We start from the raw sequence: 57,671 nt of genomic DNA, 5'->3' as shown, positions 1-57,671 counted from the left end.
GCACTGGGATACTGGAAGCGTGATGGTTCGTGGCCATTGTTTTTTGTATGATATCTGACCTACCAAAGGCTGACAGGAATGGCGTAACCGTCGTTTACTGAAGGAGAGGGACAGGGATTCCATCCCGAAAGGCCAGAACAAGTTGTGACCTTTGCAACCTACTTATCGACACATAAAAAACGAAACGTTTTTTGCGTTTACCATACTTCCAAATAAATTTTTAGCCCTCCGGTGGAAATTTACGGTTTATATGGAATATTATCAATTAACTTGCCTCACAAACGTTCGGTTCGTTCCTTGGTCACTGATACCCGGTGCACCTACTACCTTAATAATGTATGAAAGCTACGATTCCTTTCCTCCTTCTCGTTTCCCTCCTGTTTTTTTCTGGTTTTTACCGGACGAGCGATTTCTCAGAGAGTAAACCGATCGTTTCCGAATCGATTAACATCGAGGTACTTGTTGATGTTGTTGGAAAATTGCGGATTCATGTTTCCCCAGACGACAAGCAGCTTTTTTTGACGAGAGGTTGGATTTCTTACGGGGATTTGGGAGCCAAGGGAGATGGGAAAACCGACGATATGATGAGTATCGCTGCTACACATGCGTATGCCAATCAGGAGGGCCTAGCTGTGAAGGCTGACTCCGGCGCTTCGTATTATATAGGAGGAAAAAAGAGAACAGCGGTGATACAGACTGACACCGACTTTGGCGATGCAACGTTTATAATTGATGATAAAGATGTGGAGGATCGAACTGTTCCCGTTTTTTTGGTCAGTTCTAACCTGAGTGCCTATACCATCACACAGCTATCTTCGCTCAAGCGTAATCAAGCAAAACTTGACCTCCATTTTCCGACCACTTCCTTGGTCACCGTGGTGGATTCGAATGTGAGACGGTACATACGCTTTGGTCCAAACCAAAATGATGGTGCGCCGCAGACTGATATTTTTATCGTGGACAAAGAAGGTCGGGTAGATATGGATGCCCCCATTATCTGGGATTTTGACCACATTACCAGCATGACCGTACTCCCAATGGACACGGCATTGCTTACGCTCCGGGGTGGTAAGTTTTTGACCCTGGCCAACAGGGCTGAATCGAGGTATACCTATTACAGCCGAGGCATATCCATCAAGCGGTCAAATGTGCTGGTAGATGGAATCGAACATAGAGTAGAGGGCGAAGGAGATCACGGCGCTCCTTATGGTGGATTTATAAACGTGAGTGACTGTGCCTATGTAACGGTACAGAACAGTGTGCTGACGGGAAGAAAAACCTACCAAACGATCGGGTCGGCAGGGGTGCCGGTTTCCATGGGCAGCTACGATATTTCATTGGGTCGGGCGTTGAACGTTTCTTTTGTAAACTGTACGCAGACAAATGATATCAACGACAATACCTACTGGGGAATTATGGGCTCAAACTACTGCAAAAATCTGGTTTTGGATCATTGTGTCTTTTCCAGGTTTGACGCCCATATGGGGGTAGCCAATGCAACCGTACGGCATTCCACCTTAGGACATCAGGGAATAAACGCGATAGGAAGTGGAACATTCCTACTGGAACACTCCACGGTATATGGTAGAAACCTAATCAATCTGCGGTCGGATTATGGAAGCACCTGGGAGGGTGAGTTGATCATCCGGAATACACATTTTGTGCCCGCGGGAGGAAGAAGCGTGCAGGCAAGCTTGATAAGCGGTACCAATACGGGGCAACATGACTTTGGATATACTTGCTTTATGCCCGAGCGGATACGGATAGAGAATCTTATCATTGATGATTCGAACCATCCCGCTGACTACCATGGTCCGGCAATTTTCGGCAACTTCAATCCTCAGAGAACGGATGCATCCTATGTCGAGAAGTATCCCTATATCCTTACAAAAGAAGTGCAGTTGAAAAATGTTACTACCAAAAGTGGTAAGGAGCTTCGGCTAAGCGACAATCCGTTTATGTTTAGGAATGTATCGGTAACCCGTTTGGAGTAGAAGGTTTTTTTGATTTTCAATACAATTTTTGAAAGCTAAGGCTAGCTTAAGGGTAGGTTTGCCCATCCCCCGGATTGGGTATTTCCTCCCCAAGTTGTGGACTCATTCAGTTTTTGGAGGTATGCCAATACTTGGATTGAAACCGGAACGATAGTTGAAATGGGGGTGGTAAATAGATGCATAGTTACCATGAAGGATTTAACCCATTTAAAAAAAATCATTATAATCTTGGTTTTGGCTCTTTTAATCATGGGATTGCTGTTGCTTGGAGGATTTTGGGTCAAGCATACTTACGGTTGTTGATCTTTCTCATTTTTTGAATTGTTTTCGGGTATGCGTTGGTTTTTGACGGTAACGCAGGCGGGAAATTTGGGGAGGGGAATCGTTTTTAGGTTTGGAGGGCGATCCTACTCGGGGTTTTGGCACGGATTTTACACCAGTAGTTGATCAAGCGTTAACCTAAGAGGAAGTATATGACCGTTTTTTTTGTTTTGGTAGGGGCTTTTCTTGTATTTATCCTAAGTACACTGAGTGGTGGAGGGGCTAGTTTGCTTTTGATGCCGCTCGTGGCTATGGTGGTGGGTGTAAGGGCTGTTGCACCCGTTATGACGATCAGTATCGGGATGAGCAGTACCACCAAAGTCTTGCTTTTTTGGAAGTATATTGACTGGAAGCTTTTTATGTGGTTGTTTCCTTCGACCATTGTCGGCTCCATTCTGGGGGCCAATATGTTTGCAATCCTCTCAACGGAATACCTGCAGTTGCTAATTGGATTGTTGTTGATCTCGACGATTTTTCAATTCAGAAAGCCCGAAAGACGTTCTGGAATCCAAGTCAAAGCGTGGCATTTTGCGCCAATGGGTCTGATCGTGTCGTTTTTGTCGGGGTTGATAGGCGGGGTAGGGCCATTGATGAATTCGGCCTACCTCAATTATGGTATGTCCAAGGAAGCCCTATTGGGGACTAGGTCTGCCAATGCGATTCTGCTACACCTTACCAAGATCGCCAGTTATGCCTTTTTGGGATTTGTGGATAGAGAGGTACTGACCTATGGTTTACTTATAGGGGCTAGCTCGATGGTTGCGGTTTACGTTGGGAAGTTTATTTTGGGCCGTATTTCCTCGTTGCTTTTTCGACAGATTGTGGTCGTGACCATGGTACTAAGTGGCTTTCTTATGCTTTGGCAAAATGTAGATTTCATAGAGGAACTGGTAAGAAAAATTTAATATCGTGCCGTGATAAGCGAACAAACATGACGCGTACGACACGCTGAGTAATCTGAATAAAACGTAAGACATGCCCCCAGATATTGGGACATGTAATGACCACGAAAAATTTAAGAAAAATGAAATTATCCATATCACCCAATGTTCACCTAGTAGAACCCGGGGATTTTGAACCTACCGATCATTGGTATCCCAGGGTATTGAATTCCAACATTCATCCGTTGGTTTCTTATTTCCTGAACCTGAGTAATGAACAGATCGCAGAACGATACTGTAGGCTTAATCCGGGTGCTAACTTTTCTGCCGTAGAGCGGCTTCTTGCCTATCAGCCAACGTATTTTCGATGGTCGGGCACCGATTTAATGCACGTGACCAACCACGAGGGAAACCGGAAACTTACCGTAATAGAAACCAACAGCTGTCCTTCCGGGCAAAAGTCCATGCCGCTTTTGGACATGAACGCGGAAAAGGGTGGGTATAAACGTTTGATTGAAAGTACGTTCAAGCCCATGGTCGATGGCCATGACGAATCCGGTGTACTTGCGGTTATATACGATAAAAATCCCATGGAAAACGTGGGGTATGCCGCTACGATTGCCGATGTATTTGGGGAAAATGTCTATTTGGCGAAGTTTGTGACCGGGGACGGGGATCCTCCTGTACGATTTGATGGGGGTAAAATGAGCGTACGGTCGGAAAAGGAAGACTGGATAGAGGTGCGGGCGGCATTTCGCTATGTGACGCAAATGCCATGGGATAGACTGCCTTTGGCGAGCAAGACCCTTTTGTTGAACCCACTGGAGGCCTGCCTCGCAGGAGGTAGAAACAAAACAATGGCGAGCAGGGCTTACGAAGAATTTAACGCGGCAAATTCGGACAATGGTATTGGGATTTTTACGCCTCAGACGTTTCGGGAGGTTGAAATCAACCAATTAAATGGTTATTTGAGTCAACTAGGAGGGAGTATGGTAATAAAGGTGCCTGACAGCAACGCAGGTCAGGGTGTCTATACCATCGTCAATCAGCAGGAGTTGGATAAAGCGATGGAAATTCTTGCGAAAAACCCAGATGACAGGTACATTGTCCAACAGTTGATTGCCAGCAACCATATTGAGGGAACGGATCCCAGCAAGAACTGGTACCATGTAGGGACAATTCCTGATTCCAAGGGAAGGAGTTACGTGTTTGATATCCGCATGATGATGCATGCTACGGATGAAGGAATGAGGCCATTGGCTGCATACTCCCGAAAGGCAAACCTGCCTTTAAATAGGCCTATTCCCGAGGGAATGGATTCATGGGATGTGTATGGCACTAATCTTTCCATCAAAGGGGAGGATGGTTGGACCTATGCCGATGAGCGTCTCATGTTATTTGATATTAGAAACTTTGGTCTGTTGGGGTTAGGAATGGATGAGCTCATACAAGGTTTTTTGCAAAGTGTTATGGCCGTTTATGCGATAGACCAGCAGGCGATTAGAATGTACAACCCTAAAAAGAGCGATTGATATGGAAACCAGCCTAAAAAATATACTGATTGTAGAGGATGATGTGGTTTTTTGCAAGATGCTGACCCGTTTTCTCTCAAAAAACGGCTATATCGTCTACGATGCCCAAAGTGGCGCAATGGCCTCCCAAATCATCAAAGATACCAAAATTGATTTGGCCATATTGGACTACCGGTTACCGGATGCCAATGGCCTTGAGGTTTTTTCGGCCGTAAAAACACGGTATCCGAGCGTCAAATCCATCTTGATTACGCGTTTTTCCGATGAAGCGTTAAAGAAGGAATCCGACGAGGCAGGAATTGACGGATATATTGGTAAGCCCCTCGATCCGGCTGAATTGCTGAAAACTATACGCTCATTATAGCTGAGAACAGCTGGACTGTAGATTGGGTGAATATGTATGATTTGACTTTACCAATCAATGTTCCCCAAATCATTTTGTCCCCTGCCTCCCCATAGTGTTGCAAAGTACCCCAAATTACCAGATTTTTTCTCCTGTATTATCCGATTTTGAGCGGTTTGTGGTTTGGCATTCTTTCTGGATTATTCCCTATGAACAATCAAAGATGGCTATGCAGAAGGTAGGAATAATCATATTTTTGGCGTTGGGATTTATTGTGATACTGGCTACTTCGTGGGGTCGCTTTGCGCAATTGTCCGTTGAAATCGGGCGGACCTTGCACGGGGAGTCATTGGGCAGCACCGAGGAGCTTGAGTTTATGGAAGCTGATGTTTTTGATGTCCGTGAACCAACAGAACCGAATGCAGTGGTATTTCGATAAGGGATTTTTATAGACAATTCGTCTTTGGGAGAACCTTTCTCATGGGCATATTATCTGGATATACGATGAGAAGTTCTATTCTCCAATTTTGATAGGCAGGAGACTTGGCTTTCTACCCCCAACGGACGCTCAATTGGTAACTGTTAAGGCAAAATCAGTTGAAAGCTGCTCCACGGCTGCTTTTCCATCCCGTATAACAACCTGTATGAGGACTTCAAGGCCCTCACGCTGTCCATTTTTTAGCATGAGCTCTGCTTCTTTGGCAGTATCTCCCGATTTAATTTCGAATTGGCGGAGTCTACTTGCCAATTGGTGGGTGATTTCCCGTAGCCGGTCGTATTCTCCTATTTCAAAACAAGTCGCCAGTTGAACTAAGTCATGATTGGTCTGACGGACAAAATCCACGACCAACTCCTTTATTAACTCATCGTCCCCCATGGCAAACTTGGCTATGGATTCCAGATTATAGGGCTTTTCTGGCTTCTTCATTGTATCGGTGGAATGTGATGGTTGCTTCAAATCATTCGTCATTGGGATATGGCAAGATAAACTCTCGAGTAATTCAGCCTCCTTAAAGGGTTTCAGGATGATCCCGTTAAATCCTCGGGATAAAATAGCATTTTGTTCTTTGGCAAATACATTGGCAGTGAGGGCCAAAACAGGTTTATGCTTCGTACTGACCCTATTTCTGAGTATCTCCAGAATGTCAAACCCGCTAATTTCCGGCATTTGGAGATCTAGGAGAGCAAAATCAAAACTTTCCCAATTGAACCGTTTCTTCCATTCAACTCCACCGCTGAAAGCAAGTACATCAGCACCAAGTGCTGTCAGCAACATCTTGGTGTACTTAAGGACCACGCTGTCATCGTCGACCAACAGTATGCATAGTCCGTCCAGCGAAACCGTGTTCGTCTCCGGGACGGGTTCAGCCCTTAGTGGTTCGGTCAACGCCGTTGGCAGCTTGATCGTAAAGGTCGTTCCTTTACCAACATCGGAATCAACATGTATCTGGCCATTCATTAGAATGGTCAATTTATTGACAATGGAAAGCCCCAGTCCAGTACCGCCAAATCTCCGGGTGATGGTAGTATCTCCTTGGTCAAATGCCGTGAAAATCCGTTCCTTGACTTCTGCTGCCATGCCTATGCCGCTATCTTTGACCACAATGCATAGACCTTTGTTTTCTGCATAGGTGGCAGATATGTAAACATCACCCTGCTCTGTAAATTTTATGGCATTGGAGACCAGGTTATTCATGATCTGGGAGATGCGGAGCACGTCACCTATCATCCATTTATTGTCCGGAAAGTCAGTATGCAAGGTCAGCGTGATCCCTTTGTCTTTTGCGTTTTTTTCAAACAACACTTTGGACTGCTCAAACAATCGATTGGGATCAAATGGCTTTTGCTCGATCGGGATTTTACCTGCCTCGAGTTTAGAGAAATCAAGAATATCGTTAACCACCCCTAAAAGGGTTTCGGTAGCTGTACTGGAAAGATTCAGAAACTCCTGTTGGTCAGCTGTCATGGGCGTCTTTGCCAAAGCTTCCTGGTATCCTTGTATGACATGTAGCGGATTACGTATTTCATGGCTCATGTTGGCAAGGAATTCCTGTTTGGCTGTTGCCAGCTTTTCGGATTTTAGCTTCGCCTCTTCCAGTTTGGCATTGTACCTCTCGGATTTTTTGATCTCCCTGGTGATCGTGAAAATAAATGCCGAGGAACCTATCACCCCAAGGATGATCAAACCGGAAAGAAAAATGGATAATCGGTAGGCTAATTGATAGGCATTTTCGTTTTCGGATCTTCCCTGCCTTGTTGCTTCGTATTGAAGGGAGGTGATTATTTCTTGAATGTAGCTGACCAACTCTCGGTTTTTCCTTAACAGCTGATGCTCTAGATTGGCCAGCCTGGCCCTTAGAAACCTTTCTTCGCTGGTGATTTCCAGCATATATTCCCGTAAAGCAAGGAGTACGGAGTCAGCGAGATTTCGTTGTGCTGCTGATGAAATGCCTTCTGTTTCAAGGTTTGAAGTAAGGTAGTCGATGACCCTTTCCATTTCATCTGAGACCATTTCTGGTTCAGTCCGAATCTCATCGCCGCTTTCAGCTGCATCCGAATTCCGATTTCTGGTTTCGTTCAGTTCACGGGAGGGCCCGATCCTTGTGCTTAATCGATCGAGGTTTTCCAATACTCTACGTTCTTCCTGCCTTCTTATCTTTCGTTCGATGTTATCGAGAGCTTCTTTGCTAAAATCGCGATTGGTGATTCGGAGTTTTACGTCCGTTAGGTTGCCCTGTACTTCAATCAGCTCTTCTATATTGTACCAAATGGCATTCAGTTTATAGATTTCAATTGGATCATTTGACTTTTGTTCCAATAACCTGAGCTGCTGTTCTATTTGGCCTGCTATGGTAATGCTGTCTGTGTTGGATGTGTCGAGGTCGGTAAGTTGATCAAGTCGGTAAATGTCGGCCAAAAGTCGGTTGTAGGCATTGAGACGTTCGTTGGGCATGGAAAGCGTATCCACTGAGTCCAAGAGGTTTTTTACACTGAAAAACGTGGTAATGCCTACTACAATGATTAGTGTGACGGCCAGTAGGAATCCAGCAAAAACTTTGGTTGTCGTGCCTATTTGCATGTATCTAGCTGTTTTCTTTCGCTAATCCTTCTTCTCCGATATAGCCTGCCAGGATAAAACGGACGGAAAAGGCCCAGGGAAGGAGTAATTGGAATAAATGTTTACTTTTCCGGTGTAAGTAGGTAACAAACAGCATACCAAATGAAATCGAGTCCGCCAAAGGCGTATAGGAATGGTGCGGGTGTCTTGCAGCTAAAACAGGTTATTCCTGTTTGAAAGAGGCAGAGTAGATGATTGGTTCATGTAAGCCGGTTGTGCTACCCATTTTTTTGTACCTTCGTGCCACGCAATCCTTAAAACAGAAAGCAGATGCATCCAGATAAAAAACTCGCTGTACTCATCGATGCCGATAATGTGCCCTCGGGACAGGTGAAGGAAATGATGGAAGAAATAGCCAAGTACGGTAACCCCACGATCAAGCGAATCTATGGAGATTGGACCAAACCTCAGTTGGGAAAGTGGAAATCGGTTTTGTTGGAAAATGCCATAAACCCCATCCAACAATATAGCTATACCAGTGGAAAGAACGCTACCGATTCTGCGATGATCATTGATGCCATGGATATTTTGTATTCCGAAAAGGTGGACGGTTTTTGTTTGGTTTCCAGTGACAGTGACTTTACCAAATTGGCCACTAGACTTCGGGAAGCAGGAATGCTGGTAATAGGTCTTGGTGAGAAAAAGACACCCGAACCCTTTATTGTGGCCTGTGATAAGTTCATTTACCTGGAGATTTTGGCTGCTGATTCAGAAGATACCAAGAGTAAAGAAAAAGAAGTGAAGCAATACGAGCAGATTACTCCAAACCTGCTTCGGTTGATTTCGTCCAGTATATCTGACCTAGGAGACGACGACGGATGGGCATTTTTAGGTGATGTGGGAAACCTAATACAGAAAAAGCAACCGAACTTTGACGCCAGAAACTATGGATTTCAGAAGCTGACCCCTTTGATTACCTCTATTGCGAAGTTTGAAGTCAAGGAGCGGGTGCACCCTAAAAGTAACAATAAGCTGATTTATGTAAGAAACAAGACATCCAAATAGGGTTAAAAAAGGTTGAGCAATCATCGAACGAAAAAAAAGTGGATATCCGGAAAACTGACAACATAAAAAAGACTGCCCTTCTCGGACAGTCTCTTATTTTTGGATACTACCTACCAAATTCGTCTTAGTTCTGTGTGGTAAGAATCTTAAATTGATCCATCACCTTATAGGTTGCCCTCGTTAGGTCAATATTTATGTTAGGCGAATCGTAATCAAAAAACGCATTAGTGTAACCCTGCCATACGGTGTTTCCCTTCTTGTGATCAATGACCAAAATCACCAACATTCCATCGTTTTGGGTATACTTTACGGCATTGTAATTTTCTCTCATTTTTTCCCTTGCCACGCTATCTGCTTCATCTTCGAGTAGCTCGATTCCCTGCTTTTTAAGCCAGTAATCGAAGTCAGGCTGATTGTACCCTCTGTATCGTACTTCACTTTGGTACAGCTTGTAAATTACGAGCAGATCCGGGTTGTTATCTTTCATTCTGAATCCTTGGGATCCAAGCCGAGTGGAGATCGTCTTTTCAATAATATCTCCCAATGCATTATCACCCTTGGCTTCCTCTTCTACAAATCCGAAGGTTTTATACTTTTTGAAAGCCCCGCGGTAATTGTAATCGTATTCAGCCACAAAGTCACGCTGGGATAGGCAGGCTGAACAGAAAATCAGCGAAACCAGGATGAAGTAGTTTACGTGTCTCATACATCTTTATGATTAAATCGTGTAAATATTAAATTGCAGTGGTCTATTTCGGATTTAAGAACGCATGGTTACAGAAAAACCGCATTGGTTAGCCTTAATGAAAGTAGAACTCGATGATGTTTCTTTTGTTTGGTGAAAATATAAAATTCTTATCACGGATAATGTTAGCGATTTCCATTCCATTATGCAAGAAAAAATAAATTTAAAATTTTCGGGTTTTTAATTTGGCTTCATTTGAGCATTGTTGTTAGGCTAAACTCTGCTAATTAGATAGTTACAAAACAAAAGCCGAAGACTGATTCGCTTCGGCTTTTGGAGTGGGTTTAGGAGATGGTACCTGTTATCGATTCGATAAAATCGCCAAACGAAAGGTATTTTTCATAGGATTGTTGATATGCGGCTACATGCTCGGGGTTTGGTGTGTACGTCTTATCGAATCCATTCCCCATCGCGTCGATGGCAGCTTGCACATGGGGATAAATTCCTCCGGCAACCGCTGCATACATGGCTGCCCCCAGTGCGGGTGCCTGTTCGGAGGTAGCCACTTTGATTGGCATGTTGAGTACATCAGCCATGGTCTGCATCACCAGTACCGATTTCTTGGCCACTCCGCCCAGCCCCACTACCGAATCTATGGCGATGCCCTCTTGCCGGAACCTGTCCACGATCCTCCGGGATCCGAAACAAATGGCATCTACCAACGCCTTATAGACTTTAGCAGCATCAGATCCCATGGTCAGGCCAAGGATGGCACCTTTGAGTAGTTGGTTGGCGTCTGGTGTTCTCCTACCGTTTATCCAGTCAAGTGCCAACACGGCACTTTCCGAAGGATGGATTTTCAATGCTTCCTCTGATAGCTTAACCAGTAGTTTTTCTTCAATTTCCCTCACAAGTAGCTCCTTTTGGGAACTATCTAAGTGTTTGCTTTCCTGTATCAGTTGGATAGCCGGGCCGGAGATCAAATTTTTGTACCATGCGAGTACATCGCCAAATCCGGACTGCCCAGCTTCCAATCCAATGGTTCCGGGAACCACGGAACCGTCGACTTGTCCACAAATACCCTTTACCAATTTATTTCCAAGGGTTTCATAGGAGGTAATCATGATATCGCAGGTGGAGGTACCCATTACCTTGACAAGCGTATTGGCAGTTACCTGCCCACCTACTGCACCCGCATGGGCATCAAAGGTTCCCACAGCCACAATAGTGGTTTCGGAAAGCCCAAGGCGATCGGCCCATTCCTTACAGAGGGTTCCGGCTGATTCGTCGGAAGTAAAGGTATCGGTGTACAAACGGTCTTTGAGGCTTGCCAGACCTGGATGAAGTTGGGATAGAAAAGCCTTGTCAGGCAAGCCTCCCCAGCTTTCGTGCCACAGTGCTTTGTGTCCTGCGGCACATCGGCTTCGTTTTGCTTGAAGAGGATCTACCGTACCGGTAAGCGTGGCGGTCACGTAGTCACAGTGCTCCATCCATGAATACGCTGCATTTGCGACAGCCGGATCTTTCCGGGTGATGTGGAGAATCTTTGCCCAAAACCACTCGGACGAATAGATCCCGCCTTCGTATTTGGTAAAATCTTCGCCACCCCAAGTCCGGGCCAGCTGATTGATTTCATCCGCTTCTCCAATTGCCGTATGATCTTTCCATAAAACCATCATGGCATTCGGGTTGGAGGAAAACTCCGGTAGCATGGCCAGGGCCACACCTTGTTCGTTGACCGGCAAGGGAGAAGACCCCGTCGTATCCACACACATAGCTTTTACCGACCGGGGATCTACACCACTTTGTTCCATAACCTTTCTTACCGTCTGGGTTAACCCTTCCAAGTGATCGAGGGGATGCTGACGAAACTGGTTGGTGGATGGATTGCAGTACCTGCCTTCACGCCATCGGGGATATAAAAAAACTTCGCTTGCCAGCGTTTTGCCGTCTTTAGTGTCTACCAATACGGATCTTACAGAGTCGGTACCATAATCGACACCGATAACATAATGCTTCATATTAACACGTTTCTTGGGTTTGCGTTTGTTTTGGAAGTGGGCAATAAGTCGGAGATGACTAAAAAACCCAAGCGCAAGTTAAGTTTATTTACCAGTTTTTAGCAAAGGGAATGATACCTTATCGGGTTTTTTGAAAGATTGACTGCATTTGTCCGGAAAATAGCTAAATGACCTACTTCCTGTTTTTTTATTTGCCAATTATGTAAAAGGATAGCTTGATTTGGCGCAATTGATTTACTTTCACGGCACGTTTAGTTTTCAGCATGAAAAAGCATCTTTGTTGGGCTGTCTTCCTCGTTTTTTTAGCATTCATACATGCGAACGGACAGCATATTTCCGGACTGACCGCTGTTCCCATCAATCATCCCATCATTATAGACGGTGAATTGGATGAGGCTGTTTGGCTAGAGCAGGATGGTTGGGCAGGTGACTTTCACCAGTTTTTCCCAAGTGATACTTCGTTGGCTACGGTGAAGACATTTATCCGAGTGGCGTACGATTCCCGGTTTTTGTACATAGCAGCAGTCATGTACAATCGAGGACCGCGGGAATACTATGTAAGTACTTCTCTTAGACGGGATTTTCGTGGCAACCAAAACGATGGTTTGAGTATACTGATGGATACCTTCAATGATGGAACAAATGCTTACCTCTTTGGCATCAATCCTTTTGGGGTACAACGGGAAGCGATGATCGGAAACGGAGGTCTGCAAACCACCGACCTAAACCTGGCTTGGGACAATAAATGGCTTTCTGCCGCAAAGATTCACGAAGACCGATGGGTAGCCGAGATCGCGATACCCTTTTCTACGCTGCGATACAAAGAAGGGGCTAAAAGCTGGAATGTTAATTTTTACCGTATTGACAGTGAGTATGCAGAGAAAAGTACCTGGACCCACATTCCAAAAAACTTCAACGTAACGCACGTAGCTTTCACGCAAAAGCTTTTTTTCCCGGAAGCATTGCCTAAATCCGGGGCTAATATAGCATTGATACCTTATGTAGCCATGGGTGCATCCCAAAACAACCTGGAGAATATTGCCGACCCCCTTAGACCTACAGTGGGCGGGGATGCAAAGATTGGTGTTGGCCCTGCACTGAACCTGGACTTAACCTTTAATCCAGACTTTTCCCAAGTGGAGGTGGACGAACAGGTGACCAATTTGGACCGGTTTGAGATTTTCTTTCCCGAGCGAAGACAGTTTTTTCTGGAAAACGCAGATTTGTTTGCCGATTTTGGTACAGACCGTATTCGTCCTTTCTTTTCCAGAAGGATAGGGGTAGACAGGGATGAGAATACAGGACAGAATGTCCAAAACCAAATTCTCTATGGGGCCCGCCTTAGTGGGAAGTTGACGGATGACTGGAGAATAGGAACGATGAACATGCAGACAGCCAGTGATCCCTTGCGGGGCATTGTGGGCAAGAATTTTGCAGTGGCGGCACTTCAGCGAAAGGTATTCAGTCGATCCAATGTAGGCGTAATGGTTGTGAACCGTGAATCATTGGATACCCAAAAAGGAGGCTTGGCCATGGAAAACGGTGCCCATAACCGGTTGGTTGGCCTGGACTACAATCTGTATTCAGCTGATAATAGGTGGAGCGGGAAATTTTTTTACCACAAAACGTATGAAGACGGCGACCTAAGCGATACCGGTACCGGACATGCTCAACTGGCGTTTTTGGATACCCATTTTGCGGCGGGATTATCCTATTCTTATGTTGGGGAAAACTACAACCCTGTGGTTGGATACACGCCACGCGTCGATTTTCAGCGAATCTCACCGGAAATGGCCTACCTGTTTTTCCCTGCCTCGGGAAGAATAAACAGGCATGGGCCGGGAGTAAAGACGGAAATTCTTTGGAATGAAAGGTTGGGAATAACCGATGAACTACACAGTTTCCTTTATCTGGTTCGCTTTCATTCCCATGCGGAGATGACCTTTACCTTGAACAATCAATACACTTACCTCTTTTTCCCCTTTGACCCCACCCGTATGGGCGGAGAACCCCTAGCAGAGGGGACGGCCTACCGTACAACATTCCTTGGTTTTGATATCCGGACAAATCCCATCAATGCGTTTTCGTTGCGCGGGGTTGGTCAGGTTGGCCAATATTTCAATGGCTCGATGGAGAGTTTTTCTGGTACCTTGCAGTGGCGGATTGGGTACCTGGCAAACCTGTCGATGAACGTAAACTATAGCCGAATCCGTCTGCCAGAACCACAACGCGATGCGGATCTGGTTTTGTTGGGTCCCAGAATTGACCTGACATTCACACGCGACCTTTTTTGGACGACATTTATCCAATACAACAATCAGATAGATAACATCAACGTCAACACCCGCCTCCAATGGAGGTATGCACCTGTTTCTGATTTATTTATGGTCTATACAGACAATTATTTTCCGGGAACATTCGCCTCCAAGCAACGGGCAGTCGTGATGAAATTGAATTACTGGCTGAACCTCTAACCAAGAAATAGGCTAAGAACGCGTGGATGGGAGGCATGGTTTACCCTCTTGAGGAAATGTTCCGGGCAAACTCCTTCAAAATCTTATCGACGGAGGCTTTTAGGTTTCTGGATCGTTGGTCCGGTTTGTTGATCTCCCCAACGGCAGAAATACGCATCACCACTTTATCCTGCCTTGTGTCTATAAAGTCAACCACTACTTCTCCCAGATCGTATTTTTCGACCCTAAATCCTCCCCCCATGCCCGGGCCCATCATCCAGGGGTTACCCCACATCCAAGGGTTCATGCCCCATCCCCACGGTCCCATGGGAGCGCTGTTGATTTCTTTCTTGCGGTCGGTCAGAAGGGTATTGTACCGCACGATGAGATCCGGCTTTTTGGAGTCCAGCTGATAGCCGAATTTCTCCATCCCTTCGGTCAAACGCTTTTGAAGGTTTTCCTCCAGTACGGGAGAATTAAAGGCCATGGCATCATAAAATTCGCTGATCACGAAAAAGGTCTGAAAGGCATCCGGACGGGCCATCTCATTTTTTTCCATATATACTTTTACCGGGCTGCAGCCGACCATCAAAACGGCAAGTATCCAGAAGCCTATGTGGAAGTATCTAGTCATGGTGTTTTTTTTACTAAGACGCAAGAATTAGCTGTTTTGTTGTATACATTCAGATTCGAAATCTAAGCAATATTGTGATTCCTCGCTACCCCTAACTTGGAAATTCCCGGTATGAAACAAATGCTTTCCAAAGGAAAACAAAGCTTGCTTCCGTGTAAATCACCGTTAAAACGAGAGGGCAGCTGTTCAACCGAATGTATGCTTGAAAGAGTGGATAATTACTGATATTTGTTCGTAATTAATGATGATGGGTCGGTTGTTGGTGCTTCGTTTTTCGTATTTGGCGTTGGTATTGATGTTTCCTTTGTCAACCAATGGGCAGTCGGTTTTTAATGAAAACCAAGGTATGTGGCTGATGTTTTTTAACCGAACCCAGCTTTCCGAAAAATGGAGCATACATAATGAAATACAGGACCGTTCCTACGATATCAGTCACAAGGAGGAGCAGCTTTTGTTGCGTTTTGGGATTAATTACCATATCAAAAAAAATCTATGGTTAACAGCCGGTTTTGGATACATTGAGAGCTACCCACCGGAGGGCGTAGCCCGTCCCACACTGATCGAGCACCGGATTTGGCAACAGGTTCTTCATACCCATTTTCTCGGAAGGGTAGTTGTGGAACACAGGGGTCGCTTGGAGCAGCGGTTTGTGGGTGATCAATACCGGGACAGGGTTCGCTACCGGTTTATGGCAACGGTTCCGATCACCCGTGAGCGGATGGCACCAAAAACGTTTTTTGCTACGGCCTATGATGAGATCTTTTTTCATTTCGAAGATACTCCCTATGATAGAAATCGCCTGTATGTTGCTGCGGGGTACCAGTTCAGCCGTGCAGTGAGCGTTCAGAGCGGATGGTTGGCACAGAATTTCAGTGGTAAGACCAAAGGCTATTTGCAGCTGGGTGTTTTTGCCAATATTTTACAACCTGACAAGTAGTAGGGCGGAACCCCGAACCTGCCCGACGCGGTTAAAAGAAAGACAAGATACCTTTTGAATGACCAGTATTTCCATCGATATCAATGCGGATTTGGGAGAGGAGGTCGGCAATGATGCCGCGATCATGCCTTTCGTAAGCAGTTGTAGTATTGCCTGTGGTGGACATGCCGGCAATACGGAATCAATTCGTAATGCGGTTTTTCTTGCCTTGGAGCAGGGCATCAAAATCGGTGCACATCCCTCGTATCCGGATCCCACCAATTTTGGCAGGGTAAAGATGGAAATAGCTTCCCATAAACTCCACGAAAGCATAAGGGAGCAACTAATGCTTTTAATAGACCATCTTGCGCCGCTGGGCGTTCCGCTTCATCATGTAAAGCCTCACGGTGCGTTGTATAACGAGGCCTGTATCAACGAGGATCTGGCTATTCAAGTAGTGGAGTTAATTAAAGAAGTCGTCCCATTTGCAAAGCTTTATGCTCCTTTTGCTTCAAAACTGGCCCAAGTAGGGCAGGAATCAGGGGTGAAGGTTTGGTTTGAAGGATTTGTGGACCGCAGGTATTCCACTGGGCTTACCTTATTGGAAAGGCGCCAACCGGGTGCCGTACTCCACGGGTGGGACGAAATCCGCGCCCAAGTGGAGGAAATGGTTCTTGGGAATCGGGTTTGCACTGCGCAGGGCGACTGGCATTTTATAAAGGTTGATACGCTGTGTTTACATGGCGATCACCCGAATGCGGTGCAAACGGCTATTCAACTTAGGGAATGGCTGTCTGGAAAGAATCTTTTCCCTCATCATGAATAGGGGGATCCGCTACATAACGCCTGAAATACTGGAAATTAATTGGCCGGCCGCTATTTCGGAAGAAATCCTTTTCGATATGTTGAAAGTAAAGGCATCCGTTCATAAAAAGCTGGGGGATAGGATCAAGGCTGTGCGGGTGGGATACCATATTCTTTCCCTTCACCTCGATTCGGTTGCTGATTGTATGGATGAAATCCGCCAGTCGTTGGAGGTATCCGATAACGATGAGACTTCCTACACACCTACCTATTGGCGATTGCCGGTTTGCTATGAGCCTGAACTTGCCAAGGATTTAGTGCGGTTTTTGCAAACCAAGGGAATGAAATTGGATGAGTTCGTTGCGTTGCACAGCGGAGTAGATTACCTGCTTCATTTTTATGGCTTTCTGCCCGGTTTTATGTACCTGGGAGGCTTGCCGGAGGTTCTAGCCATGCCTAGAAAGCAGTTTCCGGACAGGCGTATCGAACAGGGTGCTGTGGCGATTGGGGGTTATCAGACCGGAGTGTATCCAGTGTCCAGTCCAGGAGGATGGCATGTGGTAGGAAGTACGCCAATAAGGATTTTTAATGCAAGTAGCGGAAAGTTGCCCCCTTTTTCTCCGGGGGATCGCATTCGCTTTGTACCGATCCAGCGTGATGCATACGAACAAATCCTTGCAGGCACTTTAGATTGGGATTATGCGTAGCAGAAGTGCCTTTTTTCAAATAATTGATCCGGGGGTTCAAGTCAGTTTACAGGATGGTGGTCGATTAGGGTATGCAGGTTTTGGGGTTCCCGAGTCTGGATTTATGGACACGATTTCTGCCGGAAGAGCAAATTTGGTTTTGGGCAACACACCTGACCACCCCTGTTTGGAGTTTGCGCCGGGACGGGTACAAATGTTGGTACGTGGATCATGTCAGGTGGTGTTTTCGGGAGCTGAGGTGGAGATAGAGGTGAACGGTGTCCGATGTGAACAACTCCAGGTGATTTCTTTACAGGATGGCACCTCTATACACATCAAACCGGGCAAATTCGGAAATTGGCTTTACATGGCCATAAATGGGAAATGGCATGCAAGCGATCTCTTTGGCAGTAAAAGTTTTTATCCCTTGGTTACGGATCGTGCGGGATACCTTTCTGGAGAATGCGCTTATTTTTCCCGTTCAAAAAACGTTGTATCTACCTCCCATGCCCTTGTAAAGAATAAACTTTTTTGGTTGGGAGATTCCGTTGAGGCGTATAAAGGCCCCGAATTTGAATTATTGGATTTGGTGGGTCGGCAACAGCTTTCTGGGCAGGCTTTTGAGGTGACAGCAGTCATGAACCGTATGGGCTATCAATTGGCGGGGAAAGTTACCCATCAACTTCCTGAAATTTTAAGTGCCCCGGTATATCCAGGCACCATCCAACTGACCCCCTCCGGGAACCTGATTGTGCTGATGAAGGATGCACAAGTCACCGGAGGATACCCTAGAGTACTTCAATTGACGCCAAAAAGCCTCGCCATGCTCTCACAAAAAAGAGCAGGGGACACGATTGTCTTTAAGGTTATATAATCTTACCGTTCTACAGCAAGATCATCCAGCATCTGCTGTACCTTTTGTGGGGGAGCCTGTTTACTGAGTTTGCCTACTAGAATATAGGTAATGGTGGACACAGTTACCGGCAGACTAATGGAGAGAGCTAGGCTGCCCAAATCGTAGGATTTGGTAAATACAAATGCAAGCAAACCCATAAGAATCGAAGAAATGGCTGCCTTGGGGCCACAGGTTTTGAACCATGGAATCACCCCAAAAAGCATGGGCACCGCGATCGGCCCGACCAATGCGCCAAACCAGCTGATGATAAGCCCCAACACCCCTCCGAACCGCTCAAACTGAAATGCTATGAGAATAGTGGCCAGCGTAAACAGGAAAGTAGTTACCCTGGCAATGCCCAGCGAGTTTTTTTCATCTTTAAATTTCGGATTGACGGCAGGTAGAATATCCCTGGTAATGACTGCACTGATTGTATTGATATCCGAGGATGTCATGGACATGGTATTGGCAAACAAAGAAGCGACCACCAATCCTACCAATCCAATTGGCAATAGCTGCATGGTTAGGATGCCATAGGATTGCGTGGGGTCATCCAAATCGGGCAACAGGATAGGCGCCGCCCACATTGGGAAAAACAGGATCAGGGGCCATACCAAGTAAAGTATACCGGAAAGTCTCGCCGCTTTGGAGGCTTGATGTTCGGAGGGGGAGGAAATATACCGAGTGGCCAAGTTCCATTGCCCGCCATTATAGGACAGGAAGTTGATAAACAGAAAGGCCAACGCAAAACCGATGGTATAAGGTTCATGAAACACCTGACTGTTTTCTGGGGGGAGTTGCTCCCAAAGTGTGAAAATTGAACCAACCCCTCCCAGTTTCGCCAATACAACCACGAACATGACCAATCCGGCGATTATCTGTACAATGAACTGGGCGAAGTCGGTGATGATCACAGCCCAAAGCCCTCCAAATGTAATGTATAGCAGCGATATACCACCGGCTATCAGAATGCCTACGGGAAGAGAGATACCGGTAAACACATTGAGCAGTACGGCAATTGCCGCCCATTTTGCTCCAATATCAAACAATTTGAGTGTGACACCACTCCAAGCCATAAGCTGCTGGGTTAGCAGGTTGTATCGAACGGTCAAAAACTCCAGTGGAGACTGAATATGAAAACGCTTTCGCAACCGCACCCAGAACACTGGAAATACCTTGGCACTTACCACGATGGTGAGGCCGATAGTCAATGCCCACCAGATATACAAGGAAAATCCGTGGGTATAGGCAAGACCGGCGTAGGCGACGAAGACCGCACCGCTGTACCCGGATACGTGGTGGGATATGCCGGATAGCCACCAAGGGAGTTTTCCTCCTGCTACAAAGTAATCTTCCGAATTGGTGTTTTTAAAATAGGACCAGATACCTATCGCCAACATCAAAAGAAAAAAGAGGGCGATGACGATCAGGTCTAAGGTGCTAAGTTCCATAAAGACGTGATTGGATAGATGAAACCCTGCCGGATTGCTCCGACAGGGTAGTTGGATGGAAGGGTAATTGCCTGGTTAGACTTTTGGTTCCCAGCCTTTTTGGTAGTCACGACTCCAAAGCGCCATGGCTTTTTTGTCGTTTCTGATACGACCGGTGGCAGGATCAATCTGAAGTGATCGACCCATTCGTTGGGAGATGTTTCCCAACTGAACCAAGAGGGTACTTTGATGTGCACCGACTATTTCGGATCTTACTTCTATACCCTTCTTGATGCCATCAAAAAAATTCTGGATGTGGATGGCATCCAAGGCCTGTGCGGGACTGACGCGGTTTTGCGGATCGATGGGCATGTCATTCTGCACATCTTTTACAATCTCGTTTTTGAGGTTGAAGATCTTATAGGAGTTTCCACCTTCTATTAGCAGACTGCCTGTTTCACCGTAAAAAAGGACACCTACGGAACCACCTTCAATGTGTTTTCCATTGCAGCTTCTTCCTTCCCACGTGATGACCCCTTTGTCGCCAAACTCCATGTTGATGATTTGGGTGTCGGGAGTCTCCCAGTCATCTTCGTAGTGATATCTTCCGCCAGCGGAGTTAACCATAGTGGGATACTCGACTTGCAGTCCCCAACGGGCCAAATCCACCATGTGTGTTCCGTTATTCAGGGCCTCACCGGTACCCCAGTTCCAGAACCAATGCCAATTGTAATGGATCAGGTTGTCCCTATAGGCCTCTCTTGGTGCGGGCCCCTGCCAAAGCTCGAAGTCCAGCCACTCGGGGACAGCCACTCGGTTGCCCCGGCCAATCGGACCCCGGTTATTGGCGTACCAGGTCTTTGCCATGTAGGGCTTTCCAATGGCACCGTTATGAACTTCCTTGATGCCGGCCACTACGTTTGGCCAGGAACGTCGCTGATTTCCGACTTGTACCACCTTTCCGTATTTCTTTTGGGCGGCGATCAAAAGTTCCCCTTCCTTGGGGTTGTGGCTGCAGGGCTTTTCCAAATACACATGTTTGCCAGCCTGCAAAGCCATCAGCGCCGCTGGGGCATGCCAATGATCCGGGGCAGTGACCACCAAAGCATCCACGTCTTTGTCTTCGAGAAGCTTGCGGACATCTTTTTGCTCTTTAGGTTTGGATCCTTGAATATCCTGAATGGCAGCGGCAAATTTAGCGGAGGCATTGGCATCCACATCGCAGCTATAAATGACTTCGCAGTTTTCTTGGCCGGCAAAATTACTTCCCACCGCCATTCCTCGGCTGACCACGCCCATACAGGCAACTTGGATCCGTTCGTTTGAACCCAAGATCCTGCCGTAACTTTTGGCAGAAAGGCCGGGTAAAATTCCGCCTACGGATACCAAAGCGGCACTGGCAGCAGCTTTTTTCACAAAAGTTCTTCTCGAATGTTGCATAAGGTACTATCCAATTAATTCATGTTCGTATAATTTGTCTCTAAGCAATCACAACTTGTCCCGGTTTATAGGGGTGGAATGCCTGATATAATAATTATTGTCTTTAATAAGCCATTTTTATGGGCATTGCAATTCCGTCAAATACTGATTTTGTTTGCCGCTTTTTGGGCAGATGCCATCACACTGGAAATGGAGACAACCTGACCTTTTTTCCGGCTACTTTCACTCGCTGCTTCCATAAAAGCGAAAAGCTCGATGGTTTCTTCCGGGTCAATGGGAGGTTTGCCTGTGTTGAAAAAAGTCGCAATTTCAACAAGCAACGGCCTATACCCGCCATAGGGGCCAAGGCCCTGAATTCCCTCTGTACCGAAAGCAATACCCCCATAGCCGGTTTTTCCGGCCCGTAGTCCTCTAAAGGTGCCTATTCGACCATCGTCCCAAGTACCCACTACTACCTCTGAATCGGGGTGAAACGTACGTTGCACGGTTTTACAGCCCTTACCCATCACGGCATAGAGCGTTTCTACCCCGTGGATTCCGTACCAGAAGAGATCCGGGTGGGTTGGTTCCAACGTCGCCGGGCTATAGGCATCAGCCCCTAGTACTTTGCCTATCTTTCCCTTATTTACTGCCATCAAATTCTCCATGTAGCGTAGGGATGAAGAAGAGAACGTGGGAATCCTGTACTTTTCCGAAGCCTTAAATATCGCAATCGTATCGGCAAGGGACGCGGCAATGGGTTTGTCGATAAACAATGGCTTTCCGGCTCTGAATACCTCAAGGGACTGTTCGAGATGGAGCCTTCCGTCGTTGGTTTCCAACAGTACGTAATCTACCCGATCCAATAGTGTCTTGATAGAATCCACCACTTCTACACCCAATTCGGTGATTTCCTTGATGTACCCGGGAATGCGTTCTACGGAGGATTTGATGTCCCGGCTTCCATGCGGATAGGCTGCCACCACACGGTAGCCTCCCAAGTCCGCTGCCGCATCCTTGGCGTTGAAGGCTTTGGTAAATGCAATACTATGGGAAGTATCCAGTCCAATAATTCCTACGCGCTTCTGATTTTGGGTACTTGGCGTACTGGAAAAAGCCTCCAACGATTGGGTGAGGCTTAATCCGGCTCCTGCAAGCATGGCTTTTCCTATAAATTCCCGTCTATCAATGGGTGGGGTCATACGTGAGTCTGATTATAGTTAACGTTAACGGTACCATTTGTACCACCTTCCGGCATTACTTTGGCTTCTAAGTTACAATTAAATTTAAAAAAACGAATCGTCTATTTGATAAACGACTTATAATCCCTTTCAACATCCTTATCGGTGGTGGACTTTCCAGAGTAGATGACAATCCGGTGCTTAAAGGTCATTGATTCCCCTTTACGTAACTTGTGGTTAAGTTCATCTTTACCACCGCTCATGGCTTTTTGACCAAGGGGATTGGCAGCATAGAGTCCATAGCCCCTTGCGTGCCAATAGGTGGGGAACCCGACATTTGAAGGATGATCCAATATCGCTACGGAAATGGGCTCTCCTTTGATAACTCCGGAAAGATTCATCCATTTACCCCGTGTACCCCATACATCATCTCCTTCCAGTCCTTCACTGCTTCGGTACTTTCCTGTCACACCCTCGTTGTTCATCGACGGGACATCGGTAGGATTTCCCATGGCATCGGTAAATTTTTCAGGTTTATCGGAGGGATGCTCCAGTTCTCTAGCCATTCGCAGGCCAAGCATTCCCTCTTTGTTGTCGGTAAAGGAGACATCTTGCTGGGCTGTCAGCGTAGTGATCCGGTCGATGTTTCTTTTTTCGCCCTTTCCCGAAAAAACAAAAACGGTATTTTCGCTAAGCATCACGTTTCCTTTGCTGTCTACCCAATCCATCTCTACTTGGAGGATTCCCTCCTTGGAGCCGCTGCTGACACGGATGATATTCTTGTGGACAATAGAGCCGTACCGATCCTTCCTATCGGGTGAAATAGCCTCTGAATTGTTCCAAAAATCCAGACCGTTCACGTCTCCATAATTCAGCCAAAGGCCGATGTGGTGGGGGTGATCTACCCGTTCTCCCGGGCGGTTGGCAATGGGGTAACCTCGGGTAATAAAGGTTTCGTTAGCAGTTTTGATGGGGTAAAGAACGGGCTTGGCGATGTTTTCCGGATAAATGTAGGAAGTGAAATGTTTGCCGTCGATTACAACGTCAATTCTGCGTTCAGCGTCGTTTTGGATCAACTGGATTCTTTCGTTATCGTTCATCGCAGGGTGGGTTAGTTCCTCTAGGAGGGTAAATGACAGCAAAAATGGGGCGACCCAAACCAGAACAAGTAGGGTTAATAGATTATTTGGTTTCATTGTGTTTTAAATGGGTTTTTGGGTTATCGATCAATGGATTCGTAAATTTAGAAGCCATATCATCTCAAAGGATTGGAATGTAAAGATACTGGTAAGAAATATAGTGTAAGGATACTTGCCCTAAAGCAATTACAGGTGGATTGCTACGCATCCACCTGTATTACCAGCGTTTTTGCCGATGGGCTAGTAGGTCATTATTTTTGTTTTAGTAACCTACACCTTCAGCTTAGGCTCCCAGCCTTTTTCGTATTCTCTCTTCCATAGAGCCATGGCCTTTTTACTGTTTTTTATACGGCCATTTTTCGAATCTACATCCAAAACTTCTCCGGTTCTAGAGGCGATGTTTGCCAGATGGCATAAGAGCACACTTTTGGCCCCTTCGTCTATTGGTGCCCGCTGGGCTTCTTTTCCTCGGATCGCTTCGAAGAAATTTACCACATGTCGGGTAGACATACCACCGCCGCCACCAAGCTGGGTACCACCTTCATCGCTTCCGGACGCATTCTCTTTCACCAGTTTTCCTGCCCGGTCGTATAGCTTGTAGCCGCTTCTGTCCACGAAGACGGTTCCATCGCTACCGTAAATAATCGTCCCACGCCCGGTAGGCCCGAAGGTGTTGTAACCGTTTCGGCTCTTTCCATCCCACTGAATGGTTCGGTTGCCGTCAAACTTGAATACGGCATCCATGGTATCATACATGGTCCACCCATCGTTTGGCCAATGGTACTTGCCAGCATCCACAATAACTTTTGAAGGGAAGTCCACCTTTAATGCCCATCGGGCTACATCCAGTTCGTGCGTGGCGTTGTTGCCGGATTCCGCGGTGCCATAATCCCATCCGTACCAGTGCCAATTGTAGTCCCAGGTATCGTGGGTGTATTCTCTTCTGGGTGCAGGGCCCTGAAACAGATCCCAATCAAGTCCCTGAGGAGGGGATGCTTTTTGGGGCAGAGGTACCTCACCACGGGCCGAGTTGTAAAAAGCGGTGGCTTTATATACATTTCCGATCACGCCGTTGTGGATTTCGTTGATGATCTCAATCGATTCCGGAGCAGAACGCTGCTGATTACCCATTTGGACTACCTTGTTGTACCTTTTCTGGTAGGCTACTAGCAACTCCCCTTCGTAGGGGTTATGGCTGCAGGGTTTCTCCACATAGACATGTTTCCCGGCCTCAAGGGCCAGCCAGGTCCCCGGTGCATGCCAGTGATCCGGCGTGGCATTGATCAGAGCATCTACTTCCTTATCTTCGATGACCTTTAGGATACTATTTTCCAGTTTTGGCTTGTAGTCGATTACCTTCTGGAAGTTTTGCAGCGCCTTAGTACGCTGGGATTCCATCACATCGCATAGGTATACTAAGTTAACATTGCTGGTTTTCAAGCCTATGGGCTGGTAAAAAGCACCCAATCTACGTCCAAGTCCGGCGATCGCCACGTTGATTCGTTCATTTGCTCCGATAATTCTACCGTAGCTTTTTGCAGAGAAGCCCACTGTGCCCAAAGCAGAAATGCCCGCAGTGGTCATGGCGGCTTTCTTGAGGAAGATTCTCCGCGTTTGGTTGTGTTTTTTCATAATTATTTGAGATTATAGTTAAGTTGAACGCGATTACTTCTGCAATCTGAACATAAGGCCCAGTTCCAATCCGCGGAGCTCAGCGAGGCCCTTGAGCCGTCCGATCGCCGAATAGCCGGGATTGGTCACCTTGGAAAGGTCATCGAGCATTTGGTGCCCATGGTCGGGCCGCATAGGTAGGGATTTTCCGGTCCGCTGCTGAAGTAGGATCAGTTCTTTTACGACCTCCGCCATAGGTACGTCTCCTTCCAAGTGATTGGCCTCGTAGAAATTGCCTTCCTCGTCACGCTGGGTGCTTCTCAAGTGGATGAAGTGAAAATAGTCGCCGTATTTTCTTACCATCTCGGGAAGGTTGTTGTCGGCCCGAACCCCTAACGATCCGGTGCAAAAGGTGAATCCATTGTGAGGGCTATTGTTTCCTGCCAAAATGCGGTCGTAGTCCGAGGCTGTACTGACGACCCGTGGCAAACCAAAAATCGGAAATGGTGGGTCATCGGGGTGTACACAAATGAACACGCCACTTTCCTCGGCCACTGGGATTATCGCATCAAGAAATAGGTTGAGATGTTGCCCGAGTTTTTCCGCGTCGATCCCTGCATAGGTGTCCAGTGCTTTTTGAAAGTCTTCTACCGTATAGCCTTCCTCCGCACCGGGAAGTCCGGCAATGATGGTTCTGACCAATCGATTTTTTTCCTCCTCGTCGATTTGATCCACATAAGCCTTTGCTTTCTCCAAAATCGGAGAGGGGTAATCGGATTCGGCTCCCTTTCGTTTTAAAATGTAAACATCAAAAGCTGCCAACTGGGTCATATCAAATCGGAGGGCTTTTGATCCGTTGGCTAAGGTATAGCCAAGGTCTGTGCGGGTCCAATCCAGGATGGGCATAAAATTATAACACACCACATGGATACCCTCGGCACCAAGGTTTCGAAGGGTCTGCTGGTAGTTCTTGATGTAGGTTTCGAAGTTTCCGCTTCTCGTTTTGATATTTTCATGAACGGGGACACTTTCCACCACGGACCAAGTCAAACCTGCCCGTTCGATCATTTCTTTTCGTTCACGTATCGCATCCCTCGTCCATACGGTGCCATTTGGCAGGTTGTGTAGGGCAGTAACTATGCCGGTGGCACCTGATTGCCTGATATCCGCAAGACTTACAGGGTCGTTTGGACCATACCATCTCATGGTCTGCTCCATCAATAGGGGTTTATTACTCATACTCCTGAAAACGCATTAAATCCACCATCTACCTCAATGATCGTTCCGGTCACGAACTTGGAGGCATCACTGCAAAGATACTGAATGGCACCAAACAGTTCATCCGGACTTCCGAATCTACCCATAGGGGTGTTTTGAATGATCAGATTGCCGCGCTCGGTCAGACTGCCATCTTGGTTTGTGAGCAACGTACGGTTCTGCTCGGTCAAAAAGAATCCGGGTGCCACCGCATTTACACGCATGCCTTCTCCGTACTTTTTGGCAAATTCAGTCGCCAACCATTTGGTAAGGTTGTCGATGGCCGCTTTGGCAGATGCATATCCCATCACCCGGGTCATGGGACGACTTGCAGCCATGGAGGATATATTGATGATGCTTGCCTTTTTGGTATTCGTCATAAGTGGTAGAAAAACCTTGATAGGCAGAAAGGTACCCATATAATTCAGGTCAATGATCTTACGGACATCATCGCCGGAAAGGTCGGTTAAAAACTGGTTCGGCATAACTACTGCACCTGGCATATTTCCGCCGGCGGCGTTAATTAAAACGTCCAATTGTTCGAATTCTTTGCTGAGTTCTTCGCCCAATGCCTTCAACTGATCTTCTTGGGTTACATCGGCAATACCTGGATGGGCGAAGCCCCCCTCATCCTTTATTTCCTGTACCAGCGCGCTTACCTTGTCGGTGTTTCGGCCCAGGACGATAACCTGAGCTCCCTCAGCGGCCAGGTGCTTGGCGATTGCCTTTCCCAAAATACCCGTGGCCCCACTGACCATGATGATTTTGTTCTTAACTGAAAATAGACTCGACATAAATTTGGGTTAATGATTCGTATGTAAAATTTTGATAGGGTGATCTACAAAGATACGCCTCTTTTCCAAGGGATGAAATCATCTTGGTTTAACTGTACTGCTTTTGGTTTCACATCTCCACTTGCCACCTGTATGATGAACTCCATCAGATCATCGCCCACTTCCTCGATGGTCTTTTCTCCTGAGACCACAAATCCGGTATCGACGTCGATTATATCGGACATACGTGCCGCAAGCCTGTGATTTGATGATACTTTAATGACGGGCGTAATGGGATTGCCGGTTGGTGTGCCTAATCCTGTAGTGAAAAGAATGACGTTTGCCCCGGATCCGGCCATGGCGGTAGTGCTTTCTACATCGTTACCTGGCGTGCAAAGCAAGCTTAACCCGGGTCTACTCACCTGCTCGGTATAATCGAGCACATCCACGATAGGGGAGGTACCGCCTTTTTTGGCTGCTCCGGCAGACTTGATCGCGTCGGTGATCAATCCGTCCTTTATGTTGCCGGGAGAAGGGTTCATGTCAAATCCGGATCCAACTGCCTCTGCCCGGGAAGCATAGGCGCGCATAAGCTGTACAAACTTTTCTGCTGACTTGTCGTTGGTACACCGGTTGATCAGTTCCTGCTCCACGCCGCATAGCTCGGGAAACTCCGAAAGAACGCTTTTACCACCGATGCCTGCCAGAATATCTGACACATGGCCCAGTGCCGGATTTGCCGAAATGCCTGAAAAACCATCCGACCCCCCACACTCCAATCCAATGGTTAGCTGGCTCAGCGGAGCGGGCTTTCTGGTCGCTTTGTTGGCTTCTACCAATCCCAAAAACGTCTCCTGAATCGCCCGCTGAAGTAACACGGATTCCGTACCTTCCTTTTGTTGTTCCAGCATGATCACCGGCTTATCCAAACCGGGTGAAATTGCTGCCAGCTTGTCTCTTAGGATGGCGGGTTGGGCGTTTTGACATCCTAAACTCAAGACGGTAGCGCCCGCTACATTGGGATTGCAGATGTAACCGGCGATCAACGCGCATAGGGCTTCCGAATCTTGACGGGTGCCACCGCATCCTCCCTGATGGGTGAGGAATTTGATTCCATCCACGTTTTTGAATACCCGGTTACGCTCATCGGTAGCCACCGTGTCCCATGAAATGGAGGACAGGCTTGCTGTGTCACCACTCATAAACCGCTGCTTCATTTCCCGAACCACTTGGGTATAGGGGTTTGGCTTGGCAAAGCCAAGCTCTTCGACAAAGGCTTGCTTCAGGATTTCAACGTTACGGTTTTCACAAAACACCAAAGGAACCACTAGCCAATAATTGGCCGTGCCAACTTTTCCGTCCGCTCGATGATATCCGTTAAAAGTCCGGGATTTCCACTTGCTTACGTCAGGAGCCTGCCAGGGGGTGCTTTGTCGTTTTCCGGTATATGGGGAGGTGGCGTGGGCCACGTTTTGGGTAGTGATAGCCTCACCTAGGGCGATAGGAGACAGCGCTTTTCCCACGATAATACCATACATGTAGATGGGGTCGCCCGGTTGAAGAGATTGTAGGGTAAACTTGTGCTTTGCCTGAACATCCGAGGTCAAAACGTAGGTATTGTTTTCAAATTCCACGGACTCTCCCCGTTGCAAATCGGTCAGGGCAACCAATACATTATCGGAGGGATGTATTTTCAACACGTTGTGCTTCATTTCGTTTTTTTGTGTTATATTGAGCAATCGATTGCACAATTTAGGAATAATTCGATGAATCAAGGGCTGTCCAATCCTTTTTTTTCTGTCGGATCTACTTAATGAATCACCTAACCTGCCAACACTATGCCAAAACGAATCATCACCTTAGGAGAGGTTTTGATGCGACTTTCCACCCCGGGACACGAGCGATTTATCCAAACCCATGATTATGAGGTGCAATTCGGAGGCGCAGAAGCCAATGTTGCCGCCTCACTAGCTTTTTGGGATCAATCCGTTGCCCACGTCTGTGCATTTCCCAATCATGATATCGGCAAAGCTGGCATTCGGTTCCTTCGCGCTGCCGGGGTAGACACCTCTTTTGTCTTTCTCAGAGAAGGGCGGATGGGTCTCTATTTTTTTGAAAACGGTTCCATGCACCGTTCGTCTAAGATCATCTACGACCGGTTTTACTCGGCTTTCTCCCAATTTGACGGCGTTGGAGTGGATTGGACGGCGGTTTTTGACGGAGCGGAATGGTTTCATTGGACGGGGATTACCCCGGCTATCTCCGAGGCTGCCGCCAACCTATGCCAACGGGCCGTCGTCGCTGCTAGAGACCAAGGTGTGCGGGTAAGCGGTGATATCAATTACCGAAGAAACCTGTGGCAATATGGCAAGTCACCCTTAGAGGTAATGCCTGATCTCATCAAAAATACCGACGTGATCATCGCAGGTCTTACCGATATGGAAAACTGCCTCGGTATCCGGCAGGATGATTATGTGGAGGCTTGCCGTGAAGCGAAACGTTTGTACCCTGACATTCGCTATATTTCCACTACCCACCGGGATTCTTTGAGTTCTACCCATAACATCCTTTCGGGGGTATTATGGAACGGTGAGACGCTCCTAGGCAGCAGAACGTTCGATATGCCCCACATCGTAGACCGGGTGGGGGGAGGCGATGCTTTTATGGCTGGATTGATCTATGGGTTGCTGCACAAAAGTGATGCCGACGCCTTGGATTTTGCTGTAGCGGCTTCAGTTCTCAAGCATTCTATTCCAGGTGATGCCAATTTTGTGACAGTAGAGGAGGTTGATCAACTTGTTCGAGGGGAAAATGTAGGAAAACTTTTGCGCTAGCCCGGTTTGCAGGACGGATTGGATTATCGGAGTTTTTCCCGAATCCCATAAATATTTCCGATTTGGACATGGATTTAAGCAGTAATTTTATTGATTTGTATTTTAAGCTATTGATATAAGCAAATAACGTTAACCCAAAAATGCTAGTAAATTCCCGTAATTACTGGTCCCGGCATTCCCGCAGGCTTCCCGGGGTCTTAATCGGCCTTTTGATTTTGGCCAGTGCCTGTTCCAAACCCGGAGGGGTAAGGATTCTCAAACTCGGACATGGATTGGATACCAGCCATCCGGTACATGCGGCGATGATCTACATGGCAGAACGGGTGGAAGAAAAATCAGACGGTACCGTAAAAATCCAGGTATACCCCAATCAACAGCTAGGCTCGGAGCGGGAATTGGTGGAGCTGTTGCAGATCGGCAGCTTGGCGATGACCAAGGTGTCTACCGCCGCAATGGAAGGCTTTGCGCCCGAGATCAAGGTGTTAAGCCAGCCATATCTGTTCCGTGACGATGATCATCAGCTGCGCGTATTACAAGGCCCCATCGGGAAAGATCTATTGGCGGCCGGAGAAAAGTACTGGTTCAAAGGCCTCTGCTTCTACGATGCCGGCAAACGCAGTTTTTACACCAAAACCAGCCCAGTGGAAAACCCAGAGGACATCAAGGGTTTAAAGATCCGGGTGATGGAAAGCCCCACGGCGGTGCGTTTGATTCAGAGTTTCGGAGGTTCCCCCACTCCGGTATCTTTCGGTGAGCTGTACACTGCTTTGCAACAGGGTATCGTGGACGGAGCTGAAAACAATCCGCCTAGCTTGCTCACCTCGCGGCATTATGAAGTATGTAAGTTTTATAGCCTCAATGAACATACAGCGGTGCCGGATATGATGATCGTGAGCACCAAAGTATGGGAACGGCTGAGCGACGAGGAAAAGCAGTGGCTACAGGAGGCAGCTGATGAATCTGCTACCTACCAATATAAATTGTGGGCCGAATCGGTTGAGGAATCTATGCGAATCCTTCAAGAAGCCGGTGTACAGGTTTCCTATCCAGATAAAGAGCCGTTCCGTAAAGCGGTGGAGGGCATGTACGAAGCCTTGAAGACAAACGATCCGGAGATGTATGAGTTGGTTGAGAAAATAAGAAGTTACTGAGGATTATGGAAAAGGCTAAAAATGCGATTGACCGAATCGTCTCGCTGCTGTTGATCGTAATCATGGCAGTGATGGTGTTCAACGTGACTTGGCAGGTTCTTTCGCGCTATGTAGTGCAGTCCCCAAGTTCATACACGGACGAATTGTCCAGGTACCTGCTGATCTGGTTGGGTATGCTCGGAGCGGCTTATGTGGCAGGAAAAAACGAGCACCTGGCCATTGATATTTTTCCTCAAAAGGTTCATGGCCTAGCCAAGAAGCGACTGATGGTGTTCATTCACCTGGCCATCATTGCCTTTGTGGTTCCGGTAATGATCATGGGTGGTGGTAACCTAGTGTACATCACCTACACCCTGCAGCAAAAATCCGCCACACTGGGTCTGCCTTTGGCCTTTGTGTATTTGATTATCCCGGTCAGCGGGGTACTGGTGCTTTTTTACCAAATCGTAGAAATCCTGAAAACCCTTCGTCAACCCATTACCCAAAACTAAGTAAGCTTTATGGAATACATCAGTGTTGTCATACTCGTTGTCAGTTTTATTACGCTTATGGGGTTGGGAGTTCCCGTAGCCTGGAGTTTGGGACTTTCCAGTTTTCTGACATTAACAGTAACTATTGCCACCGTACCATCGGCTACCACCATCGCCCAGCGTATGGGTACCGGCTTGGATAGCTTTTCCCTCCTCGCCATCCCGTTTTTTATTTTAGCGGGGGAGATCATGAACAAGGGGGGCATTGCCAATCGCCTGATTGATTTGGCAAAGGCCATCACAGGCCGACTTCCCGGTGGTTTGCTTTATGTAAATGTAATTGCCTCTATGCTGTTCGGGGCCATTGCCGGTTCGGCCGTTGCGGCCGCATCCGCGATCGGGGGTATTTTGGGACCAAGGATGGAAAAAGAGGGCTACCCCAAAGAATTGGGTGCAGCGGTAAATATTACCTCCTCTACTACAGGTCTGATTATTCCGCCCTCCAACGTGCTGATTGTCTACTCCCTAGCAAGTGGTGGTGTCTCCATTGCCGCCCTGTTTGTAGCCGGCTACATTCCCGGCATTCTGTTGGGCCTGCTCTTGATGCTTACTGCATCTGTATTTATTCGTAAAAACAACCTGAAGCCGGGAGATATTACACCAATAAAGGAGCTGGTAAAGAAGTTTTTGGATGCCCTGCCCAGTCTTTTTCTGTTGGTCGTAGTGATTGGAGGAATCGTTATTGGTGTATTTACCGCAACAGAGGCCTCTGCCATTGCGGTTGTATACACGATTGTATTATCATTTATTTACCGGGAAATCAGCTTTAAGGACCTACCCAAAATCCTCTTGAAATCCTCGGAGACCACTTCGATCGTCATGTTGCTGATCGCCACCTCGATGAGTATGTCATGGGCCATGTCCAGCGAAAATATTCCCCAGTCCATAAGTGCTACGCTTTTGTCTTTGAGTGAAAATAAATTTGTCATTCTCATCATTATCAACTTGATTTTGTTGTTTGTGGGTACCTTCATGGATATGACCCCGGCAGTATTGATCTTTACGCCGATTTTCCTGCCCGCAGTTGTTTCCTTGGGGATTGATCCGGTCCATTTTGGAATTATGATGGTGCTCAATCTTTGTATAGGAGTCTGCACACCTCCGGTCGGATCGGTGCTGTTCGTAGGCGTGGGTGTGGCAAAGACCAGCATTGCTAAGGTATTTATCCCGCTTCTGCCGTTTTTCATTACTATGATTGTGGGTCTTTTGATCATCACCCTATTTCCGCAGCTTACCCTTTGGCTACCCCGTTTATTTGGCCTTTAGGCGAAAACGGGGAGTTTTTAATCGGGCAAAACGGGCTGGTTTCATCCAGCCGAACAGGCATCTTGGACCAGTTCTAAGGTGCCTGTTTTTTTTGCGGATCGCATTTTCCCATCCAACCTGATCATAGGATAGTATTTTTACCTGTATCCAAATGCTATCTTTCCCGCCTAATCGCCGGAAATACCGCTACATTTATTAACTGGCAGGGGTATGTATGCGTGTCTTTTTATTCATCTGCCTGGTTATAACCATAATCAATACCAGGAAGATCCCCAAAAAAACCACCAGAAAACCATGCCCGGTATAGGTGGCAATTTTCCCAAACAGAAAGGGCATAAGGGTGATTCCTACGTAAGCACTTGCCATCTGAAATCCCATAATCACCTGGGAATATTTTTCGCCAAAATTGATCGGGGTCTCGTGGAGAAGACTTGGGAAAATGGGGGCACACCCCAGTCCTATCAGTAAAAACCCGGGAATGACCGTCGAGAAGTAAGGCAAAAGAAGCAATATCAACCCCACGCCAATGATTCCCTGACCTAGGTATACCAACTGACGGTTGCTAAAGTAAGCCGTCAGCAACCCGGAAAGAAACCTTCCAACGGTAATACCTAGAAAATACAAAGACGTTAGGCGTGCGGCTTGGTCTGTATCATACCCTTTTTCAAAAACCAGGTAGCTGGCGCCCCAAAGGCCAAAACTGGCTTCGATCGTACAATAGCAGAAAAAAACGAATAGGGCTTCTTTTAATCCTGGCAGGGTGCTGACGAGCCCTATCAGGCCTGTAGTGGATTTCTTTTGTGTAGTTTTTTGAGTAGGTCTTCTTTTGACCCAAAGTGGAAGGGAGAGCACCAGCACAAAGACCAATCCCATTTGTATCCATGCAACGGTGGCGTAACCCTTGGTCCAGGAATTGCCCGCCGCCAGGTGTCCCGCCATAATCATGGGCCCAACCGCCGCACCAACTCCCCAAAAGCTATGTAGCCAGTTCATGTGCCGGGCTTGGTAATGCAGTGCCACGTAATTGTTTAGGGCGGCATCCACACTGCCGGCACCCAGTCCCAAGGGTATGGCTAACAGGCACAGGTAGATAAAACTACCGGACAGCGAAAATCCTACCAGGGAAATCGCAGTTAGAAGTACGCTTATAGTCGTTACATTGGGAACACCAAACCGGTCGATCACTTTTCCGCTGAGGAGACTGGACACGACCGTACCGGCTGCGACGATCATTGAAATGAACCCTGCATAATCTACTGGTACCTTTAGGTCTGCATACATGGCCGGCCATGCTGCTCCCAGCAGGGAATCAGGAAGCCCAAGACTGATGAATGACAAGTAGATGACGAGTAGTAAAAAGTGTTTCTTCAACAACCAGGCGTTTTGTGTGTGGATGTTTGGTTTAGTATGGGTGGTGCGACGACTTATTCCGTACGATCAAATGGCCGGTACAATTTTTTAAGATTTGGGCAGCCTCTTTTCCCGAATAGATAAGCATCGTTTTTTTAATCAAGTCAGTTCACACTGGAAAGGTGCATTCTTTTGCGAAGAATTACAAGACTACAGACGCGGGAGTACTCGTTCTGGTTACGAATTCTTTTTTGGGATATTGATAGATGGACCGAACGGGAATGGATTGATATCCTTGATTAGTGCCAACCCCCACTTTTGTGGGTCAATTCATTATAGGGGGGAATCCGTTGGTACCTTCCATCCAAGTTGGGCCAGTAGTTCACAAAAATAGCCGGGGGGGGTGGCATGCAGGGTGACCAATGACTTATCATAAGGGTGGTAAAATGACATGTGCCAGGCATGAAGCAAAAGAGAGTCACACCGGAAGTGACGGCGGAAGAAGTTGTTCTGCTTGTTGTCGCCGTGGGTGGTATCTCCGATCACATAGTGGCGGAATTGGGCAAAATGCCGCCTAATCTGGTGCATTCTTCCGGTATGGGGGTATATCCTGACCAAACTGTAGCGACTACTGGCATACCTGGGGGAAGAAGCAAAGGGGATTTCTGCCCGGTCGATGCACCAAAACTCTGTTTTGGCAGGTTGCAGGTCCAAAGTAAGGTCTTTGGCAAGTGGAGAATCAATGAACCCATGCGTATCGGGTAAGTACCCCCTCACGACAGCGAGGTAGTTTTTCGTGATTTTTTGGTTGGCAAAATCTGGCTGGAGTCTGGCGGCAGCATCCGAAGATTTCGCAAACAACAATACTCCTGAGGTAGGACGATCCAAGCGGTGCAGCGGATTTACCTTTTGGCCAATCTGGTCGCGGAGCATCTGAACTGCAAAAAGAGCGTCGGGATCACGTTCCAACGGGGTTTTGTGCACCATCACTCCAGCAGGCTTGTTGATGGCGATATAATGTGCATCCTCATAGAGGATCTCCAACGCTTCCATACACTAGTAAATTGTACCGGATCCAATGGTTTCTTCCCCATCGTACCAGGCTACAAACTGGCCGGAGGCGATTCCCCGTTGGGGTTTGTCAAAAAGCACATAAAGACCGTTGGCTTCCATCTGCAGGGTAGCCTGGCTTAGGGCCTGTCTGTAGCGGATGCGGGCTAAATACTTTGCGGTCTCCCCCGGCTTAAGCTGCCTGTCTTCGCGGACCCAGTGGATGTCTGCCAAAGGGACAAAAAGACCGTCACGAAGCAGGCCGGGATGGTCTTCTCCCAGGCCTGTATATACGATATTGGCTTGGGTGTCGGTGGCGATCACGAACAGAGGCTTCCCGGTACCTCCGACATGGAGCCCTTTTCGTTGGCCAACCGTGAAAAAGTGAGCACCCGAGTGTTCTCCGACCTTACTTCCCTGATGGGGCACATAGGATAGGGGAAGGCAACGCCGGTCCAAGGAATCAAGCTCCCCATGAGCAGTTATCAGATTACATGTATATACGGGGGAATCTTCGGGAATGACGAGAATATCCCCCTTTTTGGGCAGGAGTTGCTGCTGAAGGAAATCAGGCAGCCGTACCTTTCCGATAAAACACAGCCCCTGACTGTCTTTTTTATCGGCCGTGACGAGTTCCTGTTCTTTGGCGATTTTCCGTACCTCGGCCTTTTGTAGATGACCAATGGGGAACAGGGCCTTTGCCAATTGCTGCTGGCTAAGCTGACATAGGAAATAGCTCTGATCTTTGTTGGGATCCGCTCCGGCGAGTAACCGAAAGACGGGTTTTCCGTCCACTTGGACTTCTCCTTTCCGGCAGTAATGCCCGGTCGCTACAAAGTCTGCCTTCAGTTTTTCGGCAGCCTTTAAAAAAATATCAAATTTAATCTCACGGTTGCAAAGGATATCCGGATTGGGGGTACGGCCGGCCTCGTATTCGGCGAACATGTAGTCTACTATCTTCTCTCTGTATTCCCGACTGAGATCAATCGCTTGGAAGGGGATCCCAAGTTTTTCAGCAACCAACATCGCGTCGGTGCTGTCTTCCATCCAAGGGCATTCGTTGGAGATCGTTACCGATTCGTCGTGCCAATTTTTCATGAACATGCCGATAACCTCATACCCCTGTTGAAGTAAGAGGTAGGCGGCAACCGAACTGTCTACGCCACCGGAAAGGCCTAGGACCACGCGCTTTTTCTGATTCATGCTTTGCAATAGTTCCAATACCATTCATTGGATCGGAATCTAAAACAAAGGTAACGATAATATTGGTTCAACGACCGGGGAACAGATTTAACGTGGATTGATAAACAGTTGGACTACACAGGCAGGTCTTGGGATTTGTACCTGCATTTCGGTTGGATTAAGGGAACCGGTAACCGAGTCGTACGAAAAAACGATGATCTGATCGCTGTTCATATTGGCTACATAAACAAACTCCCCAAGTTCGTCTACCCTGAAATTTCTGGGGTGCAGACCTCCGCTGGGTACATGTCCCACCGCAGTCAGTGCTCCGTCTGCCGGATTAATCTTGAAAATAGCTAAGTTGTCCTGCCCTCGGTTGGAGGCATATAGCCATTTACCATCCACCGAAATATGGATATCTGCGGCTGAATTCTGTTCGCTTTGGACTTGATTGCTTAGCAGATTATAGCGTCCTTTTGGCCTTAGCCTACCATTATACGGGTTTACCTGGTAGACGGCCACGGTGTTGGAAAGTTCTTCGATGGAGTAGGCAAAGGGAATCTCTCGATGCAGTACAAAATGCCTTGGGCCTGACCCGGGCGTGGCCCGAACGGATCCTCTTTTTGCGGGCAACAATGACCCGGTGTTGGATTCCACCTTGTAAGTGAAAATTCTATCTGCCCCAAGATCCGAGGCAAAGGCAAAATTTCCGTTCAGGGAGGGTATTACGGAATGCATATGGGCTCTACTCTGCCTGTCCGGCTTGGCATTGCTGCCTTCGTGGCCAAACACCGAACTGGCAGGGTGGAGTCCTCCATCTTCCCGAATCTTGTAACTTGCCAGGTTGCCTCCTTGGTAATTTGAAACAAAAACCACGTCTCCGCTGGGATCCACGCTCACATGACAAGGGCTGGCGCCTTCTGAACTGACCTCGTTTATTTTTTGAAGCAGGCCTGTATAGGCATCTATTCGGTAGGCGACTATAGTACCATTCGGATCGCCTTCTTCCATGCCCTCACGGTAGGCTGCATAAAGGAACTGATTGCTGGGGTGCAGACTTACAAAGGACGGGCTCTTCCGGTCGTGAACGGTCTGAAGTTCGGTAAATTGACCCAATAAGCGGTCAAATTCCATCACATAAAGCCCTTTACTTCCGGACTCGGAAAAGGTGCCCACATACCAGATTTCCTTCGATGGCAGTTGTGCGTAGGACATGTTTTGGCTAAAGGTGGTACAGAGAACCGCTAGGAGAAACAAACGTATCATTTTCGTGGATTTGTTAACCAAACAGCCAAAATAGGTATATGTTTTGAAAGCACAACCAAAATTTTGCCAATGGTTGTGAGGCTAGATAAAACATCCCTATCGCTTAGGTTATCCGCCTACGTCCATGAATAAGTATCACCACAGCTGCGGTTAGAAACATCAAGAGGCTGTAAATGACGATGGGAATGGTCATTTCGGAGTTTTTCAGTAGCGTGGCAGCAATCATGATTCCCAGCGTGCCGTTTTGGATTCCTGACTCGATGGATATGGAAATTTGTTGACTTTTCGGTAACAGGAAGAGTTTGGCGAGGTAGTATCCTGCAAGCAAGGTAATGATATTCAATGCAATGGTAACCAGGCCGGCTTCAGCCAAAAACGCAGGAAGGGATTCACGCTCTTTTAAAATGGCTGCGGCAATGATCAACGCAAAGAAAACAGCCGATGCAATGCGCACCGGTCTGTCAGCGCGTTGGGAAATCACAGGAAATTTTTGGTTTAAAAACATGCCGATCGATACCGGAATGACCGTAACCCCGACAATCTGTACGATGGTTTCAAACACGGGTAGGGAAATACTTCCTTCTTCCCCAAAATGCCTAATGGCAAAGTTTACGATTAATGGTATTGTAATCACCGTAACAAATGAGCTTACCGCCGTGAGACTGATGGACAAGGCGGTATCTCCACGGGAGAGATGGGTAATCAAGTTAGAGGTAGGGCCTCCAGGACAAGCAGCCAGTATCATCAGGCCTACGGCCATGGTGCCGGTAAGCCCGAATCCCTGAATCAGGAGGTAACCCACCAGGGGAAGCAACACCAACTGGGTTACCAGTCCCAAAAGGATTGCTTTCGGATACAGGACGACGTTTTTAAAATCTTTTACGGTTAGAGATAATCCCATACCGAGCATGATAAAGGCCAGTGCCAGGGGTAGAAAAACAGCGGTAAGTATGCTTTCTTGCATTGTGAGGGGGTTAGTTGGGTTTGTTTACTTGGATTCTGAAAGGTCTTGCAATATATCCAATACAGCACCATGGATTGTCGGCGCCGTGTTGGGACCGAGCGAGTTTATTTCGCCATAGGGAGCCCTATCTCTCTCGTAGGTAAAGGGATGTTTTTCATCCCACTGGCTTTTGGGAATAATGTAGCCTATCATATCGTTGGCCATACCGCTAAAAAAGCGGACGCTGCCCGGCATTTGGCTTCGAATAGAGGGGACTTCTACAGGAGGAATACCAAAGTCAGCTCCCGTGGGCGATTCTATGCCCCCATTTAAAATTTCCGGATAAAGCTCCCCCGGCACGTGTACAAAGGAAGCGGGGCCCAGCGTCCAAGCGGCCACTTCCGACCGGATATGTCCCCATCGGGTAAAGCCCCTGTCAAAGATCCCTATCCAGGCGGCTAGGCGAAAGAGGTTGTTGTCCATGGCCAGTTCTATGGTTTTCGCCCGAAGGCCGAGACTTGCCTGCCGCACCTCCATCATGCCGGATCGCATGGTCTCAAAAGTGAGGTTAGCCAGCGCAAGGCCCTGTACATCCACTTTTTCCGCATTCTCTTCCATGAAAAGCTCATTGGTATAAGGATGGAAAATGGGATGGTTGGGTCGGGTGGTCATCAATCCGCCCAGTGCGCCATTCATGAAAAGGGCAACGCCTCCCAGTCCCTCATGAATCAGGCTATCTCCCATGTAAATGCCTTTTTCCATATATTCCCGCCAATAATGGGGAAAATCCGAACTGATTTCTGTATTTCCAGACCAAAATGTTTCAGGGTGGTTTCCCCAATTCAGCAGTATTCCCAAGGTTCGGTGATCATTCAAAGACATTACCTGCATGATCCGGATGGCTTCATCGTACACAAACGGTTCCCTGGAATCCCCAACTAATGGCAGCGATTGGGTTTCATTGATGGCGAACTTAAGGTAGGCAGGCTCAGCGTACCGAGAAGCCTCCTCCAACGAGGTGAAAATACCCTCTATAACTTGCTCTTTATAGTCTTGGTCTATGCCGCTGGTATAGGGATTAGGGCCCCAGAGTCCCATTAGATCGGGAGAAGAATGAACATGTGTGCTGGCAACTACCAGGTAATCGAGTTCCAAGGCCGCCTGGTACCTTTTTCTGACCGTCACTACATCGTCATGGCCAAACCCAATCATATCGATGACACATACACCGATTCTATGTTGGCCATCGTCAATGATCATAGACCTGGCCCATAGCGGATCGTTTACCCCTGTTGCAGGCCGGTTTTGTTGAAATCCAGCCAACCACACCGCATCGAATTTACCGTTTCCGTTCAGGTCTTGGTAAGTATCTCCTTCCTTTGGTCGGTACCGAGCGTTACCACTCACATCGGTCCAAGTGTCGAAGTTGGTGGGGGTTATGTCTGTTTTGCCAAAACCGATTTTCAGGGTGGTGGGCTTGCCTGCGGGTATCAGCAGATCTACCTCGTAGCCAGGGTGCCTATCGGCAAATTGGCGCCAGGTGTATATTCCACCGCCCACTACCAGGACAATGACGGTGATCAATGCGATCTTTAAGAAAGATTTCATGGGTGATATTTTAAAATGTACCGGTAAATTTAGGAAATGGACTATTCACGGATTCACACCTAATTTTTCAAACATCCAAGCCTCCCCTTCCCGAACCTGTTCAGGATAGCGCCAGTGGGCGGCATCTTGGTAGATGGACAGCTCTTTTTGAGCCTCGATGGTATTATAGGCGGCATACATGGACGTGGGAGGGCATACATTGTCGTTAAAACCAAATGAATACAGACCAGGCACGTTTACAAATCGGGCAAAGTTTACCACGTCATAGTATTTTGAGGTTTCGATTTTGGCAGGCTGATTTGTGAAATCATTTTTGAACAGATGCGGCCAGCCGCCTGCCCGCCCATAGAGGTATCCAGTAAGATCTGACAGTGCGGGATAGTAGCTTACCAGACCGGTGATTCGGGTATCAAGGCCTGCAGTTACAATGGATAGCGCACCACCCTGGCTTCCCCCCATCACGCCCATGTTCTTCCCATCAAATTCATCCAACGAAAAGATAAAATCTACCGCACGAACACATCCTAGGTATACCCGTCTGTAATAGTATCGATCACGGTCTTCAAGATTGAATGTGTTGTAGTTGGCCAAAGGCCCCTGAGCCAAATCTTGGTAAAGGGTGGATTGGTAGAGGTTGACCGGAATGCCGTGAATGCCAATTTGAAGTGTGATGATGTCCTTGTCTGTGTGAATGGCTTGGTAGGGTCGTATGCCTGCACCGGGTACCACGAGCAGCGCTGGGTATTTCCCGGGTTTTTTTGGTCTGGTGAGTACACCATAGATCCGACCGGTGATATTCCTAAAGCTGACGTGGTACACGTTTGAATGGTGGGTGGATCGTTCTGGCATCAGGGTTAACTCAGCCTCAATAGGGATGGCAGACAGTTGTTTTAGTTGTTCCTGCCAAAAAGACTGAAAATCATCGGGAAGTGTCGTAGTAGGCCGTATCTGATCCGGATTGACACCAGCAGTACCAGAATTCTGATAGGTTACGCCGTTTTCGGTATAAGTGACATAGCATCGAACGAAGCCCGGGGCAGTCATTTTTCCGCCTTGGATCTTCCCGGTTCCGGTGGGAAAGGTGAGGGTTCCCTGATTGGTAGGATCCATCAGCTCGGGTCCGGCACTGTACCCGATAGTTGCATTTTGAATTAATTTTCCAAATTTATAGACGGCGACGTCGAATGTTATGTCTTCACCTATAACGTAGATCATTTCCGGGTTTACGGGGCTCACCATGATTCGAATGAGGTCTCCATTTTGGGATTGGGAAAATCCGTAGGTTGCCAGCAGGATCGATATCAGGAAAAGCAGGACTTTTTTTTGTGTCATAAGAATAAAGGTTGTTTTGGATTTATTTTCCCAATAGGACTAGACTTATACCCATGATGCCGATACCTGCGATCATGCCCCATTTGGTATGCGTTTTATATCCCATTTCGTAGGCACTCGGGATCAGTTCGAAGGATGCAACATACACCATGATGCTTGCAACTAAGACGTTGACACTGGCGAGTAACTCAGGGTTCAGGTTTCGGAAGAATAGAAAGTAGGCTATCAATGCGCCTGCGGGTTCAGAAAGTCCGGACAGGAGGCTGATAAAAAAGGCTTTCGATTTATTTTGGGTAGCATGGTAGATGGGCATGGCAACCGCCAGTCCTTCCGGGATATTGTGGATGGCAATGGCAATCGTGATTCCAAGTCCCAATTGGAGATCCTGCATCGATGTCAAAAAGGTGATAAGCCCCTCGGGCAAATTGTGGATCGCCAATGCTACAGCGGTTACCAGACCAGCTTTGTAAAGTTTTTTTGTTTTTTTAGGTGAAAGGTTTTCACGGTTGGCTTGATCCGGCACATGGGCCTTCAAGATGCCCAGCCGGTCCATTAACAGGTCCATGATCTTGGCGATGATCGCGGACGCGAGCAGCCCCCCAATGAAAAGTATGGCCACACGGGTGTAGGCGGATTCATTTCCATAGGTTTCACTTAGGTCTCCCAGGGATTTTATTATGAGTTCAACAAAAGAGATGTACACCATAGCTCCCGCCGACAAGCCTAGGGAAAAGGCCAAAAATTTTTCTTTTCGAGCGTATTTCAAGAACGATACCAAGCCGCCAATTCCTGTTGACAGACCCGCTATTGTGGTAAAAAGAAATGCGTATAAAACTTGATTTTCGGAATCCATGCGATACTTTCTCGGAAATAGACCAGCAAATATAAAAAAAGGAAGGGCTAAACAGAGATTCCAGGGTTATTGACTAAAATAAAATTTTGAGCGATTCCCGATGCGTATCGCGATTAATGCTCCTATTTCCGATGGTTCAGAAAGTTCTTCATCTTTCGTTGAATAATGGTTACTTTTAAGCTTGAAGACTGCCACTGGCAGTTGAAGCAAGTCACGTACACGTTAAATCCAAGTTACCATGAAAAAAAGTATTGCGCATTTACTACAGCCGATGGATAGCCCTGGGGATCTTAGGGAGGCGAGATCGGAGGCTTCCAAGCTACCGGAGCAGAAACACCCAAGCAGTCAGGACAGTAGACGAAGTTTTTTACAAAAGGCCGGCCTGGGTGGCTTGTCGTTGGGAGGCCTTATGATGCTTCCAATCGAGGATACCGTCGCCCACAGCACCTCCAAAGTAAACAGAAATTCAAATCCCTCGGAGCTGAAAATCACCGATATGAGGGTGGCCCATTATGGTAATGTGCCTTTGTTGAAGATTTACACCAACCAGGGAATCCACGGCCTGGGAGATGTCAGGGATGGGGCGGACAAGCGCTATGCGTTGATGCTAAAGTCAAGGATCTTGGGTGAAAATCCCTGCAATATCGAGAAGATATTCAAAAAGATAGAGCAGTTTGGAGGGCATGGCCGTCAGGGAGGTGGGGTTTCCGGTGTGGAGATGGCACTTTGGGATCTGGCAGGCAAAGCATACGGGGTACCCCTTTACATGCTATTGGGGGGTAAATTTCGTGACAAGGTGAGGATTTATGTCGATACTCCTACCATGCCGGATCCGGATGAATTTGCCGAGAAAATGAAGGAAAGAGTAGAAAAGGGATTTACGATGCTCAAGATGGATATAGGGATCGGTCTGATAAAGGACATTCCAGATACCCTGACCAATAAGGAACCTTGGATGCCGCTCAGGGGCTGGACAGATCGTGATGTGATGTCCCATGCCCAAACTCGGCATCAACATACCAACATCCAGATCACACCAAAAGGCTTGGAAAAGATGGTGGAATATGCAGCGAAAGCCAGGGAAAAAGTTGGCTATGAAATTCCGCTCGCCATAGATCATTTTGGCCATATGGGCTACAATGAAATGATCAAGCTAGCGAGGGCCTTTGAACCTTACAACATTGCCTGGCTGGAGGATCTGATTCCTTGGCAGAACACAGAACAATGGAAGCGAATCACCGAGGCGATTACCACGCCCACGCTAACGGGTGAGGATACTTACCACAAGCGAAATTTCAAAGATCTGATAGAAAACCGGGCAGTAGATATCGTGCACCCAGATCCAGGGAGCGCAGGAGGGTATTTGCAGACCAAAAAAATTGGAGATTATGCGGAGGAATTCGAAATAGGAATGGCCATACATCACGCGGCGTCGCCCATTACCTTTATGGGAACGGTACATGCAGCCGCTGCGACCTACAATTTTATTGGGCTGGAACATCATTCTGTGGACAATCCCTGGTGGGAAAACTTGGTAACCGGCATTGATGGGCCATTGGTACAAAACGGATATGTACAGGTGCCGGAGTCTCCGGGAGTAGGATTGGAGCTGAATGAGGACGAAGTCAAGCGTAGGTTGAGGCCAGGGGAGGAATATTTCGCCCCTACAGAAGAATGGAACGAGCTCAAATCCTGGGATAGGACTTGGAGTTGATAAAGGCAGGAAGTTATAAACCGGCAGGAAGCCCCAACCTGCCGGTTTTGTAAGTGTACCCAATCAGAAAATGTGCGAGAGAGTTGCGCTGCCCAGAGATGGATTTGTCTAGTAATATTCTGATATTTATGACATATTTAGAATTAAATGGGCTGAATCTACAAGGTATTGGAATTCTGTTGCTACATTTGAACGGTGTTTAGTTGTTAAGTTGTCCAATAATTCCTTACTTGTAGTGATTATCCCAAGTGGTTATGCCAGAGACAATAAACCCCGAAATCCCCCAGTTGGTCCGTAGGTTACGTGAGGACGATGAGGAAGCGTTTTGTGCTTTATACAGAAGGTTTGCCCGCAAGGTTTATGGTACGTCGCGGAAAATGGGTGTTGGCCATGAGGATGCAGAGGGAATTGTGCAGGAGGTGTTTTTGAGAATTTGGAAAAACCGGAGAGGCCTCAAAGATGCACTTTCTTTTAATGCGTACCTTTTGGCGATAATGAAGTCACTTATATACAAAAAGGCCAAAAAGATTGCCCGCTTTCAGTTGTATACCCAAAGAAGTCAGCAGAAGGATGCGACAGAGGAGAACCTTGGGGAAGCCGCCCTGCTCTACGAGGATCTCCGTAAGTTTTCTGAATATGCGCTGGCTTCCCTGCCAAAGTCCCAAAGGCAGGTTTTTGAAATGAAATACCTACATCAACTTTCTGCCGAAGAAATCTCCCAGAGATTATCGATTTCAAAAAGAACGGTTGAGACACACATTTACAAGGCTACCAAGGCGCTACGGCACAAACTGAACGGATCCAGTACCTTGCCTGCTGAATTTATGCCAATACTAGTGTTGTTCTTTTTGGACTAGATCCTTTTGCCGGCCATTTTTTGGCGAAAATAAAAAAAACCGAAAATTTCCCGGATAAGCGTACGTATTTCCTGTCGATTGGGGATATATGGATTTAAATGGATTAGTTATGGCCGGTTTATTACAAACATGGAGAACATTTCTGAAAGGGGGGCTATCCGAGGGGGAGGCAATAACGTTTATCGATCGACTCAAATCCGCTAGTGGGAAACGGGTCTTTTTCGACGGGGTGGATGCTGCATTCAAGGAAATGGAGAATTCACCGGTGCCAATTGATTGGGATGGAGAGAGGTTGTTGTCAGGCATTCTCATCAAGAAAAAAAGGCATGACAGGTTTTCTTTTGGAAGAAAAAAAATCGTTCGGTTCTGTTGTTCAGGATTAGTCGCTAGTCTGTTTCTGTGTGGGGTATTTTTGGTGGGCGGTACCCGATCTTTTGTCCAATCCTCCCATTCGCCCGAGCCCATGGCGGAGCCTGAAATAATCGTCAAGTACAATCCAAAAGGCAAACGCACCAAAATTTTGTTGCCCGATAGTTCGTGGGTATTTCTGAATGCAGACAGCTACCTGTCGTATGAACGAGGTTTCGAAAATGGAAGGGTGGTGCGCTTAGTTGGAGAGGCTTTTTTCGAGGTTGCCAAAGATTCCCTTAGGCCCTTTCAAGTGATCACGGGGCGGCTTCAGACTACTGCATTGGGGACTTCGTTTAACGTGACGGCGTATGCGGATGGCCAGGGTATGCAGGTGACTTTGGCCACAGGCAAAGTGATTGTGGAGGACCAGGTTTTAAACCAAGACCAGATCCTTGCGCCAGGTGAGGCGACCAAGGTTGGGGCTGCCCTAACTAACCTGCAAAAAATAAAAACGGATCCGGTCGTTGCTTCTTCCTGGAAGGACGGGGTGCTTCAATTTGATCGACTTCCGTTTTCTGAAATGGTTCTGCTTTTAGAGCGTTGGTATGGTGTCCAAATCCACGGTCCTGCCGTCTGGCCAGACCACCTTTGCTCCGGAACCTTCCGCAAAAATGAGTATTTGAGCAATGTCCTAAAGGCATTGGGGCATAGTATAGGATTTACCTATTCCATACATGGAAAGAATGTTCAGTTAGTTATCAAACCATAAACCCATGAAATCAAGTATGACACACGAGAACCACAGAGAATAATAGGCTTAGTTAGTATGGCACCTCTACCTGCAGGTAGCTGATCTCCTATGGCTAAGTTGTCCTTATGAGGTTAGGCAATGGGTATACATCGATGACTGGATCGACCATGAAATCGAAGCTGCCAAGGGTACACAGGCATGGCGTAGTCGTCAAACGCGGGGGTGACCATCAACCATCCGATTTTCTGCCGATGAATCGGGGAAGGCCATCTAAGGAGAAAAAAGCAACCAAAATCAGATGAAGGAAGACACGAGGTCTTTCCAAGGGAACAGACTAACCCAAGAAGGTGATAGCTCTGTAAGAAAATTTCAAAAATAAGCGAGTGCGAAACCAATTAATAGTACCCGAAAATGAAACACTATTTATACCAATTCATGTGGAAGGCGATTCGTCTTCTTTTACTGTCGGTGGGAATTACGCTAACTGTAGCCTCCCCCTCCATCGCCTTGTCCGCCAAGGCAAGTGTCAAAAGCATCGAAGAAGTAACCGTTCGGTTGGATATCAAAGAGGGGCAACTTCTTACGATCCTAAAGGCTATTGAAGCCAAAACCGAATACCGGTTTCTCTACACTGACAAAAATATGATTGATGAGTCGGTCGTTCGCTTGAACAAAAGCCGAGGAACGGTGGCTGAAATACTGACGGATATTGCCTTTCAACGGAAACTACATTTTAAGCAGGTAAACAACACGATCAGTGTAAAAACACTGGAATCCAATGAAAACGGGCACATGCTCGAGATTGAAGTGGATGCCTATGACGTTGATATCCGGGGGACAGTCACCACACAGAGTGGAGATCCGATACCTGGAGTTGCTATTTCAGTAGCCGGAACTACCCTCGGTACCATTACGGACATTGACGGAAAATACAGTCTTTCCGTACCGGATAACGCAACGCTGGTCGTTTCCTATATCGGATATGCTACCCAGCGGGTTCAGATCGGTACCCGTACCGTGGTAGACATTGTGTTGGTTGAGGACATAGCAGCACTGGAAGAGGTAGTCGTGACGGCGCTTGGCATCGAAAGAGAGGCTAAAAGTCTTGGGTATGCAACCTCCTCAGTTTCGGCAGAGGAGATGACCATCAACCGTACGCCAAACTTCATGAATGCCCTGCAGGGCAAGGTAGCCGGAGTTAACATTAGTAGCCTAGGTTCCGGCCCTGCCGGTACGAGTAAAATCCGGATTAGGGGACAGTCCTCCTTTGGTGGGCAGAACCAACCGCTGATTGTCATCAATGGCATACCGGTAGATAATACCAACTACGGTGCCAATCCCGGTAACCAAGGGTCGGACGCCTCCAATACAGATCGGGGTAGAACCCGGGTATCCGATGGTGGAGACGGCTTGACCAGTATCAATCCCGATGATATTGAGAATATGACCGTACTACGTGGAGCCGCAGCTTCGGCTCTATACGGTGCCCGTGCGAAAGACGGTGTCATAATGATTACAACCAAGCAAAGAAACAAAGGACAGGGTATTGGTGTGGAAATCAACTCCAACTATACCTCTGATAGTCCCATGGATTTTACAGACTGGCAATATGAGTATGGGCAGGGGGAAAATGGAATTCGACCTACCTCTCCCAATCCTGTATCAGGTGTATGGAGCTTTGGAGAACGTTTTCAGCCAGGCATGACCCAAGTCCTGTTTGATGGGGTGCAGGTGCCCTATGTACCGCAGCCCAGTCACATCAGTACGTTTTACCGAACAGGACACACCTTTACCAATACCGTTACAGTTTCCTCGGGTGGCGAATTCGGTGGGTTTAGCCTTTCCATATCGAATCTTGAGAACCAAAGCATCGTGCCCAACTCCGGATACGACCGCAAAACCATTAACCTGGGCTTTACCCAAGAGATAGCCAAAAAGCTGATAGTGTCCGGAAATATGAATTATTCGCTGGAAAATATCAAAAACCCTCCCCAGATTGCCGAGCAGGATATGAGTACGCCCACCGTATTGAACACGTTGGCCAATTCCATGCCCCTATCCTTGATGCGGGAAAAGATGGCAGACGCAAATGGGAATGAATTTGTGTTTTCACGCTTTCGAAACAGAACCAACCCCTATTGGTCTACCTTTGAAAAATTCGACAATGTGCGTAGGGATCGGCTATTTGGTAACCTGACCGCCCGGTATAATATTGCCGATTGGCTGTTTGTCCAAGGTAGGGTAGGGCAGGACTTCTACGCCCGTGATCAGGAGTATAATTTTCCTACTGGAACCGCTTCCCTTCCAAATGCTCCGGTAGGGTTTGTCAATGGCGATTTTGTGCAGGACAACCGCCGATTTAGGGAAGTGAATGCTGATTTTTTGCTAGGTGCCAACAACAAGTTTGGTGATTTTGGTACCTCGCTTACCCTGGGAGGAAACCAAATGTACCGTAGGATGGACCGAAACAATGTGGTGGTCAATGACTTTGTCGTTCGCGATCTCTACACCGTAATGAACGGAAGGCTAAAGGATCCTATTTACGAGATTTCCGAACGCCAGGTGAATTCCCTTTACGGAATGGCGGAGGTATCCTACCGCGATTACCTGTTTTTGAACGGAACGGTTCGAAATGACTGGTTTTCTACATTGGCCCCCCAAAACAGGAGTATACTTTATCCTGCAGTGACCGGCAGCTTTGTGTTTTCTCAGCCTTGGGAAAATTTTCCGGAATGGATTTCCTTCGGAAAAATCCGGGCCGGATATGCTGAGGTGGGTAGTGATACGGATGTAAGTCCCTACGCCGACAACCTTTTTTACCGGGTAGAAAACAATCAATTCCCCAATCCCGCCGGGCAACTGCAGCCGGTAGGAGTGATAAACACGTCTACAGTTCCCAACGCAAATCTCCGTCCCATGCGTGTTTCCGAGTGGGAAACGGGGATCGAAATGAAGTTCTTTGATAATCGCTTTGGAATGGATGTGACCTATTACAATAAGGTAACCCGTGACCAGATCCTTGGTGCACAGGTATCCGATGCATCCGGCTACCTGAGGCAATTGATCAACGTCGGGGAAAGCAGTAATCGTGGTGTCGAAATGCTGCTAACCGCAATCCCTGTTCAAACCAGTAATTTCATGTGGGAAACTAGCATTAACGCTTCCTGGAACGTGACCAAAACCCTTAAACTCGGGCTGACAGAAGGCGACTCGGTCATTACCGTGGGTACGGCAATTTATGGAGGAGAACTCCGACAGGTAGTCGGCAAGCCCATGGGCCAGATTTATGGATTTGGCTATCGTAGGGATCCGCAGGGTAATATCGTCTATGATGCAAACAACGGTAGACCTCTACGTACCACTTTGCAGATTCCCTTCGGGTCGGCCATTCCAATATGGGTCGGCGGTTTTATGAACACATTTCACTACAAAAACCTGTCTCTTTCCACATTGATTGACTTTAAGCTTGGCCATAAGATGCTTTCAGGTACCAACTTCAATGCCTGGCGGCACGGATTGCACAAAGGTACTCTCGTAGGAAGGGAAGAGGGGTATGTTATCGGTCAGGGGGTCAAAAATGTGGGAACTGCCGAAAACCCATCTTATGTGCCAAATGACGTCAGAACCGAGGTTCAAACCTTCTATGAGACCGTTCGGTCAGCAAACATGATCGAAGAGTTCATCTACAATGCGGGTTTCTGGAATTTGCGCCAGGTTACCATAGGCTACAACCTTACCCCAATACTGCCGTCAAACTTCTTCATAAAAAGCCTACGGGCAAACCTGGTAGGAAACAATGTTTTGGTGCTAAAGAAATGGGTGCCCAATATCCATCCTGAAGAGTTTGGATTTACCTCTGACAATCTAATCGGACTGGAAGCCCACGGATTGCCCGTTACCCGTAGCATTGGATTTAACTTAAACTTTAAATTCTAAATGCGATGAATGTGCTAGCCGAAAACTTCAACCAGAAAAATACTGGAACTATGAAAAAGATCCTTAAATCTGTTTTTACCGGCCTTTTCGCATTGCTGCTTGTCAGTGGGTGCGACAATGGCTTTGATGAAATGAACATAAACCCGGTGCAGCCGACCTCGTTGGATCCGATTTATCTTATGAATAGAGCTGCTTTGTTTTCAACCATATCGAGTACTACCCTGAACTATGAGTCAGCGATCGTTCAACAAATCGTTTCCCCAAACGGAGGGGTACTTGCCGGAGGCAATTTTAATCAGTTGAACCGCGCTTTCTCCATAGGTACATGGAACAAATACTATCGGGACGTACTCAAGCATACGGTAGATGTAAAGCGGTTTACCCGCGATGATCCCAACAGAAATAACCTGTATCAGATGGCAAGGATCCTCCACGCCATGTCCGCGATGATCCTCACGGACACATTTGGGGATGTGCCCTATTTCGAAGCGGGTCTCGGGTACCTAGAGGGCAAGATCGATCCTGCATACGATCGTCAAGAAGATATTTATTTGGATATTTTCAACGAACTCCAGCAGGCTACCGCCTCACTAAATCCGTCGGGAAGGATAGAAACCGGAGACATTTTTTATGGGGGGGACATTGCCAAGTGGCGTAGACTGGGCTATTCATTAATGCTCAGGGCGGCCATGAGGCACTCCAAAGTTAATCCTACCCGCGCGCGCGAGTGGGTAGAGAGGGCCGTAGCAGGAGGCGTCATGGCATCAAATGCAGATAACATGCTGATCCGACACGACTTTAATTATTCAAATGAACTTGGTAATACGCTTAATGCCACTGAGGCCAACAACTTCTATTTGGCAGAGCCTTTCCAGCAGTTTTTGAGTAGCAAGAACGACCCCCGGCTGGGTTCAATCGCTGTACGGTTCATAGGTGCGGGAAGTGGTCCGGATCAAAACAACGCCCTTGCCGGAAATCCGGCACCAGGTGTAACCTTATCCCGCAATCCCGCAGACCAGATGGGCTTTCCTATGGGCTTTGATAATCAGACCATTGGCGGGGTTGTACAAGCCAGGGGACTACGTAGTTTTTACGAGTTTTCGCAGGTGGACAGAACCCGAATGACTGCCAGGGATGCGCCGATTTTCCATGTTACGTATTCCCAGACTTCGCTGTTGTTGGCGGAAGCCGCCCAACGGGGTTGGATAGCAGGTAGTCCAAGTGAATTTTACGCCCAAGGAATACGGGCACACATGCAGCAGATGGCAGTTTACGGAGCGTCCACCGCCATTCCGCAATCAGCGATCGATGCTTTTGTAAATGCCAACCCCTTGGATCCAGGCAGCGCACTGCAGCAGATTGGGGAACAATATTGGGTTGCCTCATTTTTAAATGGCTACGAGGGGTTTGCCAACTTCCGAAGAACCGGCTATCCCGCACTTACGCCTAATCCGTATCCGGGAAGGGATATCAGCGGGGATTTCATTCGAAGACTTTCCTATCCGGATGCAGAGTTTTCGGTCAATAACGCCAACATTCAGGCAGCCGTTGCCCGGCAGGGGCCGGATAACCTTGATACACGAGTATGGTGGGACACTCCCTAAAGTTCTATTGAGGATTTATCAAAGCGAGTTGTCTGTGCGCCCGCGGATAACTCGCTTTTTGAAACCCTGGCATGTAAACCTATAAACCTCTACATTATGATATTATTTCGATTAGGCTCTTTCATTGTATTGTATTCCATTCTTTTGATTGCCCTGGCCCACAATGCGCGCTGTCAGCAAATCACCAAAGAAGAAATGCTTTTCCTGACCCCAGAGTGGGAGGGGGAGCGGTTTGACGACGGCAGGCCGAAAGTGGACGACAATTTACTCAAACGAATGAAGTTGGTGACCCATGAGGAGGCATGGGCTGTGATGCGAAATGCGGGCTACAAATACCAATACGCCGAAGGGTGGCAGGTCATCAATCCGGACTCTGTACTGGTGGGCAGAGCGGTGACCGCTACGTTTATGCCCGGCCGTCCGGATATACACGACGCCATTGATAAGCGGGGAAAGGCCCAGGGAAAGCGAGGACAAAACACCTGGCCGGTTGACCTCCTTGTTCCCGGCGATGTATATGTAGCAGATCAGTTTGGCCTACATGTAGATGGCCCTACCATAGGGGATAATGTGGGCAACGCGATTTATGCCAAATCCGGCAATGGCATTGTGTACGATGGGGCACTTCGGGACATAGCCGGACTGAGGGAGATGGAGGGATTCACTTCGTATTTTACCAGTTATCACCCATCCCATCACAATCAGCAGGGAAATTTAAATACCATGTTGATCGGAATCAATAAACCGACTAGGATTCGTCAGGTTACGGTGATGGCGGGAGATGTGGTTCTGGGTAGGGACGGAGGGGTTTCCTTTATTCCGCCCCATTTGGCCGAGCGGGTTGTTGTAACCTCCGAGATCGTTCGCCTTCGTGATATGTTTGGGCATCAGCGAATTCGGGAGGGCGTCTATACAGCGGGGCAGATCGATACTCGCTGGGCGGAAGAAATCGAGCGCGACTTTTCAGGCTGGTTAAATGACCACATCGATGAGCTGCCTGTCCCCCGTGAACAAATTCAGGAAATCCTCAAAAACCGAACTTGGTAACTTCTTTACACATAGACTGATTCCTATTCCAAAAACCCAAAATCTACTAAGGATGTCGAAAAATCTAAGCAGAAGATCTTTTATTGGCAAGTCTGGTCTTGCGGGACTGGCAAGTGCTGCGTTTATTTCCAATTACGGTACCGGGCTGGCAGCCGCGGTGGACCGTATGCCGACCCATTCCAATCCATCCGATTTAAAAATAACGGATGTCAAATGTGGGTATGTACGCGGAGCCCTCTATGTTAAAGTATATACCAACCAAGATGTATGGGGCTGTGGTGAGGCGGTTGATGCCATTCACGGCACCTATCACCTGGTAAAGCGGCTGGGGAACATGATCAAAGGACAAAATCCCTTGAATCCAAACCGATTGGCGGAGCAGCTCCGAAAAGGGGCGTTCTTTGCGGGTGGGCAATCAGGCGTGTTTGTAGCCGTCCTTACCGCTATCGAAACGGCACTTTGGGATATTACTGGAAAGGTCTATCAGGTACCTGTTTATCAATTGCTCGGTGGTAAATTCAGGGATCGCATACGCGTATACTGTGATACAGCCTTGTATACGGCCACCAATCCAAAGCCATCTGACTACGCAGAGGCGGCCCGAGGTGCCGTAAACAGAGGGTACAATGCGGTGAAATTTGACGTTGATGATGGCCGGGATCCCAACAAGTACGATCGGTTTAACTGGACTGCCAGCCCGGCGGAGATTGATAGGATGTATAATGCGATAGCGGCAGTCCGTGAAGAAGTAGGCCCGCACATCGATGTGTGTGTGGACATGCATGGCAGATACGATGCGGTGACCGGGCTAAAAATGGCCAAGATGTACGAGAACCTTAACCTGATGTGGCTGGAAGAGCCCATTCCTGCCGATAATCCGGAAGTATACAAGCATATTACCCAGCAGACAAGTACGCCGATCTGTACGGGGGAGAACATTTATCTGGCCTATGGATTCACTAAGCTGCTCAGCGATGGCGCCGTAGACATCATTATGCCCGATATCCAAAAGGCGGGCGGATTGGGTGAGGGACAGCGAATTGCCAATTTGGCGAATCTATATTATGTGCCCTTTTCACCCCACATGGTAGCTTCCTTTTTAGGGGCAATGGCTGCCTGTCATGTGTGCGCTTCGGTACCAAATTTTCAGATCATGGAGTGGCAGATTTACATGGACACCGATCAGATGTGGCAGGATATTGTGACCTATGACGGCCCGAGAACCGAAAACAGTTTTATAACAGTTTCCGAAAAACCGGGCATCGGAGTAGAGATAAACGAGGAGGGAATGCGCAAGTATGCAGTGCCCGACGTGCCTTTTTTTGAATAGATGCGTCAAAACACTGGTAATCATCCAAATCGATTATTTCGGTCATTAGCCGGGTTATGTATTCTAAAATCCATTGCTGTATTTCTACCGCTATGTTTTACAAAATCTTTATCTTTATCCCAAATTGATCAATGATTTAATCCTAAAAAACGAAAAGATGAAGAAATTCTCATTAATGTGTTTTGCGCTGTTAGTTGTGTGTACAGGGGCTGGGTTCTCGCAGCAGATTTCTCCGACCCCCGAACAGATCATTGCACTGACCTCCCAATGGACCGGCGAGCGATTTCCGGATGGACGGCCCAAGGTTCCGGATGAACTTCTCGAAAGGCTGAGTAACGTTTCGATGGAGGAGGCGTGGGGTATTCTTAGAAATAGAGGCTACAACAATCAATTCGAAAATGACTGGATCATTTTGCGGGACGACCAGGTGATGACAGGAAGGGCTGTCACCGCGCAGTACATGCCTTTACGACCCGACGCAAATGACTTGGTAAGGGAAATCGGAAAGAAGGAGGGTAGGGCCCAGTCCGGAGGGACAAATTCCTGGCCTATTGATACGTTGGTGGAAGGCGATATATACGTCGCGGACGGTTTTGGTAAAATAGTTGATGGCACGCTTATAGGAGATAACTTGGGTACCTCAATCTACACCAAATCCAAGCGGGGCGTTGTGTTTAATGGAGCTGTGAGAGATATGGCCGGATTGTTGGAAATCGAAGGTTTCAATGGTTGGGTAAAAGGGCATGACCCCTCCTACATCCAGGAGATGATGCTTTCCACCATCAATTATCCGGTTAAGATTGGTAGAGCACATGTTCTTCCCGGAGATGCTGTTTTGGCCAACAAATGGGGAGTGGTTTTCATTCCTGCGCATCTACTGGCAGATTTGGTTATCAATGCCGAGTTTATTGTCCTCCGGGATCAATTTGCCCTTCAGCGTCTCCGTGAACAAAAATATACTCCCGGGCAGATTGACAGCAGCTGGAGCGATTCGATCAAAACGGATTTTCTCGATTGGCTGAGCAAAAAGCAGGATCTTCCGATGAGCCGCGCGGAGCTCGAAGAGTTTATGAAAGACAGGACCTGGTAGGGTTCTGCCGATTCCATAAAGGAAAGCAATTTGGAGGTCACGGGCGATGGATATACATCCAATTTACCGGGGCCTTTTTTTCACACCAATAATAAACCCATGAAAGACCTTTTAAAAAATGTAATTGAAAAATGCAGAAGGGAAGACGAAATGGCTTCCCAGCTAAGGCAGCAGGAAATCGATCATCCGGAAACCTCCACCAAACGCAGGGATTTTTTAAAAAAGACTGTTCTGGGAGGGCTGAGTCTGGGTGGTCTGATGGGTGCCTCTATCGAAGACACGATGGCCCACACCACCTCCAAGGTAAACAGGTACTCCAATCCATCTGATTTGAAAATCACCGACATGCGGGTTGCGGTTCTTCGAAATGTGGGTAGAACCCCCATTATCCGGATCGATACCAACCAAGGGATCTATGGCTTGGGAGAGGTACGTGATGGTGCCGATGAACGGTACGCGCTTATGTTGAAAAGCAGGATTTTAGGCCTCAACCCCTGCAATGTTGAAATGTTGTGGAAGATTATCAATCCGTTTGGAGGACATGGAAGATTGGGGGGCGGTGTATGCGCGGTGGAAATGGCACTTTGGGATTTATGTGGAAAGGCGTATGGCGTACCGGCGTGGCAGCTTCTGGGTGGCCGCTACCGGGATAAAGTTAGACTCTATGCCGATACACCTGGGATAGATGACCCCACGGAGTTTGCCAAAGTGATGAAAGAGCGGACCGTAGACCAGGGCTTTACTTGGCTGAAAATGGACCTGGGGATTCATGTGGTTGCCGACCAACCGGACGCCTTGGTCAACTCGAAGTTTTGGAACGGTGCAAAAGGCCAGTACGACACGAGGGATTACATGAGTTATGGCAGTACCCTCCACCCCTTTACGCAGGTACAGATCACCGACAAGGGGCTCGAGGGCCTCGCACAATATGTCGAGTCCATACGAAATGCGGTAGGATATGAAATTCCTCTCTGTGCCGATCATTTTGGGCATTTTGACGTAAACAATTCGATACGGTTTGCCCGTGCCATGGAAAAGTACAGGCTTGCATGGCTGGAGGATATGGTTCCTTGGTTTTATACCGATCAATGGAGGACACTCTCCGATGCGATTGAAACACCAACCTGTACCGGAGAGGATATATATATGCTCAAAAACGGCTTTAAGCCATTGATTGATGCAAAGGCGGTAGATATCATACACCCCGACCTGGGAACTTCGGGCGGATTATTGGAAACCAAGAAAATCGGGGACTATGCCGAGGAGGCGGGCATCGCGATGGCTATGCATATGGCAGGTTCTCCGGTTTGTTTCATGGCAAACGTGCACTGTGCGGCCGCGACCCAAAACTTTCTTTCCTTAGAGCATCACTCAGTGGATACACCCTGGTGGGAGGATTTGGTGAAAATGACAGGTTCCCTGCCTATGGTGACAAAGGGTTTTGCCAACGTACCCCTGGATTCGCCCGGCCTTGGCGTAGAACTCAATGATGACGTAATGAAAGAACACTTGTTTCCTGGATCGCCGGGTTATTTCGAGCCCACGCCAGAGTGGGATCACAGGAAATCCTGGGATCGAACCTGGAGTTAATTGGGTTATTGAAAAAGCAACACAACGCCTGGCTTTCGGATGTTTGGAAAGTCAGGCGTTTTTATTGCTGGATAAGGATGCGTGCAGGATTGGTTCTCCGACCTACAAAATTATTATTGGAATAGGTTTTTAATTTCATTCTTTTTTACCTAATATAGGCTGATTGACAGATAGTTTTCTTTCTGACAGCCATGAAACCCGTCAAAAATTATCAGCAGCCCGCTTTCTCTGAAATTAGAGAAGTACCTCTTACACTTCCACTACGAGACAAAGACCTATGGGACAAATTCCGATCGGGTGATGAAGGCGCTTTTGTAGTGATCTATCAGGGCTACGTTAACCATCTCTTTCATTTTGGTTGTCAGTTTTGCCAAGATAGGGATGTAGTGAAAGACCTGCTGCAGGATTTTTTCATCGATCTTAGAGCCAACCGGCGGCGTTTGGGCAGTACGGACTCTATCAAATTTTATTTGCTTAAATCGTTTCGGCGAAGAGTTCTTGGCTTTGTCAAAAAGGCGCAACGGGAGGCAGAACACAGAAAACGGTTTTTAATGGAGCAGTTTTCAGTTGAGTTGTCCACAGAAAGCAAATTTATACAGCAGCAGCTCGATGACGAGCTCATACAGAACTTAAATAACGCACTTTTATCTTTAGATAATAAGGAAAGGGAAGCGATCTATTATTTCTATTATCAGGGATTGGGATATGATCAAATCGCTGAAATTTTTGAATTTTCCCATATTTCTTCTGCCCGTCGACTTATTTACAAATCACTGGCTAAAATACGCAAGGTCATTTCCCTTTCTATTCTGGCCTTTTTTGCGATTTCCAACCGCATGGATTGATTCCAAAAAAGATGTTTTCTTTCCTGTTCTGCCCCGCCGTTTAACCGGGGCTTTTTTGGTGTGCCGTGCATGTTAACTAACTAGGTGGTGAAA

The 57,671-nt window shown here is 47.5% G+C and carries 45 protein-coding genes; 25 read left to right on the top strand and 20 right to left on the bottom strand.

Annotated elements, in window-relative coordinates; genetic code table 11:
* The first annotated feature begins 338 nt into the window (after positions 1 to 338).
* The 5 genes from ADIS_RS13010 to ADIS_RS12985 all read left to right on the top strand — a co-directional run bounded on the left by ADIS_RS13010 (position 339) and on the right by ADIS_RS12985 (position 5,510).
* Complete coding sequence (locus tag ADIS_RS13010; RefSeq protein ID WP_010855005.1) at positions 339 to 1,994, top strand: hypothetical protein; 1,656 nt, start codon at positions 339 to 341, stop codon at positions 1,992 to 1,994.
* Positions 1,995 to 2,467: 473 nt separating this feature from the next.
* Complete coding sequence (locus ADIS_RS13000; protein WP_010855002.1) at positions 2,468 to 3,220, top strand: sulfite exporter TauE/SafE family protein; 753 nt, start codon at positions 2,468 to 2,470, stop codon at positions 3,218 to 3,220.
* A 119-nt stretch (positions 3,221 to 3,339) separates the two neighbouring features.
* Positions 3,340 to 4,728 (top strand): ATP-grasp domain-containing protein, encoded by a 1,389-nt coding sequence (locus tag ADIS_RS12995; protein ID WP_035805930.1) that lies wholly within the window; start codon positions 3,340 to 3,342, stop codon positions 4,726 to 4,728.
* Position 4,729: 1 nt separating this feature from the next.
* Positions 4,730 to 5,092, top strand: a complete 363-nt coding sequence (locus ADIS_RS12990; RefSeq protein WP_010855000.1) for a response regulator — start codon at positions 4,730 to 4,732, stop codon at positions 5,090 to 5,092.
* A gap of 208 nt (positions 5,093 to 5,300) precedes the next feature.
* Positions 5,301 to 5,510, top strand: coding sequence for a hypothetical protein (locus ADIS_RS12985; RefSeq protein ID WP_010854999.1), 210 nt, complete (start codon positions 5,301 to 5,303; stop codon positions 5,508 to 5,510).
* A gap of 129 nt (positions 5,511 to 5,639) precedes the next feature.
* On the opposite strand, the gene ADIS_RS12980 is transcribed toward ADIS_RS12985, so the two are convergent.
* Positions 5,640 to 8,150: an ATP-binding protein gene (locus tag ADIS_RS12980; protein WP_010854998.1), complete on the bottom strand. Its 2,511-nt coding sequence runs from the start codon at positions 8,148 to 8,150 to the stop codon at positions 5,640 to 5,642.
* 309 nt (positions 8,151 to 8,459) lie between these two features.
* On the opposite strand from ADIS_RS12980, the gene ADIS_RS12975 reads away from it, so the two are divergent.
* On the top strand, positions 8,460 to 9,194 hold the full coding sequence (locus ADIS_RS12975; RefSeq protein ID WP_010854996.1) for an NYN domain-containing protein: 735 nt from the start codon (positions 8,460 to 8,462) through the stop codon (positions 9,192 to 9,194).
* A gap of 124 nt (positions 9,195 to 9,318) precedes the next feature.
* Here the strand turns inward: ADIS_RS12975 and ADIS_RS12970 are convergent, their stop codons facing one another.
* Positions 9,319 to 9,900 carry a DUF4136 domain-containing protein gene (locus ADIS_RS12970; protein ID WP_010854995.1) on the bottom strand — a complete coding sequence of 194 codons (582 nt, stop codon included), beginning with the start codon at positions 9,898 to 9,900 and terminating at the stop codon, positions 9,319 to 9,321.
* A 323-nt stretch (positions 9,901 to 10,223) separates the two neighbouring features.
* Complete coding sequence (locus ADIS_RS12965; protein ID WP_010854994.1) at positions 10,224 to 11,900, bottom strand: ribulokinase; 1,677 nt, start codon at positions 11,898 to 11,900, stop codon at positions 10,224 to 10,226.
* Positions 11,901 to 12,163: 263 nt separating this feature from the next.
* Here ADIS_RS12965 and ADIS_RS12960 point away from each other — a divergent pair, with 263 nt between their 5' ends.
* The gene (locus ADIS_RS12960; RefSeq protein WP_010854993.1) at positions 12,164 to 14,374 is read left to right on the top strand and encodes a carbohydrate binding family 9 domain-containing protein; all 2,211 of its coding nucleotides are present in this window, start codon (positions 12,164 to 12,166) and stop codon (positions 14,372 to 14,374) included.
* Positions 14,375 to 14,414: 40 nt separating this feature from the next.
* Here ADIS_RS12960 and ADIS_RS12955 read toward each other — a convergent pair whose 3' ends face one another.
* The gene (locus tag ADIS_RS12955; protein WP_155907443.1) at positions 14,415 to 14,987 is read right to left on the bottom strand and encodes a DUF4136 domain-containing protein; all 573 of its coding nucleotides are present in this window, start codon (positions 14,985 to 14,987) and stop codon (positions 14,415 to 14,417) included.
* Positions 14,988 to 15,228: 241 nt separating this feature from the next.
* Between ADIS_RS12955 and ADIS_RS12950 the strand changes: the two genes are divergently transcribed.
* The 4 genes from ADIS_RS12950 to ADIS_RS12935 are packed head-to-tail and all read left to right on the top strand — an operon-like array spanning position 15,229 to position 18,267.
* Entirely contained in the window at positions 15,229 to 15,924 is a 696-nt protein-coding gene (locus tag ADIS_RS12950; protein ID WP_051113315.1) for a DUF2490 domain-containing protein, read from the top strand.
* A gap of 58 nt (positions 15,925 to 15,982) precedes the next feature.
* Complete coding sequence (locus ADIS_RS12945; protein ID WP_010854989.1) at positions 15,983 to 16,729, top strand: LamB/YcsF family protein; 747 nt, start codon at positions 15,983 to 15,985, stop codon at positions 16,727 to 16,729.
* Positions 16,722 to 17,414 carry a 5-oxoprolinase subunit B family protein gene (locus tag ADIS_RS12940; protein ID WP_010854988.1) on the top strand — a complete coding sequence of 231 codons (693 nt, stop codon included), beginning with the start codon at positions 16,722 to 16,724 and terminating at the stop codon, positions 17,412 to 17,414. Before ADIS_RS12945 ends, ADIS_RS12940 begins: the two co-directional genes overlap by 8 nt.
* On the top strand, positions 17,407 to 18,267 hold the full coding sequence (locus ADIS_RS12935; RefSeq protein WP_010854987.1) for a 5-oxoprolinase subunit C family protein: 861 nt from the start codon (positions 17,407 to 17,409) through the stop codon (positions 18,265 to 18,267). Before ADIS_RS12940 ends, ADIS_RS12935 begins: the two co-directional genes overlap by 8 nt.
* Before the next feature lie 2 nt (positions 18,268 to 18,269).
* Here the strand turns inward: ADIS_RS12935 and ADIS_RS12930 are convergent, their stop codons facing one another.
* The 8 genes from ADIS_RS12930 to ADIS_RS12895 all read right to left on the bottom strand — a co-directional run bounded on the left by ADIS_RS12930 (position 18,270) and on the right by ADIS_RS12895 (position 28,810).
* A complete protein-coding gene (locus ADIS_RS12930) occupies positions 18,270 to 19,739 on the bottom strand; it encodes a sodium:solute symporter family protein (RefSeq protein ID WP_010854986.1) in 1,470 nt (489 codons plus the stop codon).
* A 75-nt stretch (positions 19,740 to 19,814) separates the two neighbouring features.
* Positions 19,815 to 21,158, bottom strand: coding sequence for a Gfo/Idh/MocA family protein (locus ADIS_RS12925; protein ID WP_035805924.1), 1,344 nt, complete (start codon positions 21,156 to 21,158; stop codon positions 19,815 to 19,817).
* 137 nt (positions 21,159 to 21,295) lie between these two features.
* Entirely contained in the window at positions 21,296 to 22,339 is a 1,044-nt protein-coding gene (locus tag ADIS_RS12920; protein WP_010854984.1) for a Gfo/Idh/MocA family protein, read from the bottom strand.
* Positions 22,340 to 22,440: 101 nt separating this feature from the next.
* On the bottom strand, positions 22,441 to 23,418 hold the full coding sequence (locus tag ADIS_RS12915) for a DUF6807 domain-containing protein (protein ID WP_010854983.1): 978 nt from the start codon (positions 23,416 to 23,418) through the stop codon (positions 22,441 to 22,443).
* Between the two features lie 309 nt (positions 23,419 to 23,727).
* Positions 23,728 to 25,089, bottom strand: coding sequence for a Gfo/Idh/MocA family protein (locus ADIS_RS12910; RefSeq protein WP_010854982.1), 1,362 nt, complete (start codon positions 25,087 to 25,089; stop codon positions 23,728 to 23,730).
* 33 nt (positions 25,090 to 25,122) lie between these two features.
* Positions 25,123 to 26,286, bottom strand: a complete 1,164-nt coding sequence (gene uxuA / locus ADIS_RS12905) for a mannonate dehydratase (protein ID WP_010854981.1) — start codon at positions 26,284 to 26,286, stop codon at positions 25,123 to 25,125.
* A gap of 17 nt (positions 26,287 to 26,303) precedes the next feature.
* Positions 26,304 to 27,119: an SDR family oxidoreductase gene (locus ADIS_RS12900; RefSeq protein ID WP_035805920.1), complete on the bottom strand. Its 816-nt coding sequence runs from the start codon at positions 27,117 to 27,119 to the stop codon at positions 26,304 to 26,306.
* Between the two features lie 44 nt (positions 27,120 to 27,163).
* Positions 27,164 to 28,810 (bottom strand): UxaA family hydrolase, encoded by a 1,647-nt coding sequence (locus ADIS_RS12895; protein ID WP_010854979.1) that lies wholly within the window; start codon positions 28,808 to 28,810, stop codon positions 27,164 to 27,166.
* Positions 28,811 to 28,936: 126 nt separating this feature from the next.
* On the opposite strand from ADIS_RS12895, the gene ADIS_RS12890 reads away from it, so the two are divergent.
* The 4 genes from ADIS_RS12890 (at position 28,937) to ADIS_RS12875 (ending at position 32,879) form a co-directional block, all read left to right on the top strand.
* On the top strand, positions 28,937 to 29,932 hold the full coding sequence (locus ADIS_RS12890; RefSeq protein WP_010854978.1) for a sugar kinase: 996 nt from the start codon (positions 28,937 to 28,939) through the stop codon (positions 29,930 to 29,932).
* 140 nt (positions 29,933 to 30,072) lie between these two features.
* Positions 30,073 to 31,083, top strand: coding sequence for a TRAP transporter substrate-binding protein (locus ADIS_RS12885; RefSeq protein ID WP_010854977.1), 1,011 nt, complete (start codon positions 30,073 to 30,075; stop codon positions 31,081 to 31,083).
* A 5-nt stretch (positions 31,084 to 31,088) separates the two neighbouring features.
* A complete protein-coding gene (locus tag ADIS_RS12880) occupies positions 31,089 to 31,574 on the top strand; it encodes a TRAP transporter small permease (RefSeq protein ID WP_010854976.1) in 486 nt (161 codons plus the stop codon).
* Between the two features lie 9 nt (positions 31,575 to 31,583).
* The gene (locus tag ADIS_RS12875; protein WP_010854975.1) at positions 31,584 to 32,879 is read left to right on the top strand and encodes a TRAP transporter large permease; all 1,296 of its coding nucleotides are present in this window, start codon (positions 31,584 to 31,586) and stop codon (positions 32,877 to 32,879) included.
* Between the two features lie 195 nt (positions 32,880 to 33,074).
* On the opposite strand, the gene ADIS_RS12870 is transcribed toward ADIS_RS12875, so the two are convergent.
* The 8 genes from ADIS_RS12870 to zupT all read right to left on the bottom strand — a co-directional run bounded on the left by ADIS_RS12870 (position 33,075) and on the right by zupT (position 42,463).
* Entirely contained in the window at positions 33,075 to 34,250 is a 1,176-nt protein-coding gene (locus ADIS_RS12870) for an MFS transporter (protein ID WP_035806056.1), read from the bottom strand.
* 312 nt (positions 34,251 to 34,562) lie between these two features.
* Positions 34,563 to 35,282, bottom strand: a complete 720-nt coding sequence (locus ADIS_RS12865) for a pseudouridine synthase (RefSeq protein ID WP_010854973.1) — start codon at positions 35,280 to 35,282, stop codon at positions 34,563 to 34,565.
* 3 nt (positions 35,283 to 35,285) lie between these two features.
* Positions 35,286 to 36,482, bottom strand: a complete 1,197-nt coding sequence (mnmA, locus tag ADIS_RS12860; protein WP_035806053.1) for a tRNA 2-thiouridine(34) synthase MnmA — start codon at positions 36,480 to 36,482, stop codon at positions 35,286 to 35,288.
* 87 nt (positions 36,483 to 36,569) lie between these two features.
* On the bottom strand, positions 36,570 to 37,727 hold the full coding sequence (locus ADIS_RS12855; RefSeq protein WP_010854971.1) for a lactonase family protein: 1,158 nt from the start codon (positions 37,725 to 37,727) through the stop codon (positions 36,570 to 36,572).
* Positions 37,728 to 37,830: 103 nt separating this feature from the next.
* The gene (locus ADIS_RS12850; protein ID WP_010854970.1) at positions 37,831 to 38,691 is read right to left on the bottom strand and encodes a bile acid:sodium symporter family protein; all 861 of its coding nucleotides are present in this window, start codon (positions 38,689 to 38,691) and stop codon (positions 37,831 to 37,833) included.
* Between the two features lie 24 nt (positions 38,692 to 38,715).
* On the bottom strand, positions 38,716 to 40,278 hold the full coding sequence (locus ADIS_RS12845; protein WP_010854969.1) for a hypothetical protein: 1,563 nt from the start codon (positions 40,276 to 40,278) through the stop codon (positions 38,716 to 38,718).
* 45 nt (positions 40,279 to 40,323) lie between these two features.
* Positions 40,324 to 41,610, bottom strand: coding sequence for an acetylxylan esterase (locus tag ADIS_RS12840; protein ID WP_010854968.1), 1,287 nt, complete (start codon positions 41,608 to 41,610; stop codon positions 40,324 to 40,326).
* A gap of 22 nt (positions 41,611 to 41,632) precedes the next feature.
* The gene (gene zupT, locus ADIS_RS12835; protein WP_035805915.1) at positions 41,633 to 42,463 is read right to left on the bottom strand and encodes a zinc transporter ZupT; all 831 of its coding nucleotides are present in this window, start codon (positions 42,461 to 42,463) and stop codon (positions 41,633 to 41,635) included.
* Between the two features lie 238 nt (positions 42,464 to 42,701).
* On the opposite strand from zupT, the gene ADIS_RS12830 reads away from it, so the two are divergent.
* From ADIS_RS12830 to ADIS_RS12785, 10 genes are all read left to right on the top strand, one after another.
* A complete protein-coding gene (locus ADIS_RS12830) occupies positions 42,702 to 44,177 on the top strand; it encodes a mandelate racemase/muconate lactonizing enzyme family protein (protein ID WP_010854965.1) in 1,476 nt (491 codons plus the stop codon).
* 254 nt (positions 44,178 to 44,431) lie between these two features.
* Positions 44,432 to 45,034: an RNA polymerase sigma factor gene (locus tag ADIS_RS12825; protein WP_010854964.1), complete on the top strand. Its 603-nt coding sequence runs from the start codon at positions 44,432 to 44,434 to the stop codon at positions 45,032 to 45,034.
* Positions 45,035 to 45,143: 109 nt separating this feature from the next.
* The gene (locus ADIS_RS12820) at positions 45,144 to 46,154 is read left to right on the top strand and encodes a FecR family protein (protein WP_010854963.1); all 1,011 of its coding nucleotides are present in this window, start codon (positions 45,144 to 45,146) and stop codon (positions 46,152 to 46,154) included.
* Positions 46,155 to 46,547: 393 nt separating this feature from the next.
* On the top strand, positions 46,548 to 50,072 hold the full coding sequence (locus ADIS_RS12815) for a SusC/RagA family TonB-linked outer membrane protein (RefSeq protein WP_035805912.1): 3,525 nt from the start codon (positions 46,548 to 46,550) through the stop codon (positions 50,070 to 50,072).
* 50 nt (positions 50,073 to 50,122) lie between these two features.
* Positions 50,123 to 51,676, top strand: a complete 1,554-nt coding sequence (locus ADIS_RS12810) for a SusD/RagB family nutrient-binding outer membrane lipoprotein (protein ID WP_035806051.1) — start codon at positions 50,123 to 50,125, stop codon at positions 51,674 to 51,676.
* 96 nt (positions 51,677 to 51,772) lie between these two features.
* Positions 51,773 to 52,723, top strand: coding sequence for an RraA family protein (locus ADIS_RS12805; RefSeq protein WP_010854960.1), 951 nt, complete (start codon positions 51,773 to 51,775; stop codon positions 52,721 to 52,723).
* Between the two features lie 52 nt (positions 52,724 to 52,775).
* Positions 52,776 to 54,053 (top strand): mandelate racemase/muconate lactonizing enzyme family protein, encoded by a 1,278-nt coding sequence (locus ADIS_RS12800; protein ID WP_010854959.1) that lies wholly within the window; start codon positions 52,776 to 52,778, stop codon positions 54,051 to 54,053.
* 157 nt (positions 54,054 to 54,210) lie between these two features.
* Positions 54,211 to 55,143 carry an RraA family protein gene (locus ADIS_RS12795; protein ID WP_035806049.1) on the top strand — a complete coding sequence of 311 codons (933 nt, stop codon included), beginning with the start codon at positions 54,211 to 54,213 and terminating at the stop codon, positions 55,141 to 55,143.
* A 99-nt stretch (positions 55,144 to 55,242) separates the two neighbouring features.
* On the top strand, positions 55,243 to 56,733 hold the full coding sequence (locus ADIS_RS12790; RefSeq protein ID WP_035805909.1) for a mandelate racemase/muconate lactonizing enzyme family protein: 1,491 nt from the start codon (positions 55,243 to 55,245) through the stop codon (positions 56,731 to 56,733).
* A 191-nt stretch (positions 56,734 to 56,924) separates the two neighbouring features.
* Entirely contained in the window at positions 56,925 to 57,578 is a 654-nt protein-coding gene (locus tag ADIS_RS12785) for an RNA polymerase sigma factor (RefSeq protein WP_051113312.1), read from the top strand.
* Positions 57,579 to 57,671 lie beyond the last annotated feature (93 nt).

Origin of the sequence: Lunatimonas lonarensis, assembly GCF_000390185.1 — a bacterium.
GTDB classification, from domain to species: Bacteria; Bacteroidota; Bacteroidia; order Cytophagales; family Cyclobacteriaceae; genus Lunatimonas; species Lunatimonas lonarensis.
Note: the sequence above shows the minus strand (reverse complement) of the source record. Positions and strands in the feature narration are given on the sequence as shown.

Bases quoted from the DNA above. Each gene is read 5' to 3' on its own strand.
- ADIS_RS12885 (WP_010854977.1), top strand. From the start codon at position 30,073: ATGCTAGTAAATTCCCGTAATTACTGGTCCCGGCATTCCCGCAGGCTT.
- ADIS_RS12985 (WP_010854999.1), top strand. From the start codon at position 5,301: ATGCAGAAGGTAGGAATAATCATATTTTTGGCGTTGGGATTTATTGTG.
- ADIS_RS12990 (WP_010855000.1), top strand. From the start codon at position 4,730: ATGGAAACCAGCCTAAAAAATATACTGATTGTAGAGGATGATGTGGTT.
- ADIS_RS12960 (WP_010854993.1), top strand. From the start codon at position 12,164: ATGAAAAAGCATCTTTGTTGGGCTGTCTTCCTCGTTTTTTTAGCATTC.
- ADIS_RS12810 (WP_035806051.1), top strand. From the start codon at position 50,123: ATGAAAAAGATCCTTAAATCTGTTTTTACCGGCCTTTTCGCATTGCTG.
- ADIS_RS12840 (WP_010854968.1), bottom strand. From the start codon at position 41,610: ATGACACAAAAAAAAGTCCTGCTTTTCCTGATATCGATCCTGCTGGCA.
- ADIS_RS12910 (WP_010854982.1), bottom strand. From the start codon at position 25,089: ATGAAAAAACACAACCAAACGCGGAGAATCTTCCTCAAGAAAGCCGCC.
- ADIS_RS12925 (WP_035805924.1), bottom strand. From the start codon at position 21,158: ATGCAACATTCGAGAAGAACTTTTGTGAAAAAAGCTGCTGCCAGTGCC.
- ADIS_RS12865 (WP_010854973.1), bottom strand. From the start codon at position 35,282: ATGGAAGCGTTGGAGATCCTCTATGAGGATGCACATTATATCGCCATC.
- zupT (WP_035805915.1), bottom strand. From the start codon at position 42,463: ATGGATTCCGAAAATCAAGTTTTATACGCATTTCTTTTTACCACAATA.
- ADIS_RS12805 (WP_010854960.1), top strand. From the start codon at position 51,773: ATGATATTATTTCGATTAGGCTCTTTCATTGTATTGTATTCCATTCTT.
- ADIS_RS12815 (WP_035805912.1), top strand. From the start codon at position 46,548: ATGAAACACTATTTATACCAATTCATGTGGAAGGCGATTCGTCTTCTT.
- mnmA (WP_035806053.1), bottom strand. From the start codon at position 36,482: ATGAATCAGAAAAAGCGCGTGGTCCTAGGCCTTTCCGGTGGCGTAGAC.
- ADIS_RS12845 (WP_010854969.1), bottom strand. From the start codon at position 40,278: ATGAAATCTTTCTTAAAGATCGCATTGATCACCGTCATTGTCCTGGTA.
- ADIS_RS12895 (WP_010854979.1), bottom strand. From the start codon at position 28,810: ATGAAGCACAACGTGTTGAAAATACATCCCTCCGATAATGTATTGGTT.
- ADIS_RS13010 (WP_010855005.1), top strand. From the start codon at position 339: ATGAAAGCTACGATTCCTTTCCTCCTTCTCGTTTCCCTCCTGTTTTTT.
- ADIS_RS12975 (WP_010854996.1), top strand. From the start codon at position 8,460: ATGCATCCAGATAAAAAACTCGCTGTACTCATCGATGCCGATAATGTG.
- ADIS_RS12850 (WP_010854970.1), bottom strand. From the start codon at position 38,691: ATGCAAGAAAGCATACTTACCGCTGTTTTTCTACCCCTGGCACTGGCC.
- ADIS_RS12915 (WP_010854983.1), bottom strand. From the start codon at position 23,418: ATGAACGATAACGAAAGAATCCAGTTGATCCAAAACGACGCTGAACGC.
- ADIS_RS12785 (WP_051113312.1), top strand. From the start codon at position 56,925: ATGAAACCCGTCAAAAATTATCAGCAGCCCGCTTTCTCTGAAATTAGA.
- ADIS_RS12940 (WP_010854988.1), top strand. From the start codon at position 16,722: ATGAATAGGGGGATCCGCTACATAACGCCTGAAATACTGGAAATTAAT.
- ADIS_RS12920 (WP_010854984.1), bottom strand. From the start codon at position 22,339: ATGACCCCACCCATTGATAGACGGGAATTTATAGGAAAAGCCATGCTT.
- ADIS_RS12965 (WP_010854994.1), bottom strand. From the start codon at position 11,900: ATGAAGCATTATGTTATCGGTGTCGATTATGGTACCGACTCTGTAAGA.
- uxuA (WP_010854981.1), bottom strand. From the start codon at position 26,286: ATGGAGCAGACCATGAGATGGTATGGTCCAAACGACCCTGTAAGTCTT.
- ADIS_RS12800 (WP_010854959.1), top strand. From the start codon at position 52,776: ATGTCGAAAAATCTAAGCAGAAGATCTTTTATTGGCAAGTCTGGTCTT.
- ADIS_RS12995 (WP_035805930.1), top strand. From the start codon at position 3,340: ATGAAATTATCCATATCACCCAATGTTCACCTAGTAGAACCCGGGGAT.
- ADIS_RS12790 (WP_035805909.1), top strand. From the start codon at position 55,243: ATGAAAGACCTTTTAAAAAATGTAATTGAAAAATGCAGAAGGGAAGAC.
- ADIS_RS12825 (WP_010854964.1), top strand. From the start codon at position 44,432: ATGCCAGAGACAATAAACCCCGAAATCCCCCAGTTGGTCCGTAGGTTA.
- ADIS_RS12945 (WP_010854989.1), top strand. From the start codon at position 15,983: ATGACCAGTATTTCCATCGATATCAATGCGGATTTGGGAGAGGAGGTC.
- ADIS_RS12950 (WP_051113315.1), top strand. From the start codon at position 15,229: ATGATGATGGGTCGGTTGTTGGTGCTTCGTTTTTCGTATTTGGCGTTG.
- ADIS_RS12900 (WP_035805920.1), bottom strand. From the start codon at position 27,119: ATGTCGAGTCTATTTTCAGTTAAGAACAAAATCATCATGGTCAGTGGG.
- ADIS_RS12830 (WP_010854965.1), top strand. From the start codon at position 42,702: ATGAAAAAAAGTATTGCGCATTTACTACAGCCGATGGATAGCCCTGGG.
- ADIS_RS12970 (WP_010854995.1), bottom strand. From the start codon at position 9,900: ATGAGACACGTAAACTACTTCATCCTGGTTTCGCTGATTTTCTGTTCA.
- ADIS_RS12955 (WP_155907443.1), bottom strand. From the start codon at position 14,987: ATGACTAGATACTTCCACATAGGCTTCTGGATACTTGCCGTTTTGATG.
- ADIS_RS12855 (WP_010854971.1), bottom strand. From the start codon at position 37,727: ATGATACGTTTGTTTCTCCTAGCGGTTCTCTGTACCACCTTTAGCCAA.
- ADIS_RS12795 (WP_035806049.1), top strand. From the start codon at position 54,211: ATGAAGAAATTCTCATTAATGTGTTTTGCGCTGTTAGTTGTGTGTACA.
- ADIS_RS13000 (WP_010855002.1), top strand. From the start codon at position 2,468: ATGACCGTTTTTTTTGTTTTGGTAGGGGCTTTTCTTGTATTTATCCTA.
- ADIS_RS12980 (WP_010854998.1), bottom strand. From the start codon at position 8,150: ATGCAAATAGGCACGACAACCAAAGTTTTTGCTGGATTCCTACTGGCC.
- ADIS_RS12875 (WP_010854975.1), top strand. From the start codon at position 31,584: ATGGAATACATCAGTGTTGTCATACTCGTTGTCAGTTTTATTACGCTT.
- ADIS_RS12880 (WP_010854976.1), top strand. From the start codon at position 31,089: ATGGAAAAGGCTAAAAATGCGATTGACCGAATCGTCTCGCTGCTGTTG.
- ADIS_RS12820 (WP_010854963.1), top strand. From the start codon at position 45,144: ATGGCCGGTTTATTACAAACATGGAGAACATTTCTGAAAGGGGGGCTA.
- ADIS_RS12935 (WP_010854987.1), top strand. From the start codon at position 17,407: ATGCGTAGCAGAAGTGCCTTTTTTCAAATAATTGATCCGGGGGTTCAA.
- ADIS_RS12930 (WP_010854986.1), bottom strand. From the start codon at position 19,739: ATGGAACTTAGCACCTTAGACCTGATCGTCATCGCCCTCTTTTTTCTT.
- ADIS_RS12890 (WP_010854978.1), top strand. From the start codon at position 28,937: ATGCCAAAACGAATCATCACCTTAGGAGAGGTTTTGATGCGACTTTCC.